The organism is Archangium sp. (genome assembly GCF_036277355.1).
In the GTDB taxonomy this organism is placed as follows: Bacteria; Myxococcota; Myxococcia; order Myxococcales; family Myxococcaceae; genus Archangium.
This window is the reverse complement of the sequence record NZ_DASUNC010000037.1, coordinates 54597-112267: the sequence shown is the minus strand read 5'-3', so window position 1 is coordinate 112267 and position 57671 is coordinate 54597. Positions and strand designations below refer to the sequence as shown.

The 57671-nt window shown below is 68.9% G+C and carries 43 protein-coding genes (2 of these 43 cut by a window edge); 18 read left to right on the top strand and 25 right to left on the bottom strand.

What is annotated here, in order from left to right:
• Both speA and VFZ09_RS09390 read left to right on the top strand, forming a co-directional pair.
• Positions 1-724 carry the 3' portion of a biosynthetic arginine decarboxylase gene (gene speA / locus VFZ09_RS09395; protein ID WP_329727170.1) on the top strand. Its footprint begins 1289 nt before the window's first position, so 724 of the gene's 2013 nt are visible here — the last part of the coding sequence; its start codon lies beyond the left edge, outside the window; its stop codon occupies positions 722-724.
• A gap of 151 nt (positions 725-875) precedes the next feature.
• Positions 876-2720, top strand: coding sequence for a penicillin-binding transpeptidase domain-containing protein (locus VFZ09_RS09390; protein WP_329727169.1), 1845 nt, complete (start codon positions 876-878; stop codon positions 2718-2720).
• A gap of 27 nt (positions 2721-2747) precedes the next feature.
• On the opposite strand, the gene VFZ09_RS09385 is transcribed toward VFZ09_RS09390, so the two are convergent.
• The 7 genes from VFZ09_RS09385 to VFZ09_RS09355 all read right to left on the bottom strand — a co-directional run bounded on the left by VFZ09_RS09385 (position 2748) and on the right by VFZ09_RS09355 (position 11474).
• Entirely contained in the window at positions 2748-3509 is a 762-nt protein-coding gene (locus VFZ09_RS09385) for a hypothetical protein (protein WP_329727168.1), read from the bottom strand.
• Positions 3510-3612: 103 nt separating this feature from the next.
• Positions 3613-4983 carry a TAXI family TRAP transporter solute-binding subunit gene (locus VFZ09_RS09380; protein WP_329727167.1) on the bottom strand — a complete coding sequence of 457 codons (1371 nt, stop codon included), beginning with the start codon at positions 4981-4983 and terminating at the stop codon, positions 3613-3615.
• A gap of 118 nt (positions 4984-5101) precedes the next feature.
• Positions 5102-5971 carry a hypothetical protein gene (locus VFZ09_RS09375; RefSeq protein WP_329727166.1) on the bottom strand — a complete coding sequence of 290 codons (870 nt, stop codon included), beginning with the start codon at positions 5969-5971 and terminating at the stop codon, positions 5102-5104.
• A 267-nt stretch (positions 5972-6238) separates the two neighbouring features.
• Positions 6239-6979 carry a hypothetical protein gene (locus VFZ09_RS09370; protein WP_329727165.1) on the bottom strand — a complete coding sequence of 247 codons (741 nt, stop codon included), beginning with the start codon at positions 6977-6979 and terminating at the stop codon, positions 6239-6241.
• A 168-nt stretch (positions 6980-7147) separates the two neighbouring features.
• Complete coding sequence (locus tag VFZ09_RS09365) at positions 7148-8860, bottom strand: sodium:solute symporter (protein WP_329727164.1); 1713 nt, start codon at positions 8858-8860, stop codon at positions 7148-7150.
• The gene (locus VFZ09_RS09360) at positions 8857-9027 is read right to left on the bottom strand and encodes a hypothetical protein (RefSeq protein WP_329727163.1); all 171 of its coding nucleotides are present in this window, start codon (positions 9025-9027) and stop codon (positions 8857-8859) included. The genes VFZ09_RS09365 and VFZ09_RS09360 overlap by 4 nt, the downstream gene beginning before the upstream one ends.
• A complete protein-coding gene (locus VFZ09_RS09355) occupies positions 9024-11474 on the bottom strand; it encodes a PIG-L family deacetylase (protein WP_414640684.1) in 2451 nt (816 codons plus the stop codon). The genes VFZ09_RS09360 and VFZ09_RS09355 overlap by 4 nt, the downstream gene beginning before the upstream one ends.
• A gap of 125 nt (positions 11475-11599) precedes the next feature.
• On the opposite strand from VFZ09_RS09355, the gene bshC reads away from it, so the two are divergent.
• On the top strand, positions 11600-13228 hold the full coding sequence (gene bshC, locus VFZ09_RS09350) for a bacillithiol biosynthesis cysteine-adding enzyme BshC (RefSeq protein WP_329727161.1): 1629 nt from the start codon (positions 11600-11602) through the stop codon (positions 13226-13228).
• 17 nt (positions 13229-13245) lie between these two features.
• Positions 13246-14406 (top strand): N-acetyl-alpha-D-glucosaminyl L-malate synthase BshA, encoded by a 1161-nt coding sequence (bshA, locus tag VFZ09_RS09345; RefSeq protein WP_329727160.1) that lies wholly within the window; start codon positions 13246-13248, stop codon positions 14404-14406.
• Here bshA and VFZ09_RS09340 read toward each other — a convergent pair whose 3' ends face one another.
• The 8 genes from VFZ09_RS09340 to VFZ09_RS09305 form a co-directional block, all read right to left on the bottom strand.
• On the bottom strand, positions 14407-15252 hold the full coding sequence (locus tag VFZ09_RS09340; RefSeq protein WP_329727159.1) for a DUF2911 domain-containing protein: 846 nt from the start codon (positions 15250-15252) through the stop codon (positions 14407-14409).
• Positions 15253-15389: 137 nt separating this feature from the next.
• The gene (locus VFZ09_RS09335) at positions 15390-17714 is read right to left on the bottom strand and encodes a hypothetical protein (RefSeq protein ID WP_329727158.1); all 2325 of its coding nucleotides are present in this window, start codon (positions 17712-17714) and stop codon (positions 15390-15392) included.
• A 35-nt stretch (positions 17715-17749) separates the two neighbouring features.
• Entirely contained in the window at positions 17750-21403 is a 3654-nt protein-coding gene (locus VFZ09_RS09330; RefSeq protein ID WP_329727157.1) for a S8 family peptidase, read from the bottom strand.
• A gap of 90 nt (positions 21404-21493) precedes the next feature.
• On the bottom strand, positions 21494-22999 hold the full coding sequence (locus tag VFZ09_RS09325) for a hypothetical protein (RefSeq protein WP_329727156.1): 1506 nt from the start codon (positions 22997-22999) through the stop codon (positions 21494-21496).
• Positions 23000-23268: 269 nt separating this feature from the next.
• Positions 23269-24423, bottom strand: coding sequence for a hypothetical protein (locus VFZ09_RS09320; RefSeq protein WP_329727155.1), 1155 nt, complete (start codon positions 24421-24423; stop codon positions 23269-23271).
• The gene (locus VFZ09_RS09315) at positions 24420-24740 is read right to left on the bottom strand and encodes a hypothetical protein (protein WP_329727154.1); all 321 of its coding nucleotides are present in this window, start codon (positions 24738-24740) and stop codon (positions 24420-24422) included. The genes VFZ09_RS09320 and VFZ09_RS09315 overlap by 4 nt, the downstream gene beginning before the upstream one ends.
• An 84-nt stretch (positions 24741-24824) precedes the next feature.
• Complete coding sequence (locus VFZ09_RS09310; protein ID WP_329727153.1) at positions 24825-25655, bottom strand: hypothetical protein; 831 nt, start codon at positions 25653-25655, stop codon at positions 24825-24827.
• Between the two features lie 81 nt (positions 25656-25736).
• Complete coding sequence (locus VFZ09_RS09305) at positions 25737-27017, bottom strand: hypothetical protein (protein ID WP_329727152.1); 1281 nt, start codon at positions 27015-27017, stop codon at positions 25737-25739.
• Between the two features lie 630 nt (positions 27018-27647).
• Between VFZ09_RS09305 and VFZ09_RS09300 the strand changes: the two genes are divergently transcribed.
• Entirely contained in the window at positions 27648-28856 is a 1209-nt protein-coding gene (locus VFZ09_RS09300) for a hypothetical protein (protein WP_329727151.1), read from the top strand.
• A 63-nt stretch (positions 28857-28919) separates the two neighbouring features.
• On the opposite strand, the gene VFZ09_RS09295 is transcribed toward VFZ09_RS09300, so the two are convergent.
• The gene (locus VFZ09_RS09295; RefSeq protein ID WP_329727204.1) at positions 28920-32195 is read right to left on the bottom strand and encodes an RCC1 repeat-containing protein; all 3276 of its coding nucleotides are present in this window, start codon (positions 32193-32195) and stop codon (positions 28920-28922) included.
• A 154-nt stretch (positions 32196-32349) separates the two neighbouring features.
• The gene (locus tag VFZ09_RS09290; RefSeq protein WP_329727150.1) at positions 32350-35652 is read right to left on the bottom strand and encodes an RCC1 repeat-containing protein; all 3303 of its coding nucleotides are present in this window, start codon (positions 35650-35652) and stop codon (positions 32350-32352) included.
• 508 nt (positions 35653-36160) lie between these two features.
• Between VFZ09_RS09290 and VFZ09_RS09285 the strand changes: the two genes are divergently transcribed.
• A complete protein-coding gene (locus VFZ09_RS09285) occupies positions 36161-36424 on the top strand; it encodes a hypothetical protein (RefSeq protein ID WP_329727149.1) in 264 nt (87 codons plus the stop codon).
• Between the two features lie 110 nt (positions 36425-36534).
• On the opposite strand, the gene VFZ09_RS09280 is transcribed toward VFZ09_RS09285, so the two are convergent.
• The 4 genes from VFZ09_RS09280 to VFZ09_RS09265 all read right to left on the bottom strand — a co-directional run bounded on the left by VFZ09_RS09280 (position 36535) and on the right by VFZ09_RS09265 (position 39201).
• On the bottom strand, positions 36535-37074 hold the full coding sequence (locus tag VFZ09_RS09280) for a hypothetical protein (protein ID WP_329727148.1): 540 nt from the start codon (positions 37072-37074) through the stop codon (positions 36535-36537).
• Positions 37075-37189: 115 nt separating this feature from the next.
• A complete protein-coding gene (locus tag VFZ09_RS09275; protein ID WP_329727147.1) occupies positions 37190-37630 on the bottom strand; it encodes an OsmC family protein in 441 nt (146 codons plus the stop codon).
• Between the two features lie 27 nt (positions 37631-37657).
• Positions 37658-38869, bottom strand: coding sequence for a deoxyhypusine synthase family protein (locus tag VFZ09_RS09270; RefSeq protein WP_329727146.1), 1212 nt, complete (start codon positions 38867-38869; stop codon positions 37658-37660).
• A gap of 44 nt (positions 38870-38913) precedes the next feature.
• Positions 38914-39201, bottom strand: coding sequence for a hypothetical protein (locus VFZ09_RS09265; protein WP_329727145.1), 288 nt, complete (start codon positions 39199-39201; stop codon positions 38914-38916).
• Between the two features lie 106 nt (positions 39202-39307).
• Between VFZ09_RS09265 and VFZ09_RS09260 the strand changes: the two genes are divergently transcribed.
• A complete protein-coding gene (locus tag VFZ09_RS09260; protein ID WP_329727144.1) occupies positions 39308-40135 on the top strand; it encodes a PHP domain-containing protein in 828 nt (275 codons plus the stop codon).
• Between the two features lie 76 nt (positions 40136-40211).
• A complete protein-coding gene (locus tag VFZ09_RS09255) occupies positions 40212-41570 on the top strand; it encodes a cytochrome P450 (protein ID WP_329727143.1) in 1359 nt (452 codons plus the stop codon).
• A gap of 118 nt (positions 41571-41688) precedes the next feature.
• Here the strand turns inward: VFZ09_RS09255 and VFZ09_RS09250 are convergent, their stop codons facing one another.
• A complete protein-coding gene (locus tag VFZ09_RS09250) occupies positions 41689-43230 on the bottom strand; it encodes a methyl-accepting chemotaxis protein (RefSeq protein WP_414640683.1) in 1542 nt (513 codons plus the stop codon).
• 253 nt (positions 43231-43483) lie between these two features.
• On the opposite strand from VFZ09_RS09250, the gene VFZ09_RS09245 reads away from it, so the two are divergent.
• The 9 genes from VFZ09_RS09245 to VFZ09_RS09205 all read left to right on the top strand — a co-directional run bounded on the left by VFZ09_RS09245 (position 43484) and on the right by VFZ09_RS09205 (position 52529).
• The gene (locus VFZ09_RS09245; protein ID WP_329727141.1) at positions 43484-43867 is read left to right on the top strand and encodes an NADH-quinone oxidoreductase subunit A; all 384 of its coding nucleotides are present in this window, start codon (positions 43484-43486) and stop codon (positions 43865-43867) included.
• 15 nt (positions 43868-43882) lie between these two features.
• Positions 43883-44440 carry an NADH-quinone oxidoreductase subunit B gene (locus VFZ09_RS09240; RefSeq protein ID WP_329727140.1) on the top strand — a complete coding sequence of 186 codons (558 nt, stop codon included), beginning with the start codon at positions 43883-43885 and terminating at the stop codon, positions 44438-44440.
• A gap of 159 nt (positions 44441-44599) precedes the next feature.
• Complete coding sequence (locus VFZ09_RS09235; RefSeq protein WP_329727139.1) at positions 44600-45943, top strand: adenylate/guanylate cyclase domain-containing protein; 1344 nt, start codon at positions 44600-44602, stop codon at positions 45941-45943.
• An 88-nt stretch (positions 45944-46031) separates the two neighbouring features.
• Entirely contained in the window at positions 46032-46544 is a 513-nt protein-coding gene (locus VFZ09_RS09230) for an NADH-quinone oxidoreductase subunit C (protein ID WP_329727203.1), read from the top strand.
• A gap of 36 nt (positions 46545-46580) precedes the next feature.
• The gene (gene nuoD / locus VFZ09_RS09225) at positions 46581-47846 is read left to right on the top strand and encodes an NADH dehydrogenase (quinone) subunit D (protein ID WP_329727138.1); all 1266 of its coding nucleotides are present in this window, start codon (positions 46581-46583) and stop codon (positions 47844-47846) included.
• Positions 47843-49711: a 2Fe-2S iron-sulfur cluster-binding protein gene (locus VFZ09_RS09220; protein ID WP_329727137.1), complete on the top strand. Its 1869-nt coding sequence runs from the start codon at positions 47843-47845 to the stop codon at positions 49709-49711. Before nuoD ends, VFZ09_RS09220 begins: the two co-directional genes overlap by 4 nt.
• A 2-nt stretch (positions 49712-49713) precedes the next feature.
• Complete coding sequence (locus VFZ09_RS09215; protein ID WP_329727136.1) at positions 49714-51192, top strand: complex I subunit 1 family protein; 1479 nt, start codon at positions 49714-49716, stop codon at positions 51190-51192.
• A 17-nt stretch (positions 51193-51209) separates the two neighbouring features.
• Positions 51210-51971 carry an NADH-quinone oxidoreductase subunit I gene (locus VFZ09_RS09210; protein WP_329727135.1) on the top strand — a complete coding sequence of 254 codons (762 nt, stop codon included), beginning with the start codon at positions 51210-51212 and terminating at the stop codon, positions 51969-51971.
• 201 nt (positions 51972-52172) lie between these two features.
• Positions 52173-52529 (top strand): (2Fe-2S) ferredoxin domain-containing protein, encoded by a 357-nt coding sequence (locus VFZ09_RS09205; protein ID WP_329727134.1) that lies wholly within the window; start codon positions 52173-52175, stop codon positions 52527-52529.
• A gap of 12 nt (positions 52530-52541) precedes the next feature.
• Here the strand turns inward: VFZ09_RS09205 and VFZ09_RS09200 are convergent, their stop codons facing one another.
• Positions 52542-55115 (bottom strand): adenylate/guanylate cyclase domain-containing protein, encoded by a 2574-nt coding sequence (locus VFZ09_RS09200; protein ID WP_329727133.1) that lies wholly within the window; start codon positions 55113-55115, stop codon positions 52542-52544.
• A 112-nt stretch (positions 55116-55227) separates the two neighbouring features.
• Between VFZ09_RS09200 and VFZ09_RS09195 the strand changes: the two genes are divergently transcribed.
• Positions 55228-56106, top strand: coding sequence for a hypothetical protein (locus tag VFZ09_RS09195; RefSeq protein WP_329727132.1), 879 nt, complete (start codon positions 55228-55230; stop codon positions 56104-56106).
• A gap of 12 nt (positions 56107-56118) precedes the next feature.
• On the opposite strand, the gene VFZ09_RS09190 is transcribed toward VFZ09_RS09195, so the two are convergent.
• Complete coding sequence (locus VFZ09_RS09190; protein ID WP_329727131.1) at positions 56119-57372, bottom strand: hypothetical protein; 1254 nt, start codon at positions 57370-57372, stop codon at positions 56119-56121.
• A 119-nt stretch (positions 57373-57491) separates the two neighbouring features.
• A protein-coding gene (locus tag VFZ09_RS09185; RefSeq protein WP_329727130.1) for a YtxH domain-containing protein crosses the window boundary here: on the bottom strand, positions 57492-57671 show its 3' portion. 93 nt of this gene lie beyond the right edge of the window; only the last 180 of its 273 coding nucleotides appear in the window; its start codon lies beyond the right edge, outside the window — the gene reads right to left on this strand; its stop codon occupies positions 57492-57494.

Sequence of the window (57671 nt, the reverse complement as noted above, 5' to 3'; positions counted from 1 at the left end):
CTGGGCCCTCTGCCACAAGATCATGCGCATCGCCGGCGAGTCGGGGGAGATTCCCGAGGAGCTCGAGGCGTTGGAGAAGCAGCTGTCGGACACCTACTTCTGCAACTTCTCGGTGTTCCAGTCGCTGCCGGACTCGTGGGCCATTGATCAGCTCTTCCCGATCATGCCCATCCACCGGCTGAACGAGCGGCCGTCGCGGCGCGCGGTGCTGGCGGACATCACGTGCGACTCGGACGGGAAGATCGATCACTTCATCGACAAGCGCGAGGTGAAGGACGCGCTCGAGCTGCACCCGCTCAACAACGACGACTACTACCTGGGCATCTTCCTGGTGGGCGCGTACCAGGAGATTCTGGGAGACCTGCACAACCTCTTCGGTGACACGCACGCGGTGCAGGTGTCGCTGGGGCCCAACGGCGGCTACCTGATCGACCACGTGGTGGAGGGCGATACGGTGACCGAGGTGCTCAACTACGTGAGCTACAACAAGGACGACCTGGTGGCGAAGCTGCGCAAGTCCACCGAGGTGGCGCTGCGCAACGGCAAGCTGACGCTGGACGAGTCGCGCCAGCTGCTGCGCATGTACGAGGAAGGCCTGTCCGGCTACACGTACCTGGAGCGCGAGGTGGACGCGTCCTTCGTGGCCCAGCACGGGCAGCTGCGCCTGGTGGCCCAGGACAGCGGCACGGCCGGCAAGGCCCCCGTTCCGCCCACCGGCACCTGATCGCCCCACGGTAGAGCCAGGGATGTCCTGAAGCCCCGCGAGCGCCCCCAGGTGCCGCGGGGTCTTCTTTTTCCGGGGCCGGCAACTCCCCGCCGCATTCCTTGACTCGCCGCCTGTCCGCAGCACAGTGCGCCGCGTGTCACGGCAAGGGTTGAGGGTTGGAGTCAGTGTCGCGGCGGCCCTGTTCCTGGCGGCCTGCGTCTCGGTGCGGGGACGGCCCGCGGAAGGTCCTCTCGAGGAGGCCCAGGCCTATCTGCAGGCATGGGCCGGGGGCGACTTCGCCACCATGGGGCGGAGGGTGGCCGAACCACCCGCCAACTTCGTCGAGCGGCACCAGCGCTTCCGCGATGACCTGCGCATCCTCTCCTCGCGCTTCGAGCCCGGCCGTGTCGAGCGCGAGGCGGAGAGCGCCGTGGTCACCTTCCGCGCCACGCATGTGGTGCGCGGGCTGGGCGAGTGGGAAGTAAACGGCGCACTGCCCCTCGTGCGCCGCGAGGGACGCTGGTGGGTGCGCTGGACTCCGGCGGTGCTGCACCCCGAGCTGCGCGAGGGAGACCGATTCTCGCGCACGAGGACCCGCCTGGAACGGGCCGCCATCCTCGATGGAGACGGACTGCCCCTCACCCGCCAGGGCGAGGTCATCACCATCGGCGTCGAGCCCCGGCGCATCCAGAATCGCGCCGCCGTGGCCTCGGCGCTCCAGGCGCAGCTGGGCGTGGACCCGGCGCGGCTGGAGAAGCTGCTGAACGCGCCGGGCGTGGCACCCGAGCACTTCGTGGCCATCATCGACGTGCGGCCGGAGCGCTACCAGCAGGTGCGCCCGGCGCTGGCGCCCGTGCCGGGCATCTTCTTCCGCCGCAAGAGCGCCCGGCTCTCCCCGGCGGAGGGCTTCGCGGCCCACACCCTGGGCCGCGTGGGCGAGGTGACGGCCGAGCTGCTCCCACAGCTGGGCCCGACCTACCAGCCGGGAGACATCGTGGGCCTGTCAGGGCTGGAGCTGGCCTATGAGCATCAGCTCGGGGGAAGTCCCTCCGGGGAGGTGCGCCTCACCCGTCCTTCCGGCGAGGTGCGCGTCCTCGGCCGCTTCGAGGGGACGCCGGGCACACCGCTGCACACCACGCTGCGCCAGGAGGTGCAGTCCGCCGCGGAGGCCGCGCTCGAGGGGGTGGCCCAGCCGGCGGCGCTCGTCGCGGTGGATACGGGAACGGGCGCCATCCTGGCCATCGCGAGCCGGCCGCTCGAGCAGCCCCTTCACCGGGCCCTCACCGGCCGCTACCCGCCCGGCTCGACGTTCAAGGTCGTCACGGCGGAGGCACTGCTCGCGGCGGGGATGACCCCGGACTCCCCGGCGTCGTGCCCGCCAGTGGCGACCGTGAGCGGCAAGTCATTCCGCAACTTCGAGGGAGAGGCGTTCGGGAACACCCGCCTTCGCGTGGCCTTCGCCCACTCGTGCAACACCGCCTTCGTGCTGCTGGCCTCCGGACTCGAGGAGGGCGCGCTCGGAGAGGCGGCCCGCCGCTTCGGCTTCGACGTGGCCTACGACCCGGGACTCCCCTCCCCTGGCGCCTCGTTTCCCACGCCCCGGGACGAGGCCGAGCTGGCGGCGGCGGCCATCGGACAGGGACGCGTGCTGGCCACGCCGCTGCACATGGCCTCGGTGGCGGCGGCGGCCGAGTCGGGCCGGTGGCGCGCGCCCTACCTCGTCGCGGAGCTCGAGGACGGCCCGCGCGCCTCGCTGGCGGCCGGTACGCGTGTGCCCTTGCAGACGCTGATGCGCGCCGTCGTCACCGAGGGCTCTGGCCGGGCGGCGGCGGGCCTGCTGGGGCTCGCGGGCAAGACGGGCACCGCCGAGTTCGGAACCGGCACCCCGCTGCCCACACACGCGTGGTTCATCGGCTTCCGCAACGGCATCGCCTTCGCCGTGCTGGTCGAGGGCGGCGGCGTGGGCGGCCGTGTGGCCGTGCCCATCGCCGCGAAGTTCGCCGCGGCTTTGTGACTCCCGCCGCGGAGTTGCCTCTCCCTGTTACCCCGGCCTGGCCAGGGAAAGGGGGAACAGGGCCCGGTGCTGGATGTTGGGGTAATAGGCCGCCATGTAGATCTGGCCCCCTACCCTCACCCACGCCCATCCAGGCGGCTCGGACTGCGCCCTCCACCATGCGTCCGCCTCCTCAAGCGTCTCGAAAGAGGCCACGGGAACGGGCTGCTCTTTCTCCACGAGTTCTTCGAGGTACCACTTGAGAGCACGACTGCGTGGCAAGCGGCGGAGGTTCGTCTCGCGATCATAAACAACATCGTGAAACTCGTTCGCGATGAGTACGCTCGCGGGGTCCGGTGGATGGGGATGATTCGCGAGCCAGGCTTCCGCTGCCTCCCGGGTGTCAAACGATGCCACGACAAAGGGAGGATCGTTGGACTCCACCTGCTGCTGAAAGGCAGCGAATGCCTCCTGCTGTCCGGTTGATTCAATGTATTGAATCGCATCGAGGATGGCCTGACTTTGAGCTACCTCCTCAGCCAATTCCGGCTCACCGCGAACCTTCTCGAAGAAGCGCTTCGTCCCATCCATGCGCTCGCTCAGTTCCGAGGTTCCACCTCGACGAGGGAGGCCACGGGCGTCTGGTCTCTTGAAGAAGTCTTCGAAATCGTACCGCTGGCCGGTGGCGAAGATGAAGTCCAGAGCATCTCGCGCCAGACACAGAATTCGCTTCTGCTCGGAAGACTGGTCCGGACTCCAGCGCCTCCCGATCACAGGGTGTGCGTCCGCAAGATCAGAAAGAGTCGTCATGGTACCACCTGCGTAGGGGCATGCACGGATGGGTATCCGTAAGGCCCTTTTTCATGGGCGCTCCACCGCGTCAACACCCATCATGAAGGATACCCGGGAGCCATCAGCCGTGCTTCAGCGCGACCTCTGGACGAGGCGCGTCCGGCACCGCGAGCCGCTCCTCCAGCCGGCCGCGGATGTAGCCCACGTGCAGGCGCAAATCATAGAACTCGTCCATGTAGCTCAGCGGCACCTTCAAGCCGCCAATCTCATGCTCGAGCTGCTCGAGCAACAGCAGATCCTTCCGCATCTGCTCGACATCCGGCGCGCCGCGCAGCCGCTCGTCAATGACTCGCAACCGCGCATACCAGCGATAGATGCGCGAACGGATGCTCCACCGGTACACCGGAGGCGTCAGCCGCAACAGCGGCACCAGCACCACGAAGAGCGGAATGAGCAGCACCACGAACCGGTGGATGAGCGCCGCGAGCCAGAAAGGCAACATGCGCCGCAGGAAGTCCGGACCGTGCGTCAGGTAGTACCGCGCCTGCTCGTTGACGGGCAGCTCCGTGAGCGTGTCATTCGGAAACCTCCCGGGCTCGCTGAGCAGATCGCCGTTCCGGTGCGTCCGGACCGCCGCCTCGGTCAGCAACGCGACCACGGCCGGGTGCACGTCCTTGCGCGCCACCAGCACCGCCGCGGGCGCCACCAACTGCACGTCCCGCTCCGGGAGGTCTCGCACCAGGTCCAGCGACCCCCGATGCAGCGTCACCGGTGACAGGTACCGGAACCTGCGCGCGTAGGCATGCGCCTGCTCGAAGCTCATCAGCCGCACCCCGGGCATGTGCATCAGCTCGGAGATCAACGGCGCGGTGGGTCCCATGACGAACAGGGCCGCGTCCACCGAGCCCTCGCGCAGCGCCGCCACGGCCTTGTCCCCACCCAGGTCGGCCAGCGTCGTCCCAGCCTGCCCACCCACCACTCCGCCCGCGGCCAGCAACTCCAGCGCCAGCGCCCGCACACCGCTGCCCTCCGCACCCACCGCGATGCGTCTGCCCGCCAACTGGCCGAGCCGGTCGAGCTGCGCCTCACCCCGGTAGAACACCCACACCGGCTCCAGGTACAGGCTCGCCAGCGCGACCAGCTCCTTCCGCCGCTCCTTCTCCGCCGGAGCCGTGCCTCCCTGAACGATGGCGACATCGACACCAGAGCCCGGTGTGCCCAACAGCGCGTAGTTCTCGATGGAGCCGGCCGTCTCCCGGACGACGAGCTCGAGCCCTGCCTCCGCGAAGTGCTCGGCGTATTGCCGGGCCACCGCGTGGTACGCCCCACTCGCGGAACCCGTGGCGATGACGACCGTGTGCGGCGGAGCGGGCTCGACGAACTGCCACGCCACCGCCACCAACGCCGCCAGCACCACGGCCACCGCCGCGGCCCCGCGCATCATCTCCAGACGCGACTGTGCCCGAGGCTTCTCGTTTCGCTCTCCCTGCACGCCAGACCCTCCTTCGGCTCGGGTCATCCTGGTACGGCCTGGTCACCTGCTCTCGGGTCCCGGGCTGCGCTCCGAGGGAGAGTCCCCTCAGGGATGGATCGACGCGCTCTCGGGGCCTCTACTGCCACCCCTCCGACACGTTGTTGAGGTACAGCTCCCAATTCCCGTCGTTGAAGGCCTCTCCGATGAACCAACCACCAATGGGCCGGCCGTTCAGCAGCTGCTTCTCGTAGTTGTAGGAAAGCTGACGCCCACCGAGGAACATCCAGTTGTCGAGATCCCATAGATGCCAGCTCGTGGTGTAACGTCCAACGCTCCCAGGCCCGGGGTCATGGTACGTGACCGCAATCGAGACCCTGTACTGCCTGAAGTTCTCGAGCGCCGGGCCGTAGCTGTTCGAACCGAATACGCAATTCGGCAACCAGTGGCCGAAGGTGTGGTCTCCAGCGGCTTCAATCGCGATCGTGCTTGGAAGGGGCGGGGCGTTGCATTGCCACTCGGAACCAACGCCTGGGTGCTGGTGCGTGGGGTATCCGGAGACATTTCCAAGAATCACACCATGGCCTCGGAACGGGTATGGGACGGACTGGTAGACCGGCGAAGGGGTGTAGATGTCACCTCGAGCAAACGCCCCGAAGTGGCCTCCCGAGCCGAAATAGTTGACGGCCATGAAGTCGAACTGGAGGAAGTGCGTCGTCTTCCCGGGCGGCTGTACGGTCCCCGGACCTGTCGAGATGAGGATCTTCGCCCCACTGGGCGTTTTCTGGGATTGCCACGAGCCATACGCTCGCGAGGTCACCCAAGTAACGCCGTTGGTGTTGCTGGCCTTGTATTGCCACTGATACGGCGAGACTTGCGCAAGGGCGGGTTCGGCGGCTGCAAGACAACTGACGATGAGCAGAATCGCGCGGACAGGCGTCAGTCTGTGAGCGGCACGCTGGAGGAGAGAGCGGCCGCGCTCCGCGGCGTGAATCCAAACGTCGTTCATACGTCCCTTTCTTGTTTCGCGGCCAACCCCTTGGTTCACCACACACCGCGAAGGGGGAGGTCTACCAGAAGTGCGTGAGGGTTGTGGCGGCGCACTGGCAGAACAGACAGGACATGACGAGTCCTGGGCATTGCCTCCTGCAACGAAGTTGCAGCAGGGCTTTATTCTGTCCGGTGACCGTGAAAAGTCCACTGGCGCACGGGAACGCCTCGGCTCACCGCCGGTTGCCCGGCTGCTCTGGAGGCAACTTCCCGGAGGTCATGGCCGCTACTCGAGCTTCCAGTCGTCCAGGTACACGTCCATGGAGTCGGTGCGCAGGCCCGTCGTGCCCCAGGTCAGGCTCGTGTCGTGGGCCGTGAGCTGGAGCGCGCCGTCGACGAAGTACTGCAGCGTGTCGCCACTCACCGAGAGCTTCACGGTGTGCCACGTCCGCGTCTCCGGAGCCCCGAGCATCTTCTGCGCGAGCGTGGTGGAGACGCCGCCCAGCTTCTTCTTGATCGTGACCAGCCCGTCCTTCCGGTAGGACGCCACGTACAGGTCGTTCTCGGTCTGGTAGCGGGCGAAGACATGCAGCCCGGCCCACGCGGGAGCATCCGCCTGCCAGTCCTGGATGGAGGCGCGGTAGCTCGGAGCCGCGGTCTTCCAGCCCACCTTCTTGCCATCCACGTACAGCCGCGAGAGCGCCCGGAAGTTGGACGTGCTCGTCCACCCCTGGCGCCCCGTGCCCGCGGACTTCGACGCGAGGCACCCGGACGTCACCTCGACATGGGCCCGCTGGGACGAGTCGCTCGAGCACTCGACGAGCGCGCCCTCCGCATAGGCCTCGAAGTTCTCGCCAGCCCAGGGGCAGCTGCTCGCGGAGGTGCAGATGATGTAGTGGGAGTCGGGATAGAAGTCATAGGCGGTCTCCGGCGCGTCGGCCTCGTCCAACGCCTCCGTCCCCCCGCACGCTCCCGCCAACACCATCACACAGGCGGTCAACCCCAGAGCGATTGCACGACCCTTCATGGTGGCTTCTCCCTCTCCTCCATGAGGACGGCCCAGATCCGCCGCCATCCCAATAAAACGAATTAACGGGTAAAAAAGGGATCCCCGCAAGTTCCTGGCAGGAGACTCCTGGGAGATGGCCCCAGCTCCCTGGGGCACCTCACACCCGAGCCAGCGCCCGGTCGCTCGCTAGCCCGGCGACGGCTGAGCCTCCGGGGCCCGGGGCATGACCACTTGGAGGACCAGGGCCAGGACGACCACCAGCGCGCAGCCAATCACGTTGAACCAGAGGTAGCCGATCGCGCTGAACATGAAGAGGGCGATCACCGTCGTCTGCGAGACGAGCGCGGCGAAGAAGACGGCGTGGCCGCGGACGTGCTTGAAGAAGAAGGCCACCAGGAAGATGCCCAGCACCGTCCCGTAGAAGATGGAGCCGAGGATGTTGACCGCCTGGATGAGGTTGTCGAGCAGCGACGCGAAGCTCGCGAAGCCCACCGCGACCAGGCCCCAGAAGACGGTGAACAGCTTGGAGGCCACGAGCACCTGGCGATCCGACGCATCAGGGCGCACGAGCCGCCGGTAGAAATCGACCGTGGTCGTCGCACCGAGGGCGTTGAGCTCGCTGGCGATGGAGCTCATGGCCGCCGCCAGGATGACGGTGATGAGCAGCCCCACGAGCCCACTGGGCATCCAGTCCTTCACGAACGAGATGAAGATGTAGTCCGAGTCCTTGGTCTCCGTGCCCGGCAGCGCGCGAGCCACCACGGCCTTCGCCTCCTTGCGGACCGAGTCGGCCGTCTTCGCGGCGGCCCGGAGCCGCTCGCGCGCACTGTCCACGGCGGACGCATCACCGGCCTCGCGCGCGGCCAGGTAGCGGTCGGCCTCGGCGCGCTTGTCGGCCTGCACCTGAGCCCACTTCTGCTCGATGGCGGCGAACTCGCCCGCCTGCGCGGTCGCCTGTACCTTCGCGCGCAGCGGCTGGTTGAAGAGCAGCGGCGGCGCGTTGAACTGGTAGAACACGAAGACCAGGAGCCCGACGAAGAGGATGAGGAACTGCATCGGGATCTTCAGAACGCCGTTGAACAGCAGCCCGAGCCGGCTCTCCGCGATGGAGCGGCCCGTCAGGTAGCGGCCCACCTGGGACTGGTCCGTACCGAAGTACGACAGCGCCAGGAAGAACCCACCGGTGAGCCCGGACCAGATGTTGTAACGGTCCTGCATGTCGAGATCGAAGCTGACCACGTTCATGCGGCCGAGCGCTCCGGCGACATCCACGGCGCGGCCGAAGGACACGTGCTCGGGCAGCCGCCAGACGATGACGATGGCGGCCACGACCATGCCCCCGAGCATCACCACCATCTGCTGCTTCTGCGTCTGGCTGACGGCCTTGGAGCCACCCGTCACCGTGTAGACGATGACGAGCGCGCCAATGCCCACGATGGTCGGCTCGAGCGGCCAGCCGAGGACGGCCGAGAGGATGATGGCGGGCGCGTAGATGGTGATGCCGGACGCCAGCCCGCGCTGGACGAGGAAGAGGAAGGCGCCGAACAGGCGGGTCTTCAGATCGAAGCGCGACTCCAGGTACTCGTAGGCGGTGAGGACGTTCAGCCGGTAGTAGATGGGGATGAAGATGGCGCTGATGAGCACCATCGCGATCGGCATGCCGAAGTAGAACTGCACGAAGCGCATCCCGTCCTCGTAGGCTTGGCCCGGGACGGAGAGGAACGTGATGGCGCTGGCCTGCGTGGCCATGACGGACAGGCCGATGGTGGGCCAGCGCAAGTCCTGGGTGCCGCGCAGGAAGCCCTCGGCGGTGTTGCTCTCGCCGCGCGTGCGCCAGAGCCCCCAACCCACGATGGATGCCGTCGTCCCGATGAGGACCAGCCAGTCGAGCAGTGTCACGAATAGGCCCGGGTGAGCGCCCAGAACAGGGCGATGAAGAAGGCAAGAGTGCCCAGCACGACGAGGTAGATGTTGCGCCAGGACCCGAGCAGGGGTGGCGCGTCGTCGAGCTCGGGCCGCTGCGCGCGGGCCGGGGCCGTTTCAGGGGATTTCGAGGCGTCTGTCATTGGGCGAGGAGGTTCGCGAGCAGGCGGTAGGCACCGGGCACGCCCGCGGGAAGCTGGCGGAAGAACGCGATGCCCGTGTAGACGAAGGTTCCCTTGCCGTGACGGGCGACGAGGAGTCCACCCCGGAGCGGCTCCTCCCCCGGGTCGTTCATCGCGAACACGGGCTTGTAGCGCTCGTCCCACTTCGAGGCGAAGTAGAGCCCGCGCTCCTGGACCCAGCCCTCGAAGTCGGCGGCCGTGAGGCGGTTGGGTCCCTTCAGCAGCGGGAGGTTGGGATCCACGGGCGTCATCGCCGCGGTCTCGTCCGTCACGCGATCGCGGCCGAGCTCCAGGGGATAGGGCCCGAGCGAGGCGTTGAGCGGGCCCACGCGGCTGTTGGTGTTGTACTGCACGATGAGCCGCCCGCCCTGCTCCACGTAGCGCATGAGCCGCTCGTGGTGGAGGGCGAGGCGCTGATTGGCATTGAAGGCACGCACCCCGACCACGATGGCCTCGAAGCCCTCGAGCTTCTCGGAGGCCAGGCGCTCCTCGGGCAGCAGCGTCACCTCATAGCCAACGGCCGCGAGACTCTCCGCCACGCGGTCACCCGGGCCGGGGATGTAACCGATCCGCCGCACCTTCGTGGCCAGGGCGAAGGGCACCAGGGCCGCCTCGGAGGGCTGGCGCACGGTCTGCGGTGGAATGTGCTCGTGCGTCACCGAGCGGACCCGCCACGACTCGGAGCGGCCTCCGCTGTCGACGATGACCCGCAGCCGGCCCCGCTCGCTCGCGCCCTTGGGCGGAGTCACCTGGAAGCGGACCGTGCGCTCATCTCCGCGCGCGGCGAGCTTGAAGGGCACCTCGGCGGGTTCGGCACGCCAGCCCGCCGGAACCTCGAGCCGGACCTTCCCTTCCGCATCGGCCCGGCCCGCGGCCAGCACCACCGACACGGCCTGGGCCGCGCCGTTGGGGAACATCAGCACCTCCCGGTCGAGCGTCGCCGTGATGGCCGGGGCGATCTCGAACGCGCGGTACAGCTCGCCCCGCACCGGATCCGTCCACACGTAGACCACCGGCCGGACCACGGAGAAGCGCTTGCCGCCCACCTCGTAGAGGAAGGTCACCGACATCGCGGGCTCACCCTCGGGCCTGCCCACGAGCGCGCGGTCCTGCTCCTCCAGCGCATAGAGGCCACCGGCGACGGGCTTGCGCAGCCAGTAGGGCGTGGAGATGCGGGCCGTCTCCGGAATCGCCACCGTCCTGGACAGCTTGAACGGCTTGTTGCCGGCCAGCTCGGTACCGGCGGCCACGGACTCGCCGCCCGGCAGGGTCACGCCCACCAGCCGGAACGCCGCGGGCGAGCGGTTCAGCGCCACCAGGTTCAACGCCACCTGGCTGCCCGGCACGGCCATCGCCTCCGCCGCACGCGCCTCGAGGAACAGGCCCGCGCACGCGGCCATGAGCTCCTCGGTCTCCCGCAGCTTGAGGGCCTTCCACGGGTTGCTGTCCGGCAGCGCCGAGAGCGCCTCGTGGACGCGCAGGAGCGCCGGAACGCTCTTGTGGGGCGCGCGCGCATCGAACCCGTTCACCGCCTCGTCGATGGTCCGGACGACCTGCTCCGTGCCGCCCCACCGCCGCCACGACAGCTCGAGCCCCTCGAAGACATCGGACTTCGGCTGCGTTCCGGCCAGGGGCTTGAAGTACTCCAGCTGCGTTCCACGATCGGCCGGCACGCCGAAGCCCTGGCTCTTGTGCTGGCTGCGGCTCTCCGCGGAGATCTCCCCCCACGAGCGCCCCAGGAGCGGATCGTATCCGCCCACGTCGAGCTTGAGGTAGGCGGACATGTCCGCGTCCGGCTTCAAGTTCCACGTGGACACGTTGTTCAACAGCCGGTCGGCCTTCCACGGCTTCACCTCCGCGAGCTGCTCGGGGAAGCGCTTCGGGTCGGCCGCCGCGGTGAAGGCCTCCTCCGCCAGCAGGGCCGACGCGGTGTGCTGCCCGTGGTTCGGCGGCTGGGTGGTGAAGCGCGTGATGATCACCTCCGGCTGGAAGCGGCGGATGGCGAGCACCACATCGGCCAGCACCTGCTCCCGGTCCCAGATGCGCAGCGTCTCCTCGGCGCTCTTCGAGTAACCGAAGTCCCTCGCCCGCGTGAAGAACTGCTCGGCGCCGTCGATGCGCCGCGCCGCGAGCAGCTCGTACGTGCGGATGAGCCCGAGCAGCTCATCCTGCTCGGTGCCGATGAGGTTCTGCCCGCCATCGCCACGGGTCAGCGAGAGGTAGCCCGCGCGAAATCCACGCTCACCGGCGAGATAGGCCAGCAGCCGCGTGTTCTCGTCGTCGGGGTGGGCCGCCACGTACAGCACGCTCCCCGTGACGCCGAGGCGCCGGAGGTCCGCCGCGAGCTCTCCCGCATGGGGTTGCCGGGGCGCTTGCGCGAGTGAAACCGACGAGAGTCCGAGGCTCATGGCCACTGCCATTCCGAAGATCACCAGGGTCCGCATTCCGGGCGGACCCTAACAAGGAACGCCACCCCGAGGGTGTGAGGAATCCTTCGGGAATTCCCGATGCGGGTCCGTGTTACAAGCCGCCCGTGGCCTCCTCCTTCTCCGCCTCCTGGCTGCGCGGTGATCCGCGAGCCCTCGAATTCCTCTCCGACCGCTTCCGGCACCGGAGCGCCCGCGCCGAAGCCGTGGCCGCCGCGGCCTCCCGCCCCATGGCTCCGGCGATTCATGACGTGCTGGTGGCTCGCAACGCGCGCCTCGCGCCGAGCCCCGCCCGCGAGAAGAACCTGGAGCTGCTCGCCCGTCCCGGCACGACCGCCGTGGTGACCGGTCAGCAGGTCGGGCTCTTCCTGGGGCCGCTCTTCACGGTCTACAAGGCCGCCTCCGCCATCGTCGCCGCGCGCGCCCTCGCGGAGGAGACCGGCCGGCCCTGTGTCCCCGTCTTCTGGCTGCAGACCGAGGACCACGACCTTCCCGAGATCGATCACTGCTTCGTTCCGCGCTCCGCTGGCGGGCCCCTGCGCCTGGCCCTGGAGCTGCCCGATGCCGCTACCTCGCGTGTTCCGGTGGCCCACCGCCACCTGGGTCCGAGCATCACCGGTGCGCTCGCGGCCCTGCGCGCCGAGCTGGGCGGCAATCCCCACGCGGACGAGCACCTGTCCCTGCTCGAGCGCGCCTACCGCCCCGAGGCAACGTTGGCGGAGGCCTTCGCCGACGTGCTCTCGGCGCTCTTCGCGGAGGAGGGGCTCGTGTTCCTCGACCCGCGAGACCCGCGCCTCGCGCCGCTCGCCGCGCCCATCCACCGCCGTGCCATCGAGGAGGCCGCGCCCATCTGTAGCAAGCTCGCCGAGCGGGGCCATGCCCTCGCCCAGGCGGGCTTCTCCGAGCAGGTCCACATCCGTCCGGGCGCGCCGCTGAACTTCTTCTCTCCCGACGGTACCGAGGGTGCGCGCTACCGGCTCGATCCCTCCACCACTCCAGGCTCCTGGAGCCTCGTGGGCCACCCCGAGGGCGCCTCGGTGACGACGGCCGGGCTCCGCTCCTGGCTGGAACGCGAGCCGCTGCGCTTCACGACGTCGGCGCTGCTGCGGCCCATCCTCCAGGACTCCTGGCTTCCCACGGCGGCCTACGTCGGCGGGCCGGGGGAGATCGCCTACTTCGCGCAGCTCGCGCCCCTGTATGCGCACGCGGGCCTGCCGATGCCGCTCATCGTGCCGCGCGCCCGGTTCCGGGTGATCGACGATCGCGCACGCCGCCTGCTCGACACGCTCGGCCTCGCACCGGATGACGCGAACGCCCCGCGTGACGAGCTGCTGGCCCGCCTCGCCGCCCGCGACGGCGGAGAAGCCTTCGAGACACCCGAGGCCGTCGAGGCCCGCCTCCTGAGCGCCTTCGCCTCCGAGCTCGCGCGCCTCGGCGAGCGCATGGCCGCCATCGACCCGGCCTTCGCCCAGGCCATCACCCGCACCGACAAGACCGTCCGCCGGGGCGTCTCGCGCCTCGCGGCCCGGTACGGCCGCACCATCACGCAGCGGGATCAGACCACCCTCGAGCGCGTGGAGCGCCTGCGGGGCTACCTCGCTCCGGACGGCGCGCCCCAGGAGCGCATCCACGCCCTGCCCTACTACGCGAGCCGACTCGGCTCCCACGCCTTCACGCGGCTCGTGCTGGAGGCCTGTGAGCCCTTCTCGGGCAACCTGAAGGACCTGAAGCCGTGACCTCGGCCCGCACTCCCATGAGCGACCGTCTCAACCTGGCCATCACCTGCTTTCCCACCTTTGGAGGCAGCGGCCTGGTCGCGACCGAGATCGGTCTGGCCATGGCGGAGCGCGGCCACCGTGTCCACTTCATCGCGCGCGATCTGCCGGTGCGGCTGCATGGCATGACGCGCAAGGTGCTCTTCCACGAGGTGACGGAGAGCGACTACCCGGCGCTCGCCCACTCGGGGACGTACCCGCTGGCGCTCGCCTCGAAGATGATCGAGGTCGCGAGCTACGAGCACCTGGACATCCTGCACGTCCACTACGCGGTGCCCCATGCCACGGCGGCCTGGATGGCGCGCGAGGTGCTGGGGAACAAGGCGCCGCGCATCGTGACGACGCTCCACGGCACGGACACCACGCTCGTGGGCACGGACCCCACCTACCTGCCCATCACGCGCTTCTCCATCCTGCGCAGCGACGCGGTGACCACGCCCTCGGAGTTCCTGCGGCGCGCCACCTGGGAGGGCTTCGGCATCCCGGAGACCTTCCCCATCGACGTCATCCCCAACTTCGTCGACACGGAGCGCTACTGGCCGGCGCGCGACCGGACCCACCTGCGCCAGCTCTTCCCCGGCCTGACGGAGAACGAGCCCGTGCTCATCCACGTCTCGAACTTCCGGCCGGTGAAGCGCATCGGCGACGTGGTGTCCGTCTTCGCGGCCGTCCAGAGCAGGCGCCCCTGCCGGCTGGTGATGATCGGTGACGGCCCCGAGCGCTCTCCCGCCGAGCGCAGGGTGCGGGAGCTCGGGCTGGAGGACCGCGTGGCGTTCCTGGGCAAGCAGGAGAGCTTCGTGGAGATCCTCGCCGCGGCGGACGTCTTCCTCCTGCCGAGTGAACAGGAGAGCTTCGGGCTCGCGGCGCTCGAGGCCCTGAGCTGCGGCATCCCGGTGGTGGCGAGCAACATCGGCGGCATCCCGGAGCAGGTGGAGCACGGGACGACGGGCTACCTCGCGCCGGTGGGCGACGTGGAGGCCATGGCCAGCCACGTGCTCGAACTGGTCCGCGAGCCCGAGCACTGGCGGGGTTTTTCCCGCCGTGCCCGGGAGAACGTCCTGATGCGCTTCCAGCTCGGGCCGGCGATCGATCGCTACGAGGCGCTCTATCGCCGGCTGCTGGCTGGAACCGCCCGGTGACTACTTCTTGCCCTTCCAGTCCTGGAGGGCCTTGGCGACCTGATCCTTGAAGAAGAAGTTCTGGTCCTTCTGGCCCAGGTCCCAGGCCGTCTGCGCGAACTTGCGGGCCTCGGCGTACTTGCCCGTGCGCGCCAGGATGTCGGCCTTGATCCAGTTGTTGTACCAGTGCGACTGGATGGCCAGCGAGTCATCCGCGTAGCCGAGCGCGGTGTTGTAGTCCTTGGACGTGTCGGCCACATAGCGGGCCGCGTTGGCCAGGGAGCGCCACGCACCGTTCACCGTGGCCTGGATGTTGGCCTGGGCGTACGCCGCCGTGTCGGTCTTGACGGGCACCGAGACGCGCAGCGTGCCCCACTCGAGGTCGAGCGAGGTCTGGTCCTCGGTGGTGTTGGAGAAGAGGAACGTCATGCGCTCGCGGTTGGGAGCCTCGGCGGGGGTCGCGGAGACGCGGACGACGTCGTCCTTCTGGTCATAGGCCTTGCCACCGCCGAACAGGCCGAGCTCCTTGTTCAGCACCACCGTCCACTCCTTCTCGGCGGGGATGGTGACGAGGGAGTAGGTGCCCGCGGGGACGGGCTTGCCGCCGAAGGTCACATCCCGGCTGAAGGAGATCTTCGTGGCCATGTTGGCGCCGGTGCGCCACACCTGCCCGAAGGGGACGAGCTCGCCCCAGAGCTTGCGCCCCTTCACGGCGGGGCTGGAATAGTCGACGGAGATCTCGGTCAGACCCACGTCCTGAGACACCTTGGCCGACGGGCTCGCGGCGGGCAGCTGGAGCTGCGCCGAGGCGGGCAGCGCGGTGAGGGCCACGACAACAGCGACAACGCACCCAAGAAGCTTCTTCATCGTCCTCACTTGGTCCTTTCGCTCAGGGAAGGCGGATGAGCGGGTGGACTCTATAGATCGGCCCTCACGCCGTCAGCACCCGTTTGACCAGCTCCGGCGGGCTGCCCACGCGCATCCGGGGAGGAGCCGCGAGCCCCTCAGCGCCTGCGCCAGCTCATCACCCGCGCGAGGAACACGGTGCCGAAGACGAGCACCGTGAAGGCCGCCGTGTAGCCGAGGAAGATGAGCCAGCCGGTGGTGGTGCCGGGGATGCCCACCGAGGGACTCATCTCCTGGAACTGCGCTCCGGAGAAGAAGCCGCACGCGAGGCTCACCGGCAGGAAGACGAACACCAGGATGCCCACCATCCGGTCGAACTGGTCCCGCTTGTACTGGTCCAGCTCCGCGGCCTGGTCCTTCATGGCCTCCACCGTCTCCTGCAATCCGTGCAGCGAGTGCCAGGCGAGGTAGCGCGCGTTGATGTCCGGATCCTCGCTCACGCGCGTGTGCCACAGGGAGTTGGTGAAGAGCATCACGTCCGAGCGGACGCTGCGCGCCGGCCGCAGGCTCTGCCAGCGCGAGGTGCGGTAGCGCTGCTCCACCTCGGCCATGCGCCGGCTGGTCTCGAAGGCCGAGTAGCGCTGGCCGATCGTCAGCAGGAAGAGGAGGAAGTCGCGGTCGCACGCGAGCGGTCCGCGCTCCTCCTCCTCGATGAGGAAGTCGATCCGGGCGCCGCCCGTCGAGGTCAGCCAGTGCTCCGTCTCGCCCGCCGCGTCCCGGAGCACCCGGCGGCTCTCCGACGCGGCCTCGGACGGCAGCTTCTCCAGCGTGGGCTCCGTGCCCGTGGCGAGCGCGTAGAAGAGCCCCTGCATGGAGCGCGAGTCATCGAGCATCGACGAGCGGCCGCGGGAAATCCGATAACCGCCGTAGACGAGCCAGCGCTCCGGGCCCAGCGGCGCGAGCCAGGGCGGCAGGCCCCGCAGGGGCTCGAGCTCCCACAGCTCCTTGCTCTCCACGAGCGCCGCCTGCTCGCGGGCGAGCTCGTACAGCGAGGTGTCCGCCGCCCGGGGCCGTTCGATCCACACGACGACGAGCCGGTTCGGGTAGACGGAGACGCGGACGGTGTGGCCGTCGGTGGGCTTCTCGTAGTGCAGCACGTCCGCCTCGGGGGTGGCGCCGAGGAAGGAGTGCACCACCGCGGGGTGGAAGGCCGAGCCCTGGTTGGAGAGATCGCACCGGCGGAAGCCTCGGGACACGAGCTCCACGTCGGGCGCCGGTCCCCGCCACAGGAAGGGCCGGGCGAACACGGTGTGGGCCTTGAGGACGTGGACGTGGCGGCCGACGTTGAAGCGGCTCCAGATGGCCTCCCACAGCTCGCGGCGCGACTGCCGGGTGCCCGAGTAGGGGCCCGCCACCATCGTCGAGCGGCCAATCGGGCTGGCATAGCCATCCGAGTACCACGGGTCCGAGTAGTCATTGGGCTGGCGCTCGAAGCGCCGGGCCCCCCGGGCCCGAGGGCTCCCATCCGGCAGCCGCTCTCCCTCGAGCTCATCCAGGTAACCCGCGAGGTTGGCGAGCGTCCCCGCGCGCTCGGGGGTGAGCGAGAAGGCATGCCAGGGCTTGGACTGGTCCGGCCGCGAGATGTGGATGGCCATGAAGTCGAAACCCTGGCCGTAGTGGGTGTTCTCGGTGTCGGTGCGCGCGAGGAGCCGCAGGACGGTGACGTCCTGGAAGGAGGACAGGAAGAGCGCGTCCACGCGCCGCACGGCTCCGTTGTCCTCGTCACCGAGCGGGATGTCGAGCTGCACGCGCTGGGACCGCGACAGCTCGGCGCGGTAGAGGCGCTCGTCGGCCTTGAGCCGGCGGGAGATGGCCGGGGGGATGAGCGAATCGGGCAGCTTCGTCAGCTCCACGGAGAGCCGGCCGCGATCCACCACGGTGGCCAGGAGCTCCAGCAGCTCGCGGGTGGGACGATCCGTCTCCGAGGGCCACAGGTTCAGCGCGGCGTAGAACACCGTGCCCAGGGCGCGCTCGTAGTCTCCCACCGTCTCGGTGTGGCCCTGCTCCCACTCGCCCACGTAGTCGACGAGGGCCTCGACGCCCTCGGGCCAGGAACCGTGGAGCAGCCGGTACATGGCCAGCAACGTGGCGCAGAGCACGTCCAGGGTGGGCTCGTGGACGCGCAGGGTGAGGGGGCCGAACGAGCCCTCGGGCTGCCCCTTCCTCAACTCCTGGGAGAAGGCGTCGAGCTCCTCGGCGGACAGGAGGACGGCGCCCGTGGTGGAGCGCACCGAGCGCCGCATCCACTGGGGCAACTTCCACGCCAGCATGCGGGGATGGGGCGGCAGGGACTCGCCGCGCGAGCCCACGCTGAAGAAGAGCTCACGCGGTCCCGGCTCCACGCCGGGCGCGGGCTTCTCGGCGAGCCACACCACCTGCTCGCCCAGCAGCACCTCCACCACCTGTCGCAACTTCGAATCCATGGGAGGCACCTTATAGGCGCATCCCGGGTCATTCGTCAGGGGATCCGTCCCCGGCGGCGAGCGGTGCCCGTCAGCGCGAGCAACAGCAGGAGCTGGACGGGGGCGGAGGCGCCGGGCATCGCGCTGCAACCCATGTTTCCCTCTCCTGGGTTGGGAGGGGGCACGCTCCCGGGTACCTGCCGGAGTTGGAAGCGGCGGGGCTCCGACCACTCCCCCGCTCCGTCCGTGGCCGAAACGGCACGAACCCTCCAGGCATAGGCCCTGCCCTGCTCGAGCCGCGCGCCGTCGAGGGTGAAGAAGGTACTCCCGTCCCGGCCCTCCTCGATGCCCTGCAGGGAGTGCACCACCTCGCCGCCCGCCATGACATCGAGCAGCTCGAAGTCATAGGTGAACGGGGCGTCTCCGGCATGCGGAACGTTCCGCACGATGAAGGTCAGGGACCTGGGCCCGGCGGGCGCATCCCCCTCCGGCTCCAGCAGTTGGGGCGCCGTGAGAGCGCTCTGCTTGTTGCGCACATTGAGCGTGAACTGTGCCGTGCCCGTCCCTCCCCGGCCATCCGAGACACTGATCTTCACGATGGAGAAGTAGCCCCACGCGCACGCCGGGGGAGTCCAGCGGATCATCCCCGTGGAGGAATCGATCGTCATCCCCAAGGGATACTGCGTCAACGAGAAGGAGAGCGGATCCCCATTGGGATCCGAGGCGGAGAGCTGAAGCGAGTACTGCGTACCGCAGTAGGCCGTCTGGGTGGTGGTGATGGGATTGATCGTGGGCGGCTGGTTCTGCGTGATGACCTGCACCACCACCTGCGCCTGCGCGTCGGTGTGGCTGTCCATGTCGCGCACCCGGACCCGCGCCGTGAAGGTGCCGCCCTGCGTGTACGTGTACCGGGCCGTGGGAGCAGCCGTCTCCGCCTCGAAGATCCCATCCCCATTGAAGTCCCACGCGTAACCGCTCACCGGGTCGGTGGTGCCGTCCTCGGCCCCCGTCGTGGCGGAGACCGTGAAGTCCACCACCAGGGGCGCGCTTCCACTCGACGGAGTAGCCGAGAACGAGAGGACCCTCGGGCTGACATCCGCGACGGTGACGGCCGTCCACTGGACCTGCGAGGCCTCGCCGGACCGGCCGGTGACCCGGAGGGCCACCTTGTAGTCACCCTGGCTGGCGTAATCACAGGTGTGGATGACGAGCCCCTGCGGAGCATCGAGGTCCTCCTGCTCGGGCACGAAGTCCACCCCGTCGTAGTGGCAGCTCCACTCGACCTTCCAGGGACCATCCTCCGCGTTGGCCACGCGGAAGGAGGCCTGGACGGAGACGAGGCTCCCCTCCTTCGGGCTGCCGCTCGTGATGACAGGGGTGGTGACCACCGGCACGTTCGGAGAAGTCTCCGGTGGGATCGTCTTGAACAGGAGGGAGGTGCCATCCGCCAGGCGGGGCTCCAGGTAGCTGAACTGCTGGACGGCCGTGGGCAGCAGCTGGATGCCCACCGTGGCGCTCCCGCCGTTGTCGAGCTCCGGGTAGTCCGCGTCCCCGTAGAACACCTGGGCATAGTTGAACGCGATGTCCGAGCTGTTCTCGAAGAACACCACCTGGAACTTGAGGGGTTGGACCGGGAAGATGGGAGAGATGGCCACGTCGCGCCACTCGATGACGAACCTCCGGTGCGGCGCGGTGCCAAGGGTCTCGTGGTACAGGCCCGAGGGCTCGACACCCGGCACCTCCAGGTTCTGCCAGAGGGGAAGGATGGCCGTCTGGAAGAAGGTGGAGGGCAGGGCCGTGTTGGCCGAGGCGGACGGAACGGGAGCGAAGGCGATGTAGCCGTTGCTGTTCACGTAGAGCGTGGTGAACCCATCGGACACATCCGCGAAGCGGATGGGAAAGGGCGCGGAGATGACGCTGGTCGTCTCGTCGGAGGCCCCGTCGACGCGGACGTTCGCCTCGGTCATGGTCTCGTAGGAGAACGGCCGTGTCTCCGCGGGAACGTAGTGGTTGAGCACATCCACGGTGAGCGACTCGCCCCCGGGGAAGGTGAGCGTGTACGTGCCCGGCTGCTCCGGGGTGAACTCTCCCGAGTAGAGGCCATCACCCGCCGCCAGGTCCCCTCCCCCGCCCTCATCATGAAGGGAGACCACCGTCTCCGCGCTCCCCGCGACGCGCACGGAGACATCCCCCGCGGGCACGGCGCAGCGGATGTTCAACACGGAGAGGGGGAGCGGAAACCCGACGACCGTGGCCACCCGGCCGGACGTCACCATGGGCGCCAGCCGTTGGGTGAGGGTCTGGTTCTCGCAATTCAATGCACCCGTGCCCCCGGGCCCCCAGGCGCGCAGACGCCGGCCCGTCATCGTGAATCCCGACAGGCTGGCAATGGGCTGCGCCCCGGCCTGCAGCAGGTTCTTGATGGCCCTCCAGTCCCGGGTGGGATCCTGCGCCGCGAGCAGGCCGGCCACGCCCACGACGTACGGGGAGGCCATGGAGGTGCCATTGAAGCTGCGATAGGCATTGCCCGGCACCGTGCTGAGGATGTCCACGCCCGGAGCGCCCAGGTGCACGGTGTGCGGGCCGTAGCTCGACAAACTCCACCGCGCATCCTTCCGGTCCGTGGCCGCGACCACGAGCATGTTCGGCAACTGGTGTTTGGCGGGCCAGCTCTCCGCGGTGTCGATGTTGGCGTTGACGTTGCCCGCGGCCGCCACGAACAGCATCCCCGCCTCCTGGTGCTTCAGGATGGCCGTGCGCATGAGCTCCGAGTTGCAGGTGCGGGACCGGCAGCTCCAGGAGTTGTTGGTGGCGATGATGTTGACCGGGTTCTTCGCGCGCTGCTTCAGGCGCAACAGGTAGTCCATGCACTTGAGCGCGTTCGCCTCCGTCCCGTTGCCCGCCTTGTCGAGGAACTTGCAGGCGATGATTTTCGCGTTCCAGTTGACGCCAGCGATTCCCTGCCCGTTGTTGCCCACCGCGCCCAGGATGCCCGCCACGTGCGTCCCGTGGTTGCCGTCGTCCATGGGATCGCCCGTGCCGGTGATGGCGTTGATGCCATGCACGTCGTCCACATAGCCATTGCCGTCATCATCGAGCCCGTTGCCCGGAATCTCCCCGGGATTGGTCCACACATTGGGCGCCAGGTCCGGATGGTTGTAGTCGAGGCCACTGTCGATCACCGCCAGGACGACCTCGTTGCTGCCCTGCGTGAGGCTCCAGGCCTCGGTGGCGCCGATGTCCGCTCCCGCGACGCCCGCGTCCTGTCCCGTGTTCTTCAGGCCCCAGAGGCTTCCGAAGAGCGAATCATCCGGGACCACCGGAGCCACGCTGTCGCTGGAGTAGACGGCGTTGTACCCGGCGGACAGCACGCGCGGATCCGCCCGGTAGGCCTCGAGGGCCCGCTCCAGGTCCGTCCCCTCGGGCAGCCGGATGACCTGCAGGCCCGGCAGGGACGCGTAGGAATGGACGACCTTCGCACCCCACCTGGCGTGGAGCGAGGACGGCTCGCCCGTGCGGGACGGCGCCCGGAAACGCACCAGGAGCTCCCCCTCCACATACCGCTTCTCTCCGGTCCCGCCCGGGAGCACGGGCTCCGGGGAAACACCGCCGGGCGTCTGCCCACACCCCTGAAGCACGAGCACCAGCACGGCCAGCCCCACGAGGCCCGCCGCGGGCATCCCCTGCCCCTTGCGAACGCTGTCCATCATTGACGGTGTTCCTTCCTCACTCCACGTCCCGCTACGAGAAGGCCCGGCCCCCGCGCGATGCGGAGGACCGGGCCCACACCCCTGCCTTCGTCAGTGAGCGCCGCTCGGCTTGAAGAGCGGCGTCGTCCAGAAGTTCAGCAGCCGCTGCATCTCGCACTTGCGGCGCCACAGGTCGTTGTACTGACGCGTCTCGCCATCCACCGGATCCGTGGGCGAGATGTAGTACAGCGGCTTGGACACGTCACTGGCGTTCGGCATGAGCGAGTCGGAGCCGGAGGCCGCGAGGAAGCCAGACAGCTGGGTCATCTGGTTGATGCCACGCGGAGCGACATGGAAGTTGCTCGTCCCCGTCTCGGCGTAATGGCAACCACCGCACGTCTGCAGGGCGAACGAGTGCCGGGTCGCCGTCTTGAAGCTGCCACCATTCGGCTCGTAGGCGCCCTGCGCCATGGAGGACAGATCCCAGACGAGCTGCTGTCCCAGCGCGCCCTTGGACCGCGAGGCTCCGCCAACCATGTGCGCCGGCAGGGTGGCGAGATCCTCCTGGTCGATGAGGGACGCGTTGTTGAGGAGGTAGTCATCCAGGTTCGTGCCCATGTAGGCGGGATCCGTCTGCTCCTCGCCCCCCCGGTTGTACCGGCTGTCGGGCGTCAGCTTGACGGTGTCCGGCCGCAGAACACAGACACCCGAGGAGCAGTCACGCACCTGCTCACGCAACTCCCACGCCCGGTTCGCGAGCGACGCCGTGTCGAACTCGATCTCGTTGGTGCGCACCTGGCTGATGGCCGAGCCACCGGGGATCCACGACGGATCATAGGTGGTCACCAGGTCCGTGAGCTGCTGCAACGCGCCGTTGTAGGACTCACCGAACGGGTAGTTGGCCAGCTGGTGCCAGTAATAGGCCCAATCGAAGGTGTTCAGGTGCTGGGTGAGCTTGTACTCGAAGATGACCGTGCCCTTCATGGCGCCGTTGTTGCTGGCCGCGTCGCTGAGCTTGTTGAGATCCACGAAGCCGAAGACGAAGCGCATCTCGCCAGGGCTGGCGGAGCCATACGCATTCCCGCTCAGGTCGATGCGGTTGATGATGGCCAGCAGCCGGAAGGGCGCCTGGTTGAAATCGAGCGTGCACGGCCCGGTCGTCGCACAGCCACTCTTGGCCCGCCAGGTGTTGATGAGCCGGGTGGTGATACCGCCCCGGGCGGCCACCTGATGGCCGTTGACGACCTGGGTGGTCTGCCACGTGCTGAGCCAGTTCAGCACGAACTCCGAGGTTCCCACCGCGTCCTTGTTCCCGGCGATCTGCGACATGAGATAGCCAAAGGACCACTTGCCCCTGGAGCTCGGCGAAGCACAGCCCGTGCCGTTGAACTGGGTGCGGCAGGAATCGTTCACGACGGTGAGATCCCGGACCACCAATTCCTTGTCCATGTTGATGACAGGCGTGGTGAACGGACAGGCCGGCAGCACCTTCTGACCGAGCGTCCCGAGCTCGGACGGATTCTTCCCTGCCCCGGGCGCGCTCTCGCCCCCACAGCCGGCCAACACACCCAGACCCGCGGCCATGCTCAACAACGACTTGCTCCAGGACGCCTTCATGTCGGACTCCCTCCCAAATGAATGGACATACCCCTGCCCTCCCGGACGAGAGCCGAGGGGTGCTGCGACTGCCACGGCATCGGCAACGGCTGACAGCGTATGGCGGGGGGAATGGGTGACGGCCCTTCCTGGGGGTCGGAAGTCACGGGCCGTCAACCCGAACCATGGGGCTCCAAATACACTGAACACCCTGGGTGAAGTCAAGACAAGATCTGTAAAAGCCGCGTTACCCGCAATTCCTCATTGAATGTAAAATTTCACACGGGCATTCAACGCTGACACCAGGATTGACCCTGCGGATCCTTGCAGCCCTCCAGCACCCAACGGGCGATGAGCGCGCGGAGCTCGCGAGGAAGCTCCACGCCGGCCATGGGCATACCAGGCTGCGCGGCGGCGAGCCCGTGCTCCGCTTCCAGCGCACGGCTCTCCAACCGGCGCCAGAACTCCGTGCCGGACTTGCGCCGCAGGTAGGCCTTGAGCCCCTCCGCGTCCGCGGTGAAGGCGGCGATGGCCCGGGGGCTCGTCGCGTGACAGTGGACGCACGTGGCATCCCGGAAGAAGGGCCCCCACAGGTAGCTCACCAGGGCGGGAGGCACCGGGCCTCTCGCGGCCGAGTCCTCGGGCTTCAGCCGCGACACGCGCGCATCCAGCTCCCGCTCCGCCACGGCCCGCTTCTCGCCGAACAGCCGGTACAACAGCTCCGCTTCCTGGAGTGAGAGGGGAACCACGGGCATGGTGCGCGCCCCGCGGGGGGAGGAGGCCTTGCCATGGGCATACGCATGCAGCCACTCGGCGGTGTAGAGCCCCAACGCCACGTCGCTCCGGCCCGCCACGGGGCTCGGGCCGCCATGGCAGGTGACGCAACGGGCCGTCCACAGCGCCTCGGCCTGCCGCCGCTCCTCGTCCGAGAGCGTCGCGGTGGCCTCGGGCCGGGCCGGCGCCTTCACGCCCAGCAGCCGGGCCACGGCCTTCAGCTCCCGGGCCGTCAGGGACGGATAGGCCATCATCCGGGGCGCCCGGCTGCCCTGCGAGGGCGAGAGGCTGGCCGGGCGCTTCAGGAAGTCCGCCAGGCGCGTCCAGGACACGCGGGACACGCCCCCCGCCGCGGGCTCGAGGCTCTCCGGGGCATTCATGTAGGCCAGCGGGGAGGTGGCCATGCGCGCCAGCTTCTCGTCGCGCACGGGCACGGCGTAGTAGCGGCGATCCTTCACCCCCTTCGCGCCCAGCGCGGCCACCTCGTTCAGCTCCGCGTGGCAGCCATAGCACTGACTGTCATTCCACCTGCCCAGGCCGGTGGGAAAGCGGGACTGCGGCTCGACGCGCCGGGAGGTGTGGCACCCCGTGCACTCCGTCTCCACGGGAGCACCCGCCCCCGCCGCCGCGGCCGTCCCCACCCCCAGGCAGAGCAGGAGCGCCCATCTCATGGCGAGCCTCCGGACGGGGCGATGATCCGCACCCGCGAGGCGTCTCCTTGCACTCCGGTGGCCAGCCCCTGGACCACGGCGGAGAAGTCCTCGGCCGAGGCCTCGGAGGGCGTCTCCTTGCACTTCACGTACGCATCCACCAGGACGTAGCCGGAGACCTCCCACCCGGAAGCCGTATCCCCCTGGGGTGGCAGCCGCTGGAGGATGCAGGCCCGCTCCTGCTGCCTGCGCGCGTCCACTCCATTGCCATTTCCCCCGGGCTCGGTACAGGCCACCAGCCAGCCCCAACCCACGACGACCCAGATGCTCTTCGACATGCGCTGAAACTCCAGCACCGGAAGCGGCCATGGCATCAGCCCTGGCCACTCCCGGTTTCAGGTGATGAAAGACGAAGGGCGCTCCTACAGCCCGAACTGCAACACCAGCGGCTCCGGGGTGCAGACGTACTGCGGCTGGCTGGCCGTGGCCGGGGACATCACGGCCGTCTGCGCGGTCAGATCCATCACGAAGGACTTCGCGTACACCTCCCAGCCCACCTGGGGATCCGGCGTGCCGAAGAGCGAGGGGCTGAGCACGGCCAGCCGCGCGGACTCGTAGAGCACGTTCCAGCTGTTGCCGGTCACCTCGGCGGCGGTGTTGGTCGTCAGGACGCCATCGGTGGTGAGCCGCTGGTTGATCTCCGGCACCTTCACCTGCGGGCTGGACTCGTCGCAGAGCGGAACGCTGCCCTGCAGCGTCATCACCGGGCCCGCGGCGATCATCGCCCTCACATCCGCCTCCTCCTCGGGCAGGAAGTAGAGGCTCAGCTTGCAGATGATGGGATAGGTACCGGGCAGGGCGGCCGGCTTGAAACCATCCGGCATGTGGGCGAGCCGATCCTTGATGGCCTGCGTCGGCTCACACGCACCGTACGTGGGGACGGCGAGCTGCTTCGCGTCCGTGATGGCATTGGCGGTGAGGAAGTTGTTGTACTGGGTCACGGGCCGGTGCGCCGTGGGCCACAGGTTGATGATCATGCGGCGGAAATCGCCCAGGGCGGTGGAGGAGGTGGGGGCCACCTGCTCGTACCGCGTGTAGAAGATGGGGCCGCGGTTCGTCCCCAGGGTGGGAACGAAGACCATGTCGGGACCGTGGAGGGTCCGCGCGTAGTCGAGCTGCTGGGCCTCGGCTCGCGGCGCCACGAGCGCGAACAGGCCGAGCAGGGCAAGGGGAAGGTGGGTATGGATGCGCATGGAATGAAGGGCGTGTGAGGGAAAGAGAAGAGCGGGAGGCCCTCTGGAAGAGCCTCCCGCCCCTGTCACTTCACGTCTGGATTACGGGTTCTCCTGGCCGAGCAGCGCCACGCAGCCCGGGTCGGCCATGTTCCACGTCACGCGGCCGCTCTCGAAGCCGCCCATGAGGCAGGAGATGTTGAGCGTGGTGGAGGCGGTCACGTCCGTGGGGCCCGGGTTGTACGTGACGTTGATGACCTCGTTCTTGCTCATCATCAGCTTCTCGTAGTTGGCGCGCAGGGTGAAGATGGCCGAGCGCTCGTCGGACACCTGGCCGTTCACCGGCGTGGTGTACTTGCGCACCTCGTTGAACAGCTCGTCCTTCACCTGGCGCTCCACGGCGTTCACCACGTTGACGAAGTTGGCGTCATTCGGCGCGGTGGGGACCCAGACGCCGTTCACGAGGTACTCGATGCGGATGCCGCACTCGGCCTCCTTGTTGCACTGCACCACGCGCTGGAAGAAGGCCTTCACCTCCACGTCCAGACAGGAGTTGAGGTGGATGGAGGCGTAGCTGCTGGCCTGCTCGAAGAGCGTCTGCCAGTTCACGTGCAGGCGGGCCTGGCGGGTGAGGTTGCTGGTCTTGATCTCCCAGTCCACCTTCGCGGTGATCAGGTTATCCCACTGGCCGCCGAACGTCATCACATCCCGCAGACCCTGGACGTAGTCGGGCAGGGTGGTGGCCTGGAAGGAGATGTCCTGGGCCACGACGCTGCCGCTGTTCACGCCCGTGGACGCGAACTTGTACATCACGTTGGTGTCCAGGGCGTACGGCTCGTCCGGGTTCTGGCGGGTGAAGCAGTTGGGGACCTGCACCGTCCGGGGAACGCCGTTGACGATGATCTCGATGCTCTCCTTGGTGCAGCTCACGTCGATGCGGCCATCTACCTCATAGCCGGTGATCAGGAACTTGCTCTTGGCCTTGGAGGCCGGCGCCGGGGCAACGTAGAGCCCCTTGGAGGCGGCCTCGTTCTGCAGCCGCTGCAGCTCGCCCAGGTAGCTGGTGGTGGAGAGCGTACCGCCCAGGCGGCTCAGCTCGAGGCCCGCCCAGAAGCCGAACGTCGGATAGAAGGCGGAGATGTTGAAGCGCGGGATGGGGCTGGTGCTCGCCGCCGAGTCCACGGCAACTCCGCCACGGCGCGGCACGTAGTAGATGAGGAACGGATCATCCGTGTCCCCCATCAGCGTGAAGTTCTCCTGCACCAGGGCGGAGAAATTCTGCGCCACGGGACGGGCGGCGGGCGACATCGGCGCCGCCTGCGCCTGGCCAAGGGACGCAACGGAAGCAACGACCACAGCGGCGTGCATCAATGACTTCTTCATGGTGTGAACCATTCCTTTCTCAGACAACTCATGGGGTGCGGCTCGAAGGAAGCACCTCTCCCGTCAGGTCCATGTGTTCACGGACCCGTGACATTCACCCGGCGTCCCAGTGCGCCCGTGACAGAAGACACACGGGTGCCCGGCACGCCTGAGGTGGACAGGACGGACTACGGGTTGTGGCTTGAGTGGATTTCCCCCTCGAATCCAGGGCGCTCGGCCGTTGGATGAAAGGCATAATACTCGGTGCTCATCGGACCGCGAGTAAAATCGGCTTAACACCGCTTTTCCTGGCTGGAGAAACTTTTTCGTCCCTCTGCGATCTTCCCCCGCATTACAACGATGACATCTCTCACCAGCTTCGCTGGAATACGTCTGAATCAATCAGCCAATCCCATATTGTCAAAATCCGTACATACGCCGAGTATGTGAAGATACCGCCACGGGAAATACACAGACACGAGACAAGACCGTCATCCCGTACGTGGAATCACGCAGACACGGAGCAGCCGGACGCTCCAGGCAGCACCCGACACGCTGTTTGAGAAAGGGAAACCCATGAAGAAGACACTGCTTTCCGCTATCGCGGCCGTGGCCTCCGTTACATTGTCAGGACAAGCCGCCGCCGCGCCCATGTCCCCCAGCGCCCGCAACGTGGCGCAGTACTTCTCCACCACCGTGCAGGACTCCTTCACGCTGCTGGCGGATACGGATGACCCGCTGCTCGTCTATTACATCCCGCGCCGCGGTGGCGTGGCCGTCCAGTACCCGCTGAGCACCGCGCCGGCTCCGCGCTTCCAGATCAACGCCTATACGCCGCTCTCCGGCTTCTTCGCGGGTGAGGAGCTGACCAACATGAATGGCACGCTCTCCACCACCAGCTATCTGGGCTCGCTGCAGCAGTTGCAGAGCGAGGCCAGCGCGCGGGGCTTCTACATCACCCCGGCGCCGGCCTCGAAGGCGAAGACGCGCTTCCTCGTCGCCGGTTACGAGGTGACCAACGGCCGCATCGACGTGGCGTGCGCGCAGGAGTTCATCGAGGTGGTCACCTCCACCGGCGCCATCCGCCGGGTGCCCGTCCCCCGGTGCTTCACCCGCCAGGATCCCACCCAGCCGTACGACCTGGACACCAACGTGATGTACCGGTTCACCAGCACCAGCGCCTCCAGTGGAAGCGTCGTGGCCCAGGACCTCTCCTTCCAGGCCACCACCCTGCCCGGCTGGGTGGACACGATCCGCTTCCTCATGGCCACCGGCGGCCAGTGGGACCACATCCTGACGGCGAAGATCGACTGGGAGATCAAGACGAGCAGCCTCACCCGCCAGGCCCGCTTCAACGTGAACTGGCAGGTGCTCTTCGAGCAGGCGAGCACCTACGCCGCCTATCACTCCAACTCGTGCGTGGACAGCGAGGTGCGCGGCTTCTTCGAGCAACTCTCGCAGTGCGGCGCGGAGAACACGTGCGGCATTCGCATCGAATACCAGCAGACCAGCGGCGCCTGGGGTCCCACCGCGCCGAGTGACGCCAACTTCGTCAACGTGGTGACCTCCGTGCAGCGGCGGCTCCAGGACGAGCTGTTCAACGAGGTGCGCAAGTACACCCCGCCGGTGAACGGACAGATCAGCGACCAGCGCACGGCGTCCTTCACGCTGCGCGCCAACTACGACAAGCTCGCGCTGAACAAGAACGAGCTCATCTACATCACCTACAACCCGGGCCCCTCCAACGTGAGCGCCTCCACCACGCTCAACGTCTCGTGCCTGCTGGGCGGCTTCGAGCAGGGCAGCGTGACGTGGAACATGGATGACGCGGGCTGCCGCGCGCTGCTCGGCCAGCCGTAAGGCACCGCGGCCCCTCCCGCGCCTCCCCGGCAATGGCGGGAGTGGAGCGGGAGGGACCGTTCCTCAGAAGCCGGACACGCGTGCCGGCGCCAGCTGCATGGACGGCACGCCATCACCGATCTGGCCGTAGTTGCCGAAGCCCCACGCCCACACCGTTCCATCCGACCGGAGCGCCAGGGAGTGGTTGGAGCCGGACGAGACGGACCGCATGCTGGTGGGCACGGACGAGGCGACGGGGGAGCGCTGATCCGTGGTGCTCCCCTCCCCCAGCTGGCTGGTGTTGTTGCTCCCCCACGCCGCCACCGTCCCGTCCATGCGCACCACCAGGGAGCTCCAGTTCGCGTCGGCGGAGATGACGCCGCTCAGGCCCGGCACCGTCACCGGCAGCAGGCGCTGGGTGAGCGTCCCATCCCCGAGCTGGCCGTAGTTGTTGTAGCCCCAGGACCACACCGACCCATCCGCGTGGATGGCCAGGGAGTGGTAGGTGCCCGCGGCGACGGACACCATGCCCGTGAGGCCCGGCACCTGCACCGGCGTCAGGCGCTGCGTCTTCGTCCCCTCCCCGAGCTGGCCGTAGAAGTTGTAGCCCCAGGCCCACACCGTTCCATCCCCGCGCACGGCCAGCGAGTGGTGGAGCCCCGTGGCGATGGCCACCACGCCACTCAAGCCCGGCACCTGCACCGGCGTCAGCCTGCGCGTGACGGTGCCATCCCCGAGCTGGCCGTAGGTGTTTCCGCCCCAGGCCCACACCGTTCCATCCGAGCGCAGCGCCAGGCTGTGGGCACTGCCCGCGGAGACGGCGACGATCCCGCTCGCGCCCTGCACGCGGACGGGAGCGAAGCGCGAGCTCGAGCTCCCATCGCCCAGCTGGCCCTGGGAGTTGCTGCCCCAGGCCCACAAGGAGCCATCCGACTGCACCGCCAGGCTGTGGTTGACTCCCGCGGCGGCGGACGCCACGGAGCCCAGGCCCGGCACCTGCACCGGCAGCGCGCGCTGGAGCCCCGTGCCATCCCCGAGCTCGCCGGAGCCGTTGTTGCCCCAGGCCCACACCGTGCCGTCCGAGCGCACCGCCAGCGAGTGGAGCCCGCCGGCCGCCACGCCCTTCATCCCGCTCAGGCCCGGCACCTGCACGGGCACCGGATGCAGGGTGGCCGTCCCATTGCCCAGCTGGCCGTACTCGTTGCCTCCCCACGACGAGGAGGTGCCATCCGCGTGCAACACCAGCGAGTGGCCATCTCCAGCCGCCACGGCCACCACGTTGGACAGGCCCGGCACCTGGAAGGGCAACGCCCGCTCGAGGGTGCTCCCATCGCCGAGCTGGCCCTGATCATTGCTGCCCCAGGACCACAGCGTCCCGTCCGAGCGCACCGCCAGCGAGTGGTAGTCGCCCGCGGCGATCGCCACCATCACTCCCGCGCTCCGCACCTGGACGGGCGTCAGGCTCTGGTCCGTCGTCCCATCCCCCAGCTGGCCGAGCAGGTTGTAGCCCCAGCCCCACACCGTTCCATCCGCGCCCAGCGCCAGCGAGTGTCCGTTGCCCGCCGCCACGGCCATGATGTTGCTCAGGCCCTGCACCCGCACGGGCGTCAGGCGCCGGGTGATCGTCCCATCGCCCAGCTCGCCGTCGGAGTTGTCGCCCCACGCCCACACCGTGCCGTCCGAGCGCACCGCCAGCGAATGATCGTACCCGGCCGCGACGGCCACGATGGTGTCCAGCCCCTGCACCTGCACCGGCGCCACCCGCTGGAGCGTCGTCCCATCCCCGAGCCGGCCCGCGCCGTTGAAGCCCCAGGACCACACCGTCCCGTCCCCGCGCACCGCCAGCGAGTGGTTGTGCCCGGCGGCGAGGTCCATCACCTCGCCCAGGCCCGGCACCGGCACGGGCTGCCGGCGCTGGGTGGTGCTCCCGTCGCCGAGCTGGCCGTTGACGTTGTCACCCCAGGACCACACCGTCCCGTCCGCGCGCACCGCCAGCGAGTGGCTCGTGGCCGCGGCCAGCAGCTGCACTCCCGTCTGGCCGGGCACCTGGACCGGCACGGTCCTCGGCAGGGCCGTCCCATCTCCGAGCTGGCCCACGGCGTTGGCGCCCCAGGACCACACCGTTCCGTTGGCCCGCAGCGCCTGCGAGTGACGGCCGCCTCCCGCCACGGGCAGCCGGACACGCTGGCCCAGGATGCGCGCCGGCCTCAGCTGCTGGCTGGCCTGCCCATCTCCGAGCTGGTTGCGCGAGTTGTCGCCCCACGTCCACACGAGCCTGTCCACGCGCAGGGCCATGGAGTGGGCGCCTCCCGCGGCGAGGCTCTTCACGTAGCCCAGGCCCGCCACCGTCACCGGGGAGAGCTGATGGGTGAGCGAGCCATTGCCCACCTGGCCGAAGTCGTTGTTGCCCCAGGCGCGCAGCGTGCCGTCGGAGAGCAACGCCAGCGAGTGCTGGTAACCCGCGGAGATGGCCTGCACTCCGGTGAGCCCCGTCACCAACGCCGGCACCGGACGGCGGATGGTGGAGCCGACGCCGAGCTGACCGGAGCCGTTCTCGCCCCAGGAGCGCACCGAGCCATCCACCAGCAGGGCCAGGCAGTGGTAGGTGCCCGCGGCGATGGCCTTCACGCCGGTGAGGCTCGCCACCTGCACGGGCGTCAGGTGCCCGGTGACGGAGCCATCGCCGAGCTGGCCGTAGTAGTTGTCACCCCAGGCCTTGACCTTGCCATCGGTGAGCAGCGCCAGCGAGTGGGCGTTGCCCGCGGCGATGGCCACCGCGGCACCGTTCAGGTCCTGCACCCGCATGGGGAAGGGGCTCGAGAAGGTGGAGCCATCGCCGAGCTGGCCGTAGTTGTTGTAGCCCCAGGTCCACACGGTGCCGTCGGAGCGCAGGGCCATGGAGTGGTAGTCACCCGCCGCGATGGCCACCACGCTGTCGAGGCCGAGCACCTGCACGGGCAGCATGCTCTGCGCGTCCGAGCCGTCACCGAGCTGGCCGAAGGTGTTGTCACCCCAGGCCCAGACGGTGCCATCGGCGCGCAGGGCCAGCGAGTGCTGGTAGCCGGCCGCGAGCGCCACCACGCTGTCGATGCCCTGCACCGGCACCCAGAGGGACTGTTGCATGTCCGTGCCGTCACCGAGCTGGCCGAAGGTGTTGTCACCCCAGGCCCAGATGGAGCCATCGGGGCGCAACAGCAGCGAGTGGGAGTTGCCCGCCGTGACCTGCTCCTGGCCGAGCGGCGGCGTGGATGGAGTGGTCAGCGAGATCTCCAGCACCGCGGGCTCGGTGGCCTGCGAACCTCCCTCCTCGGGAGGTGAACCACATCCCACGGCCAGACATAGCCCGAGCAACACACCCATCCATGCGCCCGGGCCACTCCCGGAAATCCGATTGCCTCTCATCTGGCTGCTCCCCTGTCGTTCAGCGGTGTGAAAGCGTCATGCAACCCTTCTTGCTGCGGACCCACTGCGCACCCGCCCGAGGAGGCACGGATGGGACAGCCACCCGTGCCGCTCAGAGTCCGGACACGCGTGCTGGCACCAGGCGCACGGACGGCACACCGTCCCCGACCTGGCCGTAATTGCTGTCACCCCAGGCCCACACCGTTCCATCCGCTCGCAGCGCCAGGGAGTGCCTCTCCGCCGCCGCGGTGGCCGTCACGCCACTCAGGGCGGCCATCTGGAGGGGAGTCGCCCGCGGGGAGGTGGTGCCATCCCCGAGCTCGCAATAACCGTTGTCCCCCCAGCTCCACAGCGTCCCATCCGTGCGCACGGTCAGGGATTGCCAATCCGCATCCGCGCTGCGCACACCACTCAATCCAGGAATGCGGACCGGCAGCTGGCGATAGGTCGAGCCGTCACCCAGCCCGTAGTAACCGTACCCCCAGGCCGACACCGTCCCATCCGCGTGCACCGCTAGCGAATGGCTGTAGCCCCCCGTAACGGACGCCACGCCACTCAGGCCCGGCACCTGCACGGGCAGCAGACGCTGTGTGGTCGTCCCATCGCCCAGCTGTGCCAGGGAATTGCTTCCCCAGGCCCACACCGTCCCGTCCGAGCCCACCGCCAGGGCATGGGCTCTGGCGGCCGCGATGGCCACGATGCCGCTCAAGCCCGCCACCTGGACCGGCAGCGAGCGCTGGATGGTGGTCCCATCGCCCAGCTGGCCATGGGTGTTGTCACCCCAGGCCCACACCGTTCCATCCGAGCGCAAGGCCAGGCTGTAGTTGCTCGCGGCGGAGACGGCGACGGCGCCACCCAGTCCCGACACCTGCACCGGCGACAAGCGCCCGGTCCTCGTCCCATCCCCCAGCTGGCCGGAATAGTTGTCACCCCAGGCCCACACCGTCCCGTCCGAGCGCACCGCCAACCCGAAATAGTCCCCCGCGGACGCGGCCATCACGGAGGACAGGTTGCGCGTCTGGACGGGTGTCAGGCGTTGAGTGGTGGTCCCATCGCCCAGCTGGCCGAGCGAGTTCCACCCCCAACTCCACACCGTTCCATCCGAGCGCACCGCCAGCGAGTGCCAGGGGCCGGCCGACACGCCTCGCATTCCACTCAGGCCCGGCACCTGCACGGGCAGCGGATGCAGACCGGCCGTGCCATCGCCCAGCTGGCCGAGGTTGTTGTCTCCCCACGACGAGTAGGACCCATCCGCGTGCAGCACCAGCGAGTGGGTGTCTCCGGCCGCGACGAGCAACACATCGGAAAGCCCCGGCACCTGGACGGGGGACCTGCGCGCGGTGGTCGTCCCATCGCCGAGCCGGCCATGATCGTTGTAGCCCCAGGCCCAGAGCGTGCCGTCCGCGCGAACCGCCAGCGAGTGGGAGGTGCCCGCGGAGAGGTCCATCATGTCGCTCAGGCCGGGCACCTGGAACGGCGTCGGCCGCGAGGTGTACGTCCCATCTCCCAGCTGGCCGAAGGCGTTGGAGCCCCAGGCCCACACCGTCCCATCAGCTGCCAGGGCCAGCGAGTGGCTGAGCCCCGCCGCCACGGCCACGATGTTGCCCAACCCGGGAACGCGCGCCGCGGTGGGACGCGAGGTGGTCGTCCCATCTCCCAGCTGGCCGTCGGAGTTGACGCCCCAGGCCCACACGGTTCCGTCCTGGTGCAGCGCCAGCGAGAAGGAGCCTCCGGTCGCGATGGCCACGATGGAGGCCAGCCCCTGGACCTGGACGGGCGTGCGGCGCGCGACGGTGGTCCCATCCCCCAGCTGGCCATTGCCGTTGTCACCCCAGGCCCACACCGAGCCGTCCGTGCGCAGCGCGAGCGAGTGATAGGAGCCGCCGGCCAGGGCCTCCACGCCGGTCAGTCCCGACACACGAACGGGAGCCAGGCGGCGGGTGGTGGTCCCATCTCCCAGCTGGCCGTAGGTGTTGTCACCCCAGGCCCACGCCGTACCATCCGTGCGCACCGCCAGGGAGAAGGGGTAGTGCCAGCTCCCAGCCGACACGGCCACCACGCCCGTCAGGGTTGTAACGCGGGTGGGCAGCATTCGAGGCAGCCCCGTCCCATCCCCCAACTGGCCATTGTTATTGGAACCCCAGGCCCACACCGTCCCGTCCGCACGAACGATGAGGGAGTGGCCACCGCCCCCATCAAGGGTCGTCGCTCTCGGGATGAGCACCCGCGCGGGCCTCGGCTGTTGGTTGATCTGCCCATTGCCGAGCTGGCCATGGGCGTTGTCACCCCAGGCCCACGCGATGCCATCCGCGCGCAGGGCCAGCGAGTGCGTCGCACCGCCCGCGATGCCTTTCACATACCCCGGACCCGAGACCGGCACGGGCGCGAGCTGCGAGGTGAGGGAGCCATTGCCCACCTGGCCGAAGTCGTTGTAGCCCCAGGCGCGCACCGTGCCGTCGGTGAGCAGCGCCAGCGAGTGGGCGCTCCCGGCCGCGATGGCGCTCACTCCGGTGAGGCCCGGCACCGCCACGGGCACCGGACGCCGGGTGGTGGAGCCGATTCCCAGCTGGCCGGAGCCATTCTCGCCCCAGGCACGCAGGGTGCCGTCGGTGAGCAGCGCCAGCGAGTGGAAGGTGCCCGCGGCGATGGCCTTCACCCCGGTGAGGCCCGACACCACCACGGGCGTCAGTTGCCCGAAGCCGGAGCCATCACCCAGCTGGCCGTAATAGTTGTCACCCCAGGCCTTGGCCCTGCCATCGGAGAGCACGGCCAGCGAGTGCCCGCTGCCGGCGGCGATGGCCACCGCGCCACCCAGGTTCTGCACCAACAGGGGGAAGGGGCTCGCGAAGGTGGAGCCATCGCCGAGCTGTCCGTAGTTGTTGAAACCCCAGGCGCGCACGGTGCCGTCTGTCAGCAGCGCCAGCGAGTGATTGTCTCCGGCGGCGATGGCCACCACGCCGCTCAATCCCAGCACCTGCACGGGCACCGGGCTCTGGGCGTCCGAGCCGTCGCCCAACTGGCCGAAGAAGTTGTCACCCCAGGCCCACACGGTGCCGTCGGAGCGCAGGGCGAGTGAGTGCTGAGCGCCGGCGGCAATGGCCACCACGTTGTCGAGTCCCTGGACCCGCACCGGAACGAGCCGGGTGGCATCCGTGCCATCGCCCAGCTGCCCGAAGAGGTTGTCACCCCAGGCCCAGACGGTGCCGGTGGAGCGCAACATCAGCGTGTGATTGGCGCCCGCGGCGACCTGATCCTGTCCGAGTGCCGGTGTGCTCAGCGCGACCGCGATCGTCGAGGGCTCGGCGAGCTGCGCGCCCTCCTCCTCTGGAAGGCCGCACCCCACCGCCAGACACAACCCCAGCCATAGCCATATCCAGGCATCCGGGAAGCGTCCCGGAATTCGATGGCTTCTCATGATGGATATACCCCTCCCCTTCAACTTCCGGCTTCCCCCCCTCCGGCCCAACGAGGGGGCGCGCATGATAAATCATCCAACTCGAGTTTTGACGTGAATTTCTCGGCTTTCTGCGCTGGCGGTCCTAGATAAGGTCTGGAGCGGACGGAGGAGAGGTGTCTCGCCAGTGCCGGGACGGTCACGAAAACTGTCATGGAAGAAAATTGAAGCAATCCAGCCATGAGCGGTCCGGTACCAGAATCCTGTCTCATGAAGGCAACCCGTTTCCTGTTCCCGCGTCTCCTCGGCCTGCTGCTCGGGCTGTTCGCCCTGCCCGTCCTGGCCGCCGACTCCGACAAGCCCACGGTGGCGGTGCTCTACTTCGACGACGAGGGCGCCGATGCCGGGATGCAGTTCCTCAAGAAGGGGCTGGCGCAGATGCTCATCCAGCAGGTTCGATCAGACCACGGCCAACAAGGTGGGCAAGCTGCTCGGGGCGCGCTACCTCGTCATGGGCGGGTAATTCGACGTGATGAACACCCTGCGCGTGGACGCCCGCGTCGTCGAGACCGGGACGGGCCGCATCATCCGTTCCGTCGGGGCGCAGGACACGCCGGAGAAGTTCCTCGCGCTCGAGCAGGAGCTGGCGCGGGAGCTCCGCGCCGTCTTCGAGGAGCTCGCCGCCCCGGAGGCCGAGGCCGGCAGGACGCCCGCGAAGCTTTGTAGTCCCGGTTGCGGGCCCGGGTGGCCAGGGCCACCAGGTCCTCCTGGGCCCGGCCCAAGTGCGGCGTGAGCTGCTCGATGCGTTGAAGCAGCGGCTCCAGTTCCGTCATGTCGCTCCCTCTCGTGGAAACCCCACCACCATCGGGAGGGCCCACGAGCGGGCGAGGGAGCGGGCACGGATCAGTGCGCCTCTCTCTCGGAGGGTGAGGGCGTGAGACGCAGCACCGAGCCCTCTCCCGGCTCGAGGAACGCCTCGTCCGAGCACTGCTGGCGCAGCCGCTCCAGGATGCGCCGCTGGTGCTCGGCCCGGGTGATGAGCGCGGAGAAGTCGAAGCGGCCCAGGCGCTCGTCCTTGCGCGACAGCCGCCGCAGCGTCCGCCACATCGACAGCCGCCCCTCGGTGCCCAGGCACAGCCCTTCCATCTCCACCACGCGGCTCAAGGGCGAGTAGCCCGTCAGCTGGCCGTTGAGCTTCAGGCGTCCCAGCTTCTCGCCCACCCAGGCCGCGCCCTGCTTCAGCACATCGTGCTTGAACCCCAGGGCCGACATCACGCTCAGCAGGATCGAGCGATCCTCCAGCAGCTCGCGATGGAGGGTCTCCAGGTACTCGCCCACGGCGTTGTCCGCGTTCTCCGCCTTCGCGCGGCGCGCCAGCTCCAGGCCCAGGGTCGAGCCCGCCAGATGATCATTCAGGTAGATCTTCAACAGCGCCGTGTTCACGCCACCCTCCTCGTGTGCGTCCCCACCGAGCGGAGGGTCGGCATGCCCGGGCGATGGCGCAGAGCACCATGCCCGGGCGGTTGGAGGGCGGACGGGAGAGCGGGCCTTCTTCCGCCTACCGGGCCTCGTCGGGGTAGCGGAAGGTCAGGGGAATCTTCACGTCCGGGTGCAGGCTGCGGGTGACGGGGCAGCCGTGCGCCACCTCCTCGAGCCGGGCGCGGTGCGCGGCGGAGAGGCCCGCGGGCATGTCGATCTCCAGCACCAGCTCGCCGATGCGGCGCGGAGGAGGCGTCATGCGCTTCTCCACCCGGGCGCGCGCGTCGCCGAAGGGAATCCCCTCGCGCGCGGCGGCCAGGGCCATGGTGGTGAGGGCGCAGGAGGCGAGCGCCGCGCCCACGAGGTCCGTGGGCGAGAAGGACATGCCGGTGCCGCCATTGTCCTTGGGGGCCTCGGTGGTGATCTTCGTGCCGGACGGGCCGTGCTCCAGCTTGCAGTGGAAGCCCGGCGCGCTCGCGACGGTCATCACGACGCCGGTGGCGGGAGTGGGTTGGCTCATGGTCGTGGCTCCTGTTCTGACGCCGCCTCAGCGGACGTAGGTCTCGTGCTCCGTCGGATCCGGCTTCGCCTCGTCGGGGCTCCAGTCGATCGTCTTCAGCAGCGACTTGCGGCGCTTCTGCACGTCCTTGTCGAGGAAGGCCACCGCCTCCTGCATCACGTCCATCAGCCGGCGCGGCTTGCGCTTCATCTTGGTGTCGCTGAGCAGCGCGTGGGTGAGCCACGGGAAGACGGCGGTGACGTCGGTGTGCACGTACATGGAGCCGGCCTCCACGGCCTCCATGGACACCTTGCCCCAGGTGTGGCCCTCACCGGCCGGGCAGCTCGAGAGCGCGCCGTTGTCCACCGGGTCCACGCAGAACTGCACGTCGATGTCGAAGCCATCCGTGGGCACGCCGAGAATCTGATCCAGCAGCGGCTCGCCCTGGAGCGTGTAGTTCTTGGGCACGCCGCCGCCGAGGATCCAGATGGCCATCTTGTTGGAGAAGTGGTGGCGGCAGTAGTGCTGGATCGCCGACATCCAATAGACGTCGTCGTTGATGTCGATCTCGAACTTGAACTCATCGCCCATGAGGCGCTTGAGCTTGACGGCGTTGAGGAAGATGGAGCCGTCTTGCACGGCGCCCACGAAGATGGGCACGCCGTGCTTGTAGCAGGTGGACAGCAGCGAGGGCTGCTTCACGCCGAGCTTCTTCTCGATGGCCTGGATGTTCTTGCCGAGCAGGTAATGGAACTCGGGCGTGGTCATCTTGCGCTGGAACTCGGGGCGGCGCAGGAGGGCGGAGAAGAGCCGGTCGGTGTCCAGCAGGGCCTCCTCCCAGAAGCCCAGATCGTAGATGCGGATGATGCGGGCCAGGCGGTACTGGAGATCTCCCGCGTTGGGGTTCACCTCGCGGATGGCGTGGCCGATGATGCGGTGGGCGTCGTGGTAGAGGTTGGCGCCGGTGGTGGTGAGCGCGGAGATGACGCCCTTCTCGATGAGGGGGATGATGCAGCTCTGGTGCAGGCCGGCCGGCGTCATGGCGCCCGAGAGCGTGAGGAAGATGGAGGCATCCACCTCCATGGAGCGGCGCATCAGCTCGAACGCGGTGCGCTCCTGGCGCCCCACGTAGGCCGAGAAGGCGTGCTCGAGCAGCTCGGTGGGCGACTCCTTGCCGGTGATGGGACGCGGATCCGCCTTGCGCGCTCCCGAGTAGTGGGCGCGCAGGTTCTTTCGGTTGTTCGAGGGGTTCTTTGCCATGGCGCGCGATCTACCACCGCCCGCGCGCCGAGGGGAGCACGGGTTTACTTGCGCTTCTTGCCCTTGCCGCCCTTGTCGGCCGGATCCACGTCCGGCGGCGTCAATTCCACCTCGGGAGTGCCCAGCACGCGCTCGCGCACCTGCTCGGCCGTCAGGTGCCCCGTGTCCGAGACGACACACGACACGTACGCCAGCTCCGCCAGGACCCGCTTCGCCCGGGCGCGCACGGCCTCGTCCTCGGAGGACAGCAGCTCGGACGCGGCGGAGATGTAGCTGCTCGCCAGCGACTCGAAGAGGTACACGCGGTTCTCGATGGTGTCGTCCTTGGCCATGACGCTCCTCCTCCCGGGGGGACTCACAGGCTGGCGAATCCAAGGGTTATCCCACATCCTATGGATGGTAGGTGGAGCCTTCAACCCGAGTCCCCTGGAGTGAGCGGTGATCGACTTGCATTCCCACACCACGGCGAGTGATGGCCAACACTCGCCCGCCGAGCTGCTGTCCCTGGCGGCGAGCGCGGGGGTGACGGCGCTGGCGGTGACGGACCACGACACGGTGGCGGGGTTGGCGGAAGCGGCGGAGGCGGCGAGGGCACACGGGGTGGAGCTGGTGCCGGGCATCGAGGTGTCCGCGTTCGTGCTGAAGAAGGAGGTGCACATTTTGGGGCACTTCGTGCGGCCGGACTTCCCGGAGCTGGCCCGCTTCGCGGAGCGGCTGCGGGTGGACCGCGAGCAGCGGATGGAGCGGATGGTGGAGCAGATGCGCAAGCTGGGCTTCCCGGTGCGGATGGAGGAGGTGCGGGCGATTGCCGGGAGCGCGCAGCTGGGGAGGCCGCACCTGGCGCGGTTGCTGGTGGAGAAGGGCTTGTGTCTGGACGTGAAGGAGGCGTTCGACCGGTTCCTGGGCGCGGGCAAGCCGGCGTGGACGGACCGGTTCAAGCTGGAGGGCCGGGACGCCATCCGGCTCATCCATCGCGCGGGAGGCACGGCCACGCTGGCGCATCCGGGCAGCTCGAAGCTGGAGCGCTACGACATCCTGCAACTGGCGCGCGAGGGCCTGGACGGCCTGGAGGCGCTGCACACGGACCACAACCCGAGCGTGCGGGAGAAGTATTTGAAGTTCGCGAAGGAGTTCGACCTGGTGACCACCGGGGGCAGCGACTTCCACGGCGAGCAGGTGACGCCAGGCAGGCGTCCCGGTGACTCGACGACGCCCCGTGAGAATTTCGAGAAGCTGCGCGCCCGGGCCGCGTCGGCGCGGGCATAGCGTGGCGGGTACGGACAATTTCATACACCGGGTGATGGGGTTGTGCCGGGCCCGCGCCGTTTGTATGCACAGGCACATGCAAGCTCTTCTGACGAACCTGTTCTCCCGCTCGACCCAACAGCCGGAGCTCCGAGAGGGAATCCCCGTCCTCCCGGGCGCGCTGCCCCTGGTGGGCCACTCCCTCTACACCATGGGCAACGCCCTCACCTTCCTCCGGGACGCGGAGGCGAAGGTGGGCCCGCTGTTCTGGACGAAGAACATGGGCATGTACACGCTGGTGTGCATGGGCGAGCCCGGCTTCGAGCTGCTCAAGAACAAGGTGACCAGCAGCGAGTTCATCCGCGAGGGGTCGCCGGATTTCGTGGGTGACTCGCTCCTGTCGCGGGATGGGACGCCCCACCGGAGCCTGCGCTCGGCCATGAGCGGGCCCTTCACGCCCCGGGGTCTGACGTCCAGCGGGGCCTCCGCGATTTCGGCCGAGGTCATCGAGTCCTATGTGACCCGCTTCCCCGAGGAGCCCTTCTCCCTGCTCGCCCAGACGCAGGGCCTCGCGCTCGACATCATCTTCCGCGTCATGGGCATCGACAGCAGCGAGATGGAGGCCTGGAATCGCAACTACCGCGAGTTCATCCTGGGCGCCCTCCCCATCAAGCAGGACTTCCCCTTCTCGCCCGCGAGGCGCGCCCGGCAAGGGCGGCTGTGGCTGGATGCGAGCTTCTCGCGGCTGATCTCCATGGCGCGGGGCAAGCCGGACATGCCGGGCACGCTCTCGGCGCTGCTGAAGACGCGCGATGAGGAAGGGCGCGAGCTCAGCGAGCAGGATCTCATCCAGAACCTGCGCCTGCTGGCCCTGGCGGGGCACGAGACGTCCGCGTCGGTGATGGCCTGGATGGGCATCGTGCTCGCCCAGCGGCCGGACCTCTGGGACCAACTGCGCGAGGAGGCGGTGGCGGCACCGGACCTGCCCCGCTCGCCCGAGGATCTCAAGCGCCACCCCTTCGCCGAGGCGCTCTTCCGCGAGGTGCTGCGCATGTACCCGCCCGTGTCGTCGACGGGGCGCCAGGCCAAGGAGGATCTGGAGCTGCACGGCAAGCGCGTGCCCAAGGGCACGACGCTCCTCGTCCCCCTGGGAGCCTACGGCTACGACCCGAAGCTCTTCCCCGAGCCGGATCGTTTCGATCCCTCGCGCTGGATGGGCAGGCGGTTGCCGCCGTCGGCCATCGAGACCGCGGCCTTCGGAGGCGGCCCCCACTTCTGCCTGGGCTACCACCTGGCCTGGATGGAGGTGGTGCAGTTCGCCACGGCCTTCGCGCGTGAACTGGCTCGCCGGGGGAAGAGGCCCCAGCTCGCTCCGGGAACCGCGACGCCCAAGCTGACCTACATCCCCTTCGGCGCGCCGCCGAAGAAGACGCGCATCCAGCTCGCTGCGGCCTGAGTGACACAGGACGACGCCGGCGCATGGCACAACCCGGGGTGCGGATACCCTCACCCCGACCCTCTCCCGGTGGGAGAGGGAGTGTCAGCGGAGGAATGTCCGAGGAGGCACAGGGCGCTCAGCGGTCGCGGGCGACCTTGAACTTGCTGGTCAGCACCGTGAGGCTGTCCGCCACGTTCTGCAGATCCTGCGCGATGCGCGTGGTGCGGCCCGTGGCGTCCACGCCCTGCTTCACCAGCTCGGCCACGTTGCGCGCGCCCTGCACGGCCTGCTCGCTGGACTGACGCTGCTGCCGCGTCGCGATGGTGATCTGCCGCGCCGCCTCGCTCGTGCCGCGCGCCAGCTCCACAATCCGCTGGAACACCGCCGAGGCCTGCTCCGCCACCTCCACGCCGCGATCGCTCGTGGCCATGCCCACGCGCGCCTTGGTGGCCGCCTCGTTGCCCGAGTCCTGCACCTTCTCCACGATGCGGGCGATGTCGCGCGCCGACGCGGACACGTTCTCCGCCAGCTTGCGCATCTCCGCCGCCACCAGCGAGAAGCCCCGGCCCACCTCGCCCGCCTTGGTGCCCTCCAGCGCCGCGTTCAGCGCCAGCAGGTCCGAGCGCTCCGCCACCTGGTTGATGACCTGGGCGATCTTCGACACCTGTTGCAGGTCCTGGTTGAGGCCCACGATGGCATCCGCCACGCCCTTGGACTCCATGCGGATGTCGTTGATGCCCGCCACCACCTGCGCCACCACCGCCATCGCCTCGGCCACCGCCTCGTGCGTGCGCCGCGCGCTGGACTCCACCACCTCGGTGGAGCTGGAGATCTGTTCCGCCGTGCGGCTCAGCTCCTCGAACGTCGCGGCGATCTGCTGCGCGTACGCCGCCTGCTGGCTGATGACGTGCTCCTGGTCCGCCGACGCGCCCGTCAGTCCGCGCGAGGCGCTGGAGAGCTGCTCCAACCGCGCCAGCAGTTCCGACACCGTGCCGCGCAGCGTGCCGAGCATCTCGTTGAAGGAGTGCGCCATCATGCGCACCTCGCCCGCCGAGGCCACGTCCATCTCGCTGAGCGACAGGTCTCCCTGGGACACCTCGCGCGCCGCCTGCGTCATGCGCGTCACCGGCTCGGCGATGGCCCGTCCGATGAAGAAGGTGATGAACAGGCCCACCACCATGGCGCCCAGGTACACGAAGAGGGCCTGCTGCATGGACTCCGGCTTCATCTGGTCGGCGTCCAGGCCCACCACGTAGGTGTGGCTCCCGGGCAACCGGCAGAAGAGCACCGGGAGGCCCTGCGGGTGCTCCATCGAGCACTCCTCGCCCTCCTTCGGCGTGCCCTTGAGCCCCTTCGGCAAGCCGCGCTCGGACAGCACCTTGTCCCCGGGCGAGAGCACCGCCTGGAAGGCCACCGCGCCCACCTGCTCCACCCGATCGAAGACGTTCAGGAGCTGCGGCACGGCCCGCAGACCGATGTCTCTCGAGGCCACGGGCTGGGACTCCGAACGATCCGGAGCCGTCACCCCCGCCTGCTCCAGCACGGCCGAGAGCTCATGCGAGGCGAGCAGACCCACGACCCGGGTGCGATCCTCGAGCCGCTCCAGCGACGACTTCCGCTGCTGCTCCGGAAAGTAGAAACCGCTGAACAGGGCCACGGCGATACTGGGAACCAGCACCGCGAATGCCACCTGCCAGCGCAAACTGAGACGACCCCACATGCCCGGGCTCTCTCCTATCTGATCGGAAGACGCGCCAGCCCGTGACCCTAGGCCCCCGGTGCGCGGAGCGTCAAACCCCCTGTCCGGGCCCCCGGGAGTGGCGGGCGGGCGGCCGAGCCCGTCCCGGGGCTTTCCTCTGTCATGTCCGGGGCTTGGCTTCCGGGGTTTCTCCATTGACACGGCTGCCCGGTGTCCCTAGGGTCCGCGCCGAATGAACCCCACGCTCGACCCCAACCCCCTGGCGCCCTACCTGCCGCTGGCGATCGTGCTGCTGCTCGCGGGTGTGCTGTCGCTCATCATCGTTCAGCTGGCCGCCGCCCTGGGCCCCAAGCGTCCGAGCGCCATCAAGTCCACCGCCTTCGAGGCCGGCTCCGAGAGCAGTGGCCCGGCGCGCCAGCGCTTCGCGGTGAAGTTCTACGTGGTGGCCCTCCTCTTCATCGTGTTCGACGTCGAAGCCGTGTTCCTGTACCCCTGGGCGGTGAACTTCCAGGCGCTCGGCTGGTTCGGCTACGTGGAGATGCTCGTTTTCGCTGCGACCCTCGTGGTGGGCCTTATCTACATCTGGAAGAAGGGCGCCCTGGAGTGGGAGCACTGAGGGCACTGAGGAATCATGGCTGACTCTGACATCGCACCCGTACTGACCACCCGCCGCGACGAGGCCATGGGCTTCTTCGAGCGGATGGTGTCCAAGGGCCTGGGTTGGGCGCGCAAGTACTCGCTCTTCACCTACCCGTTCGCCACCGCGTGCTGCGGCATGGAGTTCATGTCCGTGGCCGCCGCCCGTCACGACATCGCCCGCTTCGGCGCCGAGTTCCCCCGGTTCTCGCCCCGTCAGGCGGACATGCTGATGGTGATCGGCACCATCAACCAGAAGCAGGCGCCCATCCTCAAGCGCGTGTACGAGCAGATGGCCGAGCCCAAGTGGGTCGTCGCCTTCGGCGTGTGCGCCTCGTCGGGCGGCTTCTACGACAACTACGCCGTGCTCCAGGGCATCGACCGCATCATCCCGGTGGACGTCTACATCCCGGGCTGCCCGCCGCGCCCCGAGCAGGTGCTCGACGGCCTCAAGCTGCTGCAGGACAAGATCGGCAACCAGGTGCACCGGGTGGGTCACAAGGGCTCGGCCCCGCACGACCTGCTGGCCGCGCAGTACAACCTCAGCAAGTAGGCCCCGCGCACCACCGGGTGCAGCGGCTCCAGGGCCCCGCGAACCTCTCCGGAGGTGGCGGGGCCCTCGCCTTTTCGGACGAGCAGGCGGGCTCGCGAACCGTGCGGACCTCCGGGGGACGTGCGAGAATGCACCATTCCCCCTTACCGCCGAGGTCGCGTGGACGAAGCCGGGCAGACACGACCCCCCCTCATCGACTTCCTGCGGGAACCGGTGGGGAGGGCCCTCGAGGAGGAGCGCCGGCTCAACACCGCGCGTCTGGCGCTGCTGCGCTTCCTCGGCGTGTCCGCCATCCTGGCCATCACGGTGTACCTCGCCCGGGTGCAGGGGCTGGCGGACTGGGAGGTGTACCTCGCTCCCTTCAGCGCCTACTGGATGTGCACCGCGATGACGGTGGGCATCGTGTGGCGCTGGCCCCGCGGGGCGAGCTGGGCGGGCCTGTCGCTCGCGGTGGTGGACGTGCCGGCCATCTACTGGCTGCAGCACCTCGCCCTGCCCGTGTCCCCTTCTCCTGGAGGCGTGGCGGGTTTCACCCTGGGCCTCTACTGCTGCATCATCGTCCTGTCGGCGCTGTCGCTGCGCCGGCCGGTGCTCTTCGCCGTGACGGGAGCGGCCTGCGTGGCCGAGGTGACCCTGCAGGCCGAGGCCTCCATCGGCGTGGGGGCGCGCGTGGTGGCGGTGGTGGTGCTGGTGCTGACGGGTGCCGCCGCGCGCTACCTCTACCACCGCATCCGCGTGCTCATCTCCGCGGTGACGAGCGAGGAGCTCAAGCGCGCCCAGCTCGGCCGCTACTTCTCCCCCGCGGTGGCCGAGCGCCTGCAGGACCTGGCCTCGCCCGTGTCCACCCCCGAGGTGCGCGAGGTGACCATCCTCTTCTCGGACCTGCGCGACTTCACCGCCCTCAGCGAGCGGCTGTCCCCCGAGGCCGTGGTGGCCATCCTCAACGAGTACTACGGCCGCATGGTGGAGGTCGTGTTCCGCCATGGCGGCACGCTCGACAAGTTCATCGGGGACGCACTCATGGTATACTTCGGTGCCCCCCTGCCGGACCCGGCGCACCCCCGGCGCGCCGTGGAGTGCGCCCTGGAGATGGTGCGCGAGCTGGAGGCGCTGAACGCCGAGCGGACCGCCCGGGGTGAGCCCGCCCTGCGCATGGGGGTGGGCCTGCACACCGGGCGGGTGGTGCTCGGCAACATCGGCTCCACCGCCCGCCGCCTGGAGTACACCGCCATTGGCGACACGGTGAACCTGGCCAGCCGGATCGAACACCTCACCAAGCAGCACCGCACCCCGGTGCTCGTCTCCCGGGAGACCCGGGAGCGGGCGGGGGACGGGTTTCACTGGCGGGAGGTCCCCCCCACCCCGGTGGCGGGCAAGCGAGAGCCGGTGGCCACCTTCATTCCCGGGCCCCTTACCGCCCGGGAGGGCACCGAGGAGCCGGCCCGGAAGCCCCATTCCGGCGAACGCCGGCTTCTGACTCGCGTAAGTAGTGAGGATGCCTGAGGGATTACGTTGACGCCTGCCGGGGGGCATCCTTATAACGCGCCGGATTCCATAGCCAGCATTGGGGCCCCCTTTGAGCACTTTCGCACTGGACAGGGTCACCGCCCAGTTTCCGGAGGCGGTGGCGGAGCGCTACCTCGACCGCACTGGCGGCGCCTGGGCCGTCATCCACGCGGAGCACCTTCCCAAGGTCGCCGCGTTCCTCAAGAACGAGCTGGACTTCAAGCTCTTCACCTCCATCGACGCGGTGGACCGCCTGCACCTGGCGGAGAATGATCCGCGCTTCGAGGTCGTCTACTTCATCTACTCGCTGTCGCGTCACGAGCACGTGCGCTTCAAGGTGCGCGTGAGCGAGGCCCGTCCGGAGATTCCCTCCATCACGCCCGTGTTCCGCGGCGCCGACTGGTGGGAGCGCTTCGTCTGGGACTTCTACGGCATCCGCTTCTCGGGACACCCGGACCTGCGCCGCGTGTTGCTGTACGAGGAGTTCCAGGGCCACCCGCTCCGCAAGGACTACGCCCTGCGCGACCGTCAGCCGCTCATCCCCGAGCGCCCTATCAAGGACATCTTCCGCGGCCCCGGCACCAGCGGCGTTTCCTGAGCGCCTCCCACCGGCAGCCTCCCGAGGACAGACATCATGGCGGACACCCACAAGCCCGTGTCACCCCCCACCCCCGAAGCGCCCAACCCGGACACCGACGCCTACGCCCACGAGGCGGAGCTGGAGGCCCACCTCCAGACCAAGCGGATGTACGTGAACATGGGCCCCTCCCACCCCGCCACGCACGGCACCGTGCGTCTGAAGGTGGAGCTCGAGGGCGAGAACATCGCCGAGATCGACTGTGAGATCGGCTTCCTGCACCGCGGCTTCCAGAAGAGCTGCGAGAACGTCACCTGGACGCAGTGCCTGCCGTACACGGACCGGTTGAACTACGTGTCCGCGATGATGAACAACTTCGGCTTCCTCAACGCCGTGGAGAAGCTCATCGGCCTGGAGATCCCGGAGCGCGCCCAGTACATCCGCGTCATCGGCTCGGAGCTGCACCGCATCCATGATCACCTGACGTGCGTGGGCGCCACGGGCATGGAGCTGGGCGGCTTCGCCCCGTTCCTCTTCGCCGTGGAAGCGCGCGAGCTCATCATGGACCGCGTGGCCGAGCTGACGGGCGCGCGCCTGACCACCAACTTCGGGCGCATCGGCGGCATGAACCGCGACCTGCCCGAGGGCTGGAGCGAGAAAGTCATCAAGACGCTCGACAAGGTCATGGAGCACGTCAACGAGATCGACGGGCTGCTCTCGCGCAACCGCATCTTCGTGGACCGCACCAAGGACACGGGCATCATCACGGCCGCGGACGCCATCGACTACGGCTGGACGGGCCCCTGCCTGCGCGCCTGCGGCGTGGACTACGACGTGCGCAAGGTGAAGCCCTACTGGGTGTACGACCGGATGGAGTTCGACGTCCCGGTCGGCGAGAAGGGCGACAACTACGACCGGTACCTGATGCGCATCGAGGAGATGAAGCAGTCGGATCGCATCATCCGCCAGGCGCTCCAGCAGATTCCGGCCGGCCCCATCATCCTGGACGACTGGCGCATCGCGCTGCCGCCCAAGCCCGAGGTGTACGGCACCATCGAGGGCGTCATCTCGCACTTCAAGCTGGTGATGGAGGGCGTGCAGGTGCCCGCCGGTGAGGTCTACGACTGCACCGAGGCGGCCAACGGCGAGCTGGGCTGGTACATGGTGAGCGACGGCAGCGGCCGTCCCTACAAGGTCCACGTGCGCGCGCCGGGCTACCCCATCCTGTCCGCCGTGCCCCACATCATCAAGGGCAAGCTGCTGGCGGACCTCATTCCCACCTTTGACACGATCAACATGATCGGCGGCGAGGTCGAGCAGTGAGCGACAACGACACCAAGAAGCCCACCGGAGACGCCCAGCCGCCCCCGAAGGGTGCGCCCACGGATACGCCGGCGGCGAAGATCGGCTCCCAGCCCTCCAACCCGCCCGCGGGCGCCAAGCTGGACACGCCTCCGGCCGCGCACAGCGCCCCCACCGCGCCGCCGCCTCCTCCCGCGGCCAAGCCGGCCGGGCCGCCCCCGCCCAAGAACCCGGGCTTCGTCACCTGCACCATCGACGGCAAGGAAGTCGTCGTGAAGCCGGGGACGAACATGATCGAGGCGGCCCGGATGGTCGGCTCGGACATCCCCTACTTCTGCTACCACCCGCGCCTGTCCATCGCGGCCAACTGCCGCATGTGCATGGTGGAGGCCTCCAACGCCCCCAAGCTGGTGCCCGGCTGCCAGACGCCGCTCGTCGAGGGCCAGGTCATCAAGACCACCACGCCCAAGGTGAAGGAGCAGCAGCGCGCCGTCATGGAGTTCCTGCTCCTCAACCACCCGGTCGACTGCTCCATCTGCGACCAGGCCGGTGAGTGCAAGCTGCAGGACTACTACATGCGCTACGACTACCGCCCCTCCCGGCTCGAGGGCGGCAAGGTCATGAAGAACAAGCGCAAGGTGCTGGGGCCCCGCGTGGTGCTGGACCAGGAGCGCTGCATCATCTGCAGCCGCTGCGTGCGCTTCATGAACGAGATTCCGAAGGAGCCGCAGCTCGGCATCTTCGGCCGTGGCAGCCACGAGGTCATCGACACCTTCCCGGGCAGCGAGCTCAACAGCAACTACTCGCTCAACACCGTGGACATCTGCCCGGTGGGCGCGCTACTCAGCCGCGACTTCCGCTTCCGCGCCCGCTCCTGGTTCCTGTCCGCCGCTCCGTCCGTGTGCACCGGCTGCTCGCGCGGCTGCAACATCTACGCGGACTTCATGGCGCAGGACACCTACCGCTACCGCCCGCGCGAGAACGAGGCCGTCAACAAGAGCTGGATGTGCGACCACGGCCGCGCCACCTACAAGGGGCTCAACACCGGGCGCGTGCTCAGCGCCGTGGTGGGCCGCCAGCAGGGCACCGGCACCGCCCGTCCGGAAGTGGCGCGCAAGGAGGCCATCCAGGCCGCCGCCAAGGCGCTCTCCGGCGTGAAGGGCCAGGTGGCCGTGCTCGCCTCGCCCGTGGCCTCCAACGAGGATCTGCTCGCCACGCTCACCTTCGCCAAGGCGACGCTGGGCGCGAAGGAGATCTACGTGGGTGGCCGCCCGCAGGGCGAGGCGGACCACTACCTCCTCACGGCGGACCGCAACCCCAACCGCAAGGGCCTGGAGTTGATCGCCCAGGGCCTGGGGCTGGCGCTCAAGCCGTTCGAGGACCTGGTGAAGGCCCTGGACGGCGGCAAGGTGAAGGCGCTCTACGCCGTGGGCACCGAGGTGCCGGGCAACGTGGAGACCTTCGCGCAGGCGGCGGCGAAGCTGGACGTGTTCGTGGCGCAGGCCACCAACGAGTCGCCGCTCACCGCGCAGGCCACCGTGCTGCTGCCGGCCTCCGCGCACGTGGAGTTCGATGGCTCCTTCGTGCAGGTGGACGGCCTCATCCAGCGCTTCCGCAAGGCCTACCCGTCCAAGGGTGACGCCGTGGGGCACTGGGCCCTGGCGGCCGAGCTCAGCCGCGAGATGGGTGGCACCGCGGCCTGGACGTCCTCTCGCGAGGTGTTCCGCGAGCTGGGCAAGCAGGTGGCCGCGTTCGCCGGGTTCGATTGGGACAAGTCGGCTCCTCCCGACCGGGAGAAGCCGGGCATCAACCCGCTGCCGACCGCCGCCGACGGCCGGCCTCCGGGGTACCGTGAGTTCGGCGCTCCCAGGGTCCGGGGTATCTGACAATGAAGCGCACACTCACCATGCTTTTCTGGTTCGGCGTCATGTTCGCCCACTTCGTGGGCATCATGGCGGCGGCCTATGCTCTGGGCGGTCTCGTGGAGGGGGTCCTCCCGGGCGGTAGCCGCCTGACGAACCTGGCCATCCTGATGGTGGCCGTCGTGATGGGCATCGCGTCCCTGCTCACGGTGGCCGAGCGCAAGTGGAGCTCGCTGATGCAGAACCGCATCGGCCCCAACCGCGCGCGCATCAACCTGCCGGGCATCAAGAACAGCGCCCTGGTGGGCATCCCCCACTTCCTGGCCGACGGCATGAAGATGCTGTTCAAGGAGGACTTCCTCCCGGCCACGGCCAACAAGCTGCTCTACAACCTGGGGCCCATGCTGGCCTTCGCGCCGGTGTTCGCCCTGTTCGCGGTGGTGCCCGCCGGCCCCACGGTGTCCGTGTTCGGCCACACCGTGGACATGGTGGTGGCCACCCCGGACTTCGGCCTGCTCTACGTGTTCGCCATCGCCTCGCTGGCGGTGTACGGCACGTCGCTGGCCGGCTGGTCCTCCAACAACAAGTTCGCCCTGCTCGGTGGCGTCCGCGCCGCCTCGCAGATGATCTCCTACGAGGTCGCGCTGGGCTTGTCGCTGGTGGGCCTGATGATGGCCTTCTCCACGGTGCAGCTGCCCGCCTTCGTGGGCAACGTGGCCAACGAGCTGGGCATGGGCAATGCCGCTGTCGGCCAGGCCCGCTACCTGTGGGAAGCGCGGGTGGGCGGCTTCGACATCGGCGTGCCCGCGTGGGGCTTCCTGCTGCAGCCGCTGGGCTTCTTCCTCTTCTTCGCCGCGGCCTTCGCGGAGACCAAGCGCGCCCCCTTCGACACGCCCGAGGGTGAGTCGGAGATCATCGGCTACTTCGTCGAGTACTCGGGCATGAAGTTCGGCCTCTTCATGATCTCCGAGTTCGTGGAGATCGTGGTCCTCTCCGGCCTCATCGTGGTGCTCTTCTTCGGTGGCTACCACCTGCCCTTCGGCGGCGAGTGGCTGTCCAACCTGGCGCTGATGAAGGAGCACGGCTGGCTGTACGGCACCCTCCTGGGCACCGTGTTCTGGGCGAAGGTGATGTTCTTCGTGTGGCTGCAGCTGGCCATCCGCTGGACGTTCCCGCGCTTCCGCTACGATCAGATCCAGACGCTGGGCTGGAAGATCCTCCTGCCCATCGGCCTCTTCAACGTGTTCGCCACGGGCGCGCTGGTGCTGTGGGATCCGTCCCTGCGGGCGCTGGCGGTGTTCGGCCTGCTGCAGATCGGCCTGCTGATCGCCCTGACCACGTCCTCGGCGCTCAAGTCCGAGGAGGGCCACGGCGGGGGTCACGGGCACGGTCACGACGCCCACGGTCACGACGCGCATGGTCACGGCCTGCCGGCCCACGGCCACGCCGCCCACGCGGACACCCATTCCGGTGCGCACTCCGGTGCCGCCGCGGCTTCGCACTAGGCTGAGAGAAAGACACCATGGCTTACAAGGCGACTCAGGATCCCCGCACCGACATCCGCGAGCGTTCCTACCTGCCGGAGCTGATCAAGGGTCTGGCCATCACCACGCGGCACTTCCTGCGCAACCTCTTCGGGACCCGCGAGGTGGGCGTCCCGTTCGAGGATCGCAAGGGCACCAGCCTCGTCACCACCGTGCAGTACCCCGAGGAGAAGGTCCCCTATCCTCCCGGGTACCGCGGTCTGCACCGGCTGGTTCCGCGCGAGGATGGCAAGCCGCGCTGCGTGGCCTGCTACATGTGCGCCACCATCTGCCCGGCCCAGTGCATCTACATCGAGGCCGGGGAGTACGAGGTGGACGCGGCCGAGGGTGAATCGCGCGTCATCGAGAAGTTCCCCACCCAGTTCGTCATCGACGAGCTGCGCTGCATCGTGTGCGGACTGTGCGTGGACGCGTGCCCCAAGGACGCCATCCGCATGGACACGTACACGCACACTCCGCCGGAGTACAACCGGCAGGGCTTCGTCTACGACATCCCCAAGCTGCTCAAGGGGCCCGCCGTGGCGCACCCGTCCGACCCGTGGAACAAGCGCCCGGGCTCGGAGCAGCCGGCCCACGTGCACAAGGAGGCCCACACCCGCATCGGCGAGGGCCACGAGGGCGCGCACCACGGCCACGAGCTCGCCGCGGGCCACTCGCACGGCGACCACGTCACCCCGGGCACCCGCTCCACCGTGGTGTCCAACGAGGGCCCCGTGCCCGTGACGAAGTTCCTCAAGTAGGACGTCCGGCACTCCGCCGGCTTCCGGCCCGCCCTCCCCGCTTGCTCGCGGTGGAACGGCGGGCCGGTTCCGTTTCGAGGGGGGCCCGCGTGCAGCGGCATTGGAGCCCTACAACCCGGTTCGCTGCGTGCGAGGGGGCTGGCCCTCACCGGCCGCGCGACCCTTTCCGCCTCCTCGCAAACGCCGTAGGGTGGGTGACGCATGAAGCGCTACCGCCTCTCCGTGTGCAAGGGCTCGAGCTGCAAGTCGAACGGCTCCGACTCCGTGGCCGCGGCCGCCCGTGACGAGCTGTCCGCCCGCAAGCTCCAGGCGCGCTGCGAGCTGTACCGCGGAGGCTGCTACGGCTTCTGCCACATGGGCCCCAACGTCGTCATCCGCGAGGAGACGGGACGCAAGCGGGATCCGCTCTCCCCCGAGGACTTCCAGCTCATGGGCTGGGAGGGCGAGGTGTACTACTCGCACATGACCCCGGAGAAGATGAAGCGCGTGGTGGCCGAGCACATCGAGCAGGACAAGCCCGTCGTCGAGCTCTTCGGCCACCCGGACGAGGCGGAGTAGTCCGTCCCCCCTTCACTTCCCCTCGAGCGCGAACACGCCGTCCCAGTCCTCGGGCGGCGCCGCCGAGGCGAACTTGCGGCAGCGCTCGGCGTACACGCCGGCCACCGGATCCTGGAACGTCTCCGCACCCTGCGTGAACAGCGCCAGCGCCTCGTCGAAGCGCCGCTGGTGGTACGCGGTGAGCGCCTGCTCGTAGAGCGCGAGCTGCTCCTGCATTTGCGGGGTGATTTCACCCTTGCGGCCCACCAGCTCGTGCAGGCGCGAGGGCTCGGCCCGGCTCTTGAGCCGCACCCGATCCACCTCGCGGAAGACGTAGGCGTCCTGCGCCAGCTTCGCCGCGGTGTCCCCCACCAGCACGAAGGTGCCGTAGCCGCGGTTGAGGCTCTCCAGGAACATGGAGAGCTTCACCGACTCGCCCATGACGGAGTACTTGGACTCGAAGTCGCTGCCCATGCCGCCCACCAGCACCTCGCCGCTGTCGATGCCGATGCGGCACTGCAGGTGCTGGCCGTACGTCTTGTCCCAGTACTCCTGGCGCTCCGACAGCACCGTGCGCACCTTCAACGCGGCCTCGCAGGCGTGGTGCGCATGACGCTCGGTGCGCACGGGCGCGCCCCAGAAGGCCATCACCGCGTCGCCGATGTACTTGTCCACCTGGCCGCGCGTGGCCCGCACCACGTCCGTCACGTCCGTCAGGTAGTCGTTGAGCAGCTGGATGAGGCGCTCGGGCGTCAGCTCCTTGGCGAGCCGCGAGAAGCCGACCAGGTCACAGAAGAAGACCGTCACCTCGCGGCGCTCGGGCCGCGTCAGCAGGCGCAGGTCGCGCGTGACGAGCCGCGCCACCTCGGGGCTGACGTAGCGGCCGAGCACGTCGGTGACGAAGTGGCGCAGCTGCCGCTCGGAGCGCGAGGCCTGGACGATGGTGAAGATGAAGGTGAGCCCCATGGCCAGCAGCGGGCCCATCATCGCCACCCAGAGCCGCTCCTTGAGGAAGATGTGCCAGGCCCCCCAGGCGTAGAGCAGGCCCACCGCGCTCATGGCGCCCAGGTACACCAGCACGTCGCCGGACGAGCGCAGGCCCCGGTTGAAGGTGAGCGCCACGAAGGCACCGATGAAGGCCATCCCCAGCGTCAGGAAGAGATCCATCCGCGGGGTGGCGCGGGTGATGCCCTCGGACTGCAGCAGGTTCACCAGCGACTGCGCGAGCACCGCGCCCGCGGGCGTGTACTCGCCGATGGGCGTGTGCTGGTAGTGCATCCCCTGGCGCGAGGTGTTGGTGAAGACGATGAGGCGGCCCTCGATGTCGTGCACCGCCCGGGGTGGCACGCCCTCGCGCACGGCGAAGAGGTTGAGCAGCACGTTCCACGCGGGAATGGCCCGCGACACCGAGCCCCGCGAGCCGCGCCCCACTTCCGCCGCATCCCAGCGCACCAGGCTGTAGCCGGACTCGTCCATGGGGATGGAGAAGCGGTCCCCCACGTACAGCCGGCCGTCCGCGTAACGCAGCTGGCGCGTGTTCGCCAGGCGCATCGCCGCCATCAACGGCAGGGAGGGCAACACGTGCCGGGTGCCCTCGCGCGAGCGGTAGCTGACCAGGTGGGGCACGGCCCGCACCACGCCATCCGGCTCGGGCAACACGGTGCTGGAGCCGTACAGGCTCGCCGTGCCGAGCAGCGGCGCCACCGGGTGCTCCAGCTGCCGCACCTCCTCCAGCTGCGCCACGTCCAACCCCTCCACCTGCACCTCGGCCAGCGACACGAAGAGCTCGAGCGGGCCCACGCGGTGCGTGTCGTCCGTCACCCGGCGCTCCTGCACCTTCGGTGGCTCGCGCACGCCCTGCTCCAGCGCGACCCGCTGGCCCTCCTGCTCGCTGGCCACGCCCGCCCACACCTCCAGCGCGTTGCCCGCGGGGATGAGGTAGGCCGGCCGCTGATCCGACAACACCTTCTGCACCCGGCCCCGGGCCTCGGCCTCGTTCGGGTAGGTGCCCAGACGCACGCGGTACGGCCACAGCCGGCTGCCCGCGGGGATGCCCCGGTCCAGCGACCAGGAGAAGGCCAGCAGCGATTTCTCCGGGTAGCGATCCAACAGCTTGCGGAAGGCCTGGTCGTCGTCCAGCCCCTCCAGAGCGGGCGTGCCCTGGGCGAGGCAGGCGCGTGGACTGCGCTCGGTGAAGGGGAAGTCGAGCAGCACCAGCTCCGCGCCCTCGTCGACGAGCCGGTTGGACAGGCCGCCCAGAATCTCGCGGGGCCACGGGTTGGAGGCGATGCCGGGGTGCTCGTCCTGGCGGGCCTCGGCGAGCGTCTCGTCATCGAGCGCCACCACCACCACGCGATCCGAGCGTGAGGAGCGGCCTCCCAGTGAGCGCGCGCGCCAGTCGTAGGTGGCGCGCTCCCACGACTGCAGCCACGCCGAGGGCCGCGCCAGCAGCGCGATGGGGGTGGCGTCCTCGGACAGCAGGGCACGGGGGACGCGATAGAAGACGAGCAGCCCCAGGATGGCGCCGAAGAGCGTGGCCTGCAGGAGCGAGTAGCCGAGCCGCTGCAGGAAGCGGAGACCGGCCGAGTAGATGGGAAGGCTTCGCACGGGAGCAGGCACCATACCGCGTTCGGCCCCCATCCCCAGCCCTCCCGTGGCCCTGATATGCTCGCTCGCCGGGCCGTCCATCTGGGCGGCCTGCCCTTCTGGAAAGACGCATATGAAACGCATCCTGCTGTCCGCCGCCGTGACCGCTCTCCTGGTCGCCCCCCTTGCCTGCAACTTCGACCAGCTCCTGGCCGAGAAGGTGATGGTGGGCACCCTCCTGTCCACACCGGATGTGGACGTGTCGCTGGTCGCCATGTCCGGGCTCGACGCCGGCACGCTGCCCGACGGCGGCATCCCCCCGGGCGAGGAGCGGATCACCATCCCGGGCCAGACAGAGGCCTTCGTCTTCTTCGCCACGCGCGACGGCGAGCAAGGCACCCCCGAGCCACTCTCCGATGCCACCGTCCGCATCGAGATCCAGAACGGGGGCTCGCTCGCCCTCGAAAAGCAGGGTGAGGACACGGGCATGTACAGCCTGAAGAGCGACTATGGCGACGATGCGGGTGTGAAGTATGTGAATGGTGCCACCTACAACTTCGTCGCCGTGCACGGCGGCAACTCGCACGTGGGCCAGGTGAAGGACGCGCCGGCTCTGGAGCGGATTGAAGCGCTCCACCCGGCCGGGGGCTACGTCCGGCACGCGGCCAACCAGAGCCTCACGCTGAGGCGGCCCACGGAGAGTGGAGGCAAGCCACTGACGCTCGGCTTCGTCACCGTGGTCCCACTCGACATGGAAGGTCGAAAGGGTGCGATCACCTACACCAACATGCCGAAGGAGCCGCTGGACTTCCTGCAACTCGTGACGGCGACCGGCGAGTGGCAGCAGGAGATCCTCTCCATCCCGGGTACCGCCTTCCCCCAGAAGGACAGCAACTACCTCGTCATCTTCCAGACGGCGCAGCTCGGCGGCCCGCAGTCCGACAACCTGTTCACTGGTAGCACGCTGCTGGTGGGCACCGCCGACATCGGTCTGGTGCACACCCTCGAGTAGCCGCCCGGGTTCCTACCCCGCCTCCACCTCGAGCTCGAGCCTGCCCTCGAGCTTGAGGCGCAGCAGGTGGCCCGCGAAACGCTCGGACTCCTCGCGCGTGAGGACACCGCGGAAGCCCGGGCCCTCGGCCACCTCCACTTCCATCACCGGTCCGCGCTGCAGCAGGCGGAAGAAGTCCTCGCCGCCCTCGGGGCGCGGGACGAAGACGGGCAGGAATCCCTTCACGGGCAGCACCTCGCCCGGCGCACGCACGCGGGCCACCAATGCCGGAGCCTCCGGGCGCACCTCCGCCGGAGCCACGCCCTCTTCCGGGTAGAGCGGCGCGGGCGGGAGCGACACGTCCTCGGTGGAGTCGTCGAAGAGGAACCCGTGGCGAGAGGGAATGCGCCCGGCGAAGAGGTACAGCAACAGCACGGGAACATCCCCGCCCACCCGCTCCACGTGGAGGATGACGCGCGTGGCGCCCACCTTGCGCAGCAGCAGCTTCAAGCGCGGAGGCGAGCCGGCCAGATACCGCCGCACCCGGTCCTTCACGGTGGAGCGGATCTCCTCGAAGGCCGCCTGGAAGCGCGCCTCGCTCTCGGACTCCTCCTTCGCGAGCGCCTCGCGTGCCCGCGCCAGCTTCTCCTCGGCCTGGCGCAGGAAGTCCCGCATGGGCGCATCTCCGGAGGTGAGCGCCGACTCCTCCGCCGGAGCCGGTTCCGCCGAAACGGCCCGCTCCTGACTCGCCGCGCGCACCGCGCCCACCAGGAAGGAGCCCTGCTGATCCAACCGCTCGCGCTCCTCCTGGAAGCGCAACCGCGCGGTGCCGTACGCCAGCCGCAGCTCGAGCCACGCGTCATAGGCGGGCTCCAGCGTCTCCATGCCACGCACCCGGGCCAGGGCCCCGCGCGTCACGGCCTCCGCCGACGCCGAGGGCGCTCCCGGCACGCTCCCGGCGCGAGCCACGGGCGTCTCTCCCTCGCCACCCACCGCGGGCAGATCGCGAGGCGTATCCCGGCGCGGCGAGGACACGCGCCTGGGCGGAAGCTCCTGCGCCGCCGCGGGCCGCCGGGGCCGCACGGGTACGGGGAGCGGACTCCCCTCCTCCCACGCCCCATCGATGGCGGCCATTTCCCTCGGCGTGTCGCGGCGCAGCGGCGAGACCTCGCGCTTCACCGCACCCCGCGCCCGAGCGGGGGCCTCCACCTTCGGCTCCGAACCGGAGGCGCCCTTGCCTGCCCGGCCCTTGCCGCTGGCCGGCTTGCGTTCCTTCCTCGACGTCACGCCGCGAGCTCCCGCATGGACTTGGAGTGTACCGCCTGGAAAGTCGAAGGGGCGACCCGGTTGAGCGGATCGCCCCTCGACGGCCGCCCGGATTCCCGGGCGGAGCACGGACAGCGGACTCAGGCGCCGCGGGACACGGACTCGGGGCGCTGCTGGCCCGTGCCGTTGGACAGCGTGTCCCCGCCCTGCAGCCGGTTGCGCAGGTCATCGCGCAGCTCGGCACCGGGCTTGGGCGCCATCAGCAGGCCGAGGCCCGCGCCCACCAGCATGCCCACGGAGAAGGCGCCCAGCGCGGGCAA

Bases quoted from the DNA above. Each gene is read 5' to 3' on its own strand.
- VFZ09_RS09340 (WP_329727159.1), bottom strand. From the start codon at position 15,252: ATGAAGAAGCTTCTTGGGTGCGTTGTCGCTGTTGTCGTGGCCCTCACC.
- bshA (WP_329727160.1), top strand. From the start codon at position 13,246: ATGAGCGACCGTCTCAACCTGGCCATCACCTGCTTTCCCACCTTTGGA.
- VFZ09_RS09300 (WP_329727151.1), top strand. From the start codon at position 27,648: ATGTCCCCCAGCGCCCGCAACGTGGCGCAGTACTTCTCCACCACCGTG.
- VFZ09_RS09255 (WP_329727143.1), top strand. From the start codon at position 40,212: ATGCAAGCTCTTCTGACGAACCTGTTCTCCCGCTCGACCCAACAGCCG.
- VFZ09_RS09385 (WP_329727168.1), bottom strand. From the start codon at position 3,509: ATGACGACTCTTTCTGATCTTGCGGACGCACACCCTGTGATCGGGAGG.
- VFZ09_RS09275 (WP_329727147.1), bottom strand. From the start codon at position 37,630: ATGAGCCAACCCACTCCCGCCACCGGCGTCGTGATGACCGTCGCGAGC.
- VFZ09_RS09270 (WP_329727146.1), bottom strand. From the start codon at position 38,869: ATGGCAAAGAACCCCTCGAACAACCGAAAGAACCTGCGCGCCCACTAC.
- VFZ09_RS09370 (WP_329727165.1), bottom strand. From the start codon at position 6,979: ATGAAGGGTCGTGCAATCGCTCTGGGGTTGACCGCCTGTGTGATGGTG.
- VFZ09_RS09195 (WP_329727132.1), top strand. From the start codon at position 55,228: ATGAAACGCATCCTGCTGTCCGCCGCCGTGACCGCTCTCCTGGTCGCC.
- VFZ09_RS09375 (WP_329727166.1), bottom strand. From the start codon at position 5,971: ATGAACGACGTTTGGATTCACGCCGCGGAGCGCGGCCGCTCTCTCCTC.
- VFZ09_RS09265 (WP_329727145.1), bottom strand. From the start codon at position 39,201: ATGGCCAAGGACGACACCATCGAGAACCGCGTGTACCTCTTCGAGTCG.
- VFZ09_RS09210 (WP_329727135.1), top strand. From the start codon at position 51,210: ATGGCTTACAAGGCGACTCAGGATCCCCGCACCGACATCCGCGAGCGT.
- VFZ09_RS09330 (WP_329727157.1), bottom strand. From the start codon at position 21,403: ATGATGGACAGCGTTCGCAAGGGGCAGGGGATGCCCGCGGCGGGCCTC.
- VFZ09_RS09315 (WP_329727154.1), bottom strand. From the start codon at position 24,740: ATGTCGAAGAGCATCTGGGTCGTCGTGGGTTGGGGCTGGCTGGTGGCC.
- VFZ09_RS09305 (WP_329727152.1), bottom strand. From the start codon at position 27,017: ATGAAGAAGTCATTGATGCACGCCGCTGTGGTCGTTGCTTCCGTTGCG.
- VFZ09_RS09325 (WP_329727156.1), bottom strand. From the start codon at position 22,999: ATGAAGGCGTCCTGGAGCAAGTCGTTGTTGAGCATGGCCGCGGGTCTG.
- VFZ09_RS09245 (WP_329727141.1), top strand. From the start codon at position 43,484: ATGAACCCCACGCTCGACCCCAACCCCCTGGCGCCCTACCTGCCGCTG.
- VFZ09_RS09355 (WP_414640684.1), bottom strand. From the start codon at position 11,474: ATGAGCCTCGGACTCTCGTCGGTTTCACTCGCGCAAGCGCCCCGGCAA.
- nuoD (WP_329727138.1), top strand. From the start codon at position 46,581: ATGGCGGACACCCACAAGCCCGTGTCACCCCCCACCCCCGAAGCGCCC.
- VFZ09_RS09335 (WP_329727158.1), bottom strand. From the start codon at position 17,714: ATGGATTCGAAGTTGCGACAGGTGGTGGAGGTGCTGCTGGGCGAGCAG.
- VFZ09_RS09240 (WP_329727140.1), top strand. From the start codon at position 43,883: ATGGCTGACTCTGACATCGCACCCGTACTGACCACCCGCCGCGACGAG.
- VFZ09_RS09320 (WP_329727155.1), bottom strand. From the start codon at position 24,423: ATGAGATGGGCGCTCCTGCTCTGCCTGGGGGTGGGGACGGCCGCGGCG.
- VFZ09_RS09310 (WP_329727153.1), bottom strand. From the start codon at position 25,655: ATGCGCATCCATACCCACCTTCCCCTTGCCCTGCTCGGCCTGTTCGCG.
- VFZ09_RS09360 (WP_329727163.1), bottom strand. From the start codon at position 9,027: ATGACAGACGCCTCGAAATCCCCTGAAACGGCCCCGGCCCGCGCGCAG.
- VFZ09_RS09215 (WP_329727136.1), top strand. From the start codon at position 49,714: ATGAAGCGCACACTCACCATGCTTTTCTGGTTCGGCGTCATGTTCGCC.
- VFZ09_RS09290 (WP_329727150.1), bottom strand. From the start codon at position 35,652: ATGAGAAGCCATCGAATTCCGGGACGCTTCCCGGATGCCTGGATATGG.
- VFZ09_RS09205 (WP_329727134.1), top strand. From the start codon at position 52,173: ATGAAGCGCTACCGCCTCTCCGTGTGCAAGGGCTCGAGCTGCAAGTCG.
- VFZ09_RS09295 (WP_329727204.1), bottom strand. From the start codon at position 32,195: ATGGGTGTGTTGCTCGGGCTATGTCTGGCCGTGGGATGTGGTTCACCT.